Below are 57,671 nucleotides of genomic sequence, written 5' to 3'. Positions count from 1 at the left end.
CAGCGCTTTGACTGGAGCCAGCCGGACAGTGAAAACCCCTATACCGGCCTGCTTGCCCTTGCCGATCGGTTTGTAGTGACCGGCGACAGCATTTCGATGCTGGTCGAGGTGGCGCGTCTGGACAAAGCGTTGGAAATCGTGGCCCTGCCCTATGGCGGCTTGGGCAAGCTTGATGATCTGCGCAGGCGGGCGGCGGCGTGGATGTTTCAGGCGCGCCGCAACGAGGGGCCGGGCGAGGCGCTGCGTCTTGCACTCGCGCGCGGGCTTTACCACATGCGGTTGCTACAACAGACCCGGCATTTCCCCGGCTTTCATCAAATCCTGATTGATCGCGGTTTGGCCTCATGGATGGGCGAGCCAAGCGCGGGCATCGGCGACCGTCCGGCCCTGTCGGCAACGGATGGCGATGTGGCGCGCATCCTTGCGCGGATTGATCCGCTCTTGTCGGGGCGTTGACATGAGCAAGACCAGCGGCGCGACCCGCATTTGTATGATCAGCAACCCAACGAGCGGCAATAACCGCAAATGGCAGGTGGATATTGAGGCGCGGCTGGCGGCCTATCCGCAGGTCGCGCATCACGTTACCCGCTCTCCACAAGAGGCCGAGGCGCTTGTGCCGGACCTGGCCGCAGCACAGCCCGATGTGGTGGTGATCAACGGTGGCGACGGCACGATTGCCGCTGCCTTGGGCATGATCCTGACGCATTGGCCGCGTGACAGCCTGCCGTTGATCATCATCCTGCCCGGTGGCACCGCGAATATGACGGCAGGGGATATTGGCACCGCCTCGTCGCACCGCCGGGCGTTGAAGCGGTTTTTTCGCTGGCTGGATCGCGGCGCGCCGCTGTCAGGCGACATTCGCACGCGCCACATCATGCGGGTGACGGGGGCGGCGGATGGCCATATCCGCCACGGCATGTTTCTGGGAACCGGGGCGATCATGCAGGCCACGCGGTTTGCCCATAAGAACGTGCATTCGCGCGGGCTGGGCGGTGAGATCAGCCTTGGGATTATCCTCATCCGTTCGGTCTGGGGATTGATCCGCCAAGACCCGCGGTTCTATCAGCCCACCCATGTTGCCATGACGGTGCAGAGCGGGACGGGTGCGGATGTCACGCGCGACACAGCCCCGATGCTGATCCTCGTGGCCAGCACGCTGGGGCGGCTTTTCCTCGGCATTCGGCCCTTTTGGGCCAAGGACGCGGCGCCCATTGGTCTGACGGCGATCCGGGGCGGTGCGCGACGGTTTGCCCGCGCCTTTCCGTCGGTGTTGCGTGGGCGTCCCAACCGGCATGTGACGGCAGAAAACGGCTATGAGAGCTTTCGCGGCGAGCGCCTCGAATTGCGCTTTGACGGCGAGCTGAACCTTGATGGCGAGCTTTTCGCCACTTCCGGGACCGATGTGCCGCTCGTGATCCGCGCCGAAGGGCCAATCCGGTTCTTGCGGCCTCGGTAGGGCAACGCTTGTTTGCTGCCGCGCGGGGGACGTATAACCAGACATGAGATGTCGCATGCAAATCAAGCCAGGTCCATGACAGGCCAACAGCCCACCGCCGATTACCCGACGCCGGATGGCCCGACGCTGGAGACCTCTGCGCCGCTGCGCGCCTTGATGGTCGCGTTGGAGGCCCGGTTTGGCGATGGTCTTCAGGCGGTGATCCTCTATGGATCGTGTCTGCGCAGCACCGATCTGCTGGACGGGCTGGTCGATTTCTATGTGCTGGTCGAGACCACGCCCAAGGCGGAACCGAACCTCTGGCTAAGGCTCGGAGGGCGTCTGTTGCCGCCCAATGTCTATTACCTTGAGACCCCCTTGGGCACTGAGACCGTGCGCTGCAAATATGCCGTTCTCAGCCTTGGGCAGTTTGAGCGCGGCACCGGTCCCGGCTGGTTTCAATCCTACCTCTGGGGACGGTTTGCGCAGCCGGTCAAACCGGTCTGGTGCCGCTCGGCAATGATAGAGCAACGGCTGCATGCGGCGTTCCTGCGCGCGGGGGAAACCCTCTTGCGGCGGGCGATCCCGGCCTTGCCGCCGCAAGGACCGCTGGAGGCCTTGTGGCAAGGCGCTCTGGCGCTCAGCTACGCCACCGAATTGCGGGCGGAACGGCAAGGGCGTGCGGCGGAGCTGGCAGGACATGGCCGCGCCTTCTTCGAGGCCATGACGCTGGCGTTGGAGCCGCGATTGGCGGACGTGTTGCACGTGGAGGACCGGGGCGGCAGTCTGACCTATCAGAGCCACGCATCGGTGCGGGCGCGCCGTCTGGCCCCATTCCTCTGGGCGGTGCGCCGGGTGCAGGGTAAGGCGCTGTCGGTCGCGCGGTTGATCAAGGGGCTTTTCACTTTTGAGGGCGGGCTGGATTATCTGGCCTGGAAGCTCTCACGCCATTCCGGGCAGGTGGTCGAGATCCCCGATAAAGTCCGGCGCAGGCCTTTGATCTATATCTGGGGATTCATGCGCCAGCTCTATCGGCGTGGTGTGTTTCGCTAGACCTGCCATTCATGAGCAAAAACCCGCGTATTGACGCGAGCTATGTTTCAAAGGTGTCGGTCCAGAGGGTCAAACCATGATCCAGATCAAATACATGACAATTTTAATTGTGTTTCTGGACATGGCGTCTCTGGAAAAAGTCATGTATAGAGCCGCTCAGAACAAAAAACCGAGGTTGCGGATCCCCTATCATGAAACACGCAGTATTCATTCAGACGAACCACAAGCAAATCGTCGGCGCGATTGTCGCAGAACATGCGCTACGCCGCTATTCCACCAACAACGACAAGTTTGACGTGCATATCGTCAACAGCCGTGACTACCCGTTCTTCATGGCCCGTGAAGGTCAGGAATACATGCGCGACGGCGTCAAGCGTGTCTGGCTGAATGAGGATCTTCAGTCCTTTACGCCGACCCGCTTTATGCCGCCCGAGTTGATGGGCTATGAAGGCCGCGCCGTGGTCATCGACCCCGATGTCTTTGCCTGTGCCGATATCTGGGACCTGCTGAGCCGCGACATGAAGGGCAAGGCCGTGATGGCGCGCATGCGTTCTGGCACCAAGGGTCTCATCGACAAGGCCTATGCCAGCTCGGTGATGCTGCTGGATTGTGCCAAGCTGAAGCATTGGAAGGTCGAAGAGCAGTTCAACGCGATGTTTGACGGCGACCACGATTATTCCCGTTGGATCGGTCTGCGCAACGAAGACCCCACGACGCTGGAGTTCATCGAAAACGAGTGGAACGATTTCGACAAGTTCACCACCGACACCAAGATGCTGCACACCACGCGCCGCAAGACGCAGCCGTGGAAGACCGGCCTTCCGGTGGATTGGCGCCCCGCAGAGCGGTTCCGTCTGTTCCCGCCAGCCGCCTGGATTCTGCGCCTGCGTCGCAAAATTTTCGGGGAATACGGCCTGATGGGCAATTACAAAGTGCATCCCGACAAGAACCAGGAGAATTTCTTCTGGGGTCTGGTCAAGGAATGCGTCGAGCAAGGCAAGCTGACGGAAGAGTTCCTGCGCAAGGAAATGGAAGACAACCACGTGCGCCACGACGCTCTCGAAGTCATCGCGCGTGTGCCAAGCCTGCCCGCCGCCCCGGCGCATCCGTTGAGCACCGGTGATCTGGCCAAGGCAGCCTGAGCAAAAGTCTGGCGCGGCTTCGGGCTGCGCCTATGAGAAAAGCGCGCGAATTCTAACCGCCGCATGCTGCGCTCCGCCCGAAAGGTCGGAGCGCATTTTTTCTGTCCATGTCTCGCCTTGAGCGATGAGATCGGGGGCTTCGGACAGCCATCGCGCTTGATTATCCCGGACCAGAGCCGCTTGGATACGCGAGATGTCGCGGCGCATGCGTCGCGGGGCAAAGCGCATCGCAAGCGCGTGGCTCAGCGGTTTGGGACGCAAATTATGCGGATGCGACCACCAGCCCCCCTGCGGATCGCCGGGGTCAAAGACATAGAGTGGACGGTCGAGGCTTGCCGCCTCTGCCAGCATCGACATGCTCTCGCCGGTGACGACGAACCGATCCGCAAGCCCGAGATAGGCGGCATAGGGATTGGAAGCCGTGGTGTCACGGTCATGCCACCAATAGGTCTGGGCGGGCACGTCGAGGGTGGCGACGACCGCCTCGGCCACGGCGCGGGGGGTGCGGGGGCTGCCGCTCACCAGTGCTGTGCCGCCGGTCTGACGCAGCAGCCGGTTCACGCCCTTGGCCAGATGTCGCCCTTTGTCCGGGGTAAAGACAAACGGGCCGCTGTCGCCGCCGATCAAAACGGCTGTAAAGGGGCGTGACAGATGCGCGAACTGCGGGGCCAACTCTGCTGCGGCCCGGTCCACCGTCGCACGGGTGAATTGGTGCATGGGCAGCGGATTGATCAGAACATTGGCGCGAGGGTCCAGAAAATATTGCGGTGTGCTGACGATAAGATCGTAACACTCCAGCGGTGCCCACGGGCGACCAATATGCACCAGCCGCGTTTTGCCCCCCGACTGGTGCTTGATCCAGCGTGCCACCGGCTCGTTGCGGCGCCCGGCGCTGATGACCAAATCCGGCCAAGGCGGGGTGAGCGGGCTAGACGAGGTCCGGTCGATGCCAAGCAGAGTGGATCCCAGCAGAAGATGTGGCAGGAGTTCCCAACTCCGGGCCAGGATCGTCTTGCGCTCAAAGGGCCACCCCAAGGCCTCGGCCAAGGCCAGCACTTGCGTGTTGTCGCCCGCTTTGCGCCCCAAGAGACACCAGACCACAGGCTGTAGAGATGCGGTGTTGCGATCCAAAGACATCTTCCTATTTTTGGGTGATGCGGCCCGAGCCATGACACAGAATAGCCTCTGGCGCACCTGCGGACAAAATTACCCATACAAAGACCGAGCGATACCCTCTATGAGCAACGCACGAAACCCTGATCCCTGACTAGATTGCCTGAATATGACCAATACATCCTACCGAGAGATATGGGAGGTGGCCTCGCGTCACCTGACGCTCACTGCCCTCTTCTTCTGGCCCAAAGCCAAGAAGATCGCCCTGGAACGCCGCCTGCGTGGCAAACAGGAATTTGCCAAGCTGCAAGCGGCGGATTGGGCGCTGGTGTCTTGGGGCAAGAGCGGGCGGACGTGGTTCCGGGTCATGCTGTCGCGGTTCTACCAACTGCATTTCGGTCTCGAGACCGATTACATGCTGGAGTTTGACAATTTCCATCGGCTCAACCCGAACGCACCAAAGGTTCTGTTCAGTCATAACAATTATATCCGGGATTATGTCGGCCAATGGGATAATCTGGAGTACTACAAAGGCAAGAAGCTGGTGCTTTTGGTGCGCGATCCGCGGGATGTGGCGGTGTCGCAATATTTCCAATGGCGGTATCGCATGCTGCCCCGGAAAAAGGTGCTGAACGCCTATCCGCCGCATGGCACCGACGTCGAGATTTTCGATTTCGTCTGCAATCCTGCGTGTGGCATCCCGCGCATTGTCGAGGCGTTCAACGTCTGGGCCCGCTCGGTGCCAGAATTAGGGGATAACGTGCTGGTCGTGCGCTATGAGGATTTGCGCAGCGACCCGGCGGAGGTGTTGCGCCAAGTGGTCAGCTTTACCGGGATTGATCCCAGCCCCGATGATCTCGAAGCGGCCAAGGACTATGCCGCCTATGAGAACATGAAAAAGCGCGAAGCGACGAGTGATGGCATGCGTGGCAGTGGTCAGCGGGTCAAGCCGGGCGATGAAAGCAACCCCGACTCCTTCAAGGTGCGGCGCGGCAAGGTGGGCGGCTATCGCGACTATTTCACGCCCGAGCAATTGCTGGTGGTGGATGCGATGGTCGAAGACGTCCTTGATCCGGTGTTCGGGTACACTGGGGGCTGACGGGGACGTTGGTCCCAAGCGATAAGCCATGTGGTGCCCGCCGGCGGGTCGGACGGGCGCTTCGCGCCTTGATTCCGCGCTTTGGGCATTGCGGCTCATGTCAGCAACAGGCCCGTCTCACGCTCTGGTCTCGGTTCACGCGTCGGAGTGTTTCGCCGAGGCTTCCTGGCTGTAGCGCTGCACCAGAACGTAGTCGGACACGGAATCGACGTCCACCGAGGCATGGGCATAGGGCAGGATCACGACGCCGATGCGCACCCCGACCCTGCGGGACAGCCCGGCGAGCGCCCGGTCAAGGCTGAGCCAGCCCAGTCGGTAGCGCAGCAGCGCCCAGAGACCGAGGAGGCGGATCACCACAAGTGGCTTTTTGCGCTCCTGCTCTACCTGTTTCCAAAAGTCGGCCACGCGGCGCCCGTCTTCGGTCATGAAGGCGAAGAGATTGCAACCGCAATAGCCACCGTCACGAAAGCGCAGAACGGTCTTTTTCAGGTCAGGATAGGTCTCGCGGACCAGATCATAGGGGGCCAGACCGATCACCACATCGCAGCCGCTTGTCGCACTGTCGCGGCAGAAGTGATCGACGATTTCATCGGTCAGCAAGGGATGGTCGGCGGTGGTGATCAAGACCGGCTGATCTCCGGGAAAGCGGCTGAGCATCTGATGGGCGCTGGTGCTGGGTGAGGCCCCGGAGGCGGTCCAGTCCACCACGCGGCGTTCAATGAGACCGGCCAGCCCGGCATCACTCTGGACACAGGCCTCGGTCGGGCCGCTGAGATGGATTGAGGCGACATGGGTTGACGCCTCGAGTGCGTTGATCACGCGCCGGATCATCGGGGTTCCGTCGATGTCGAGCAGCGCCTTGCAGGCCACGCCTGTTTCGTCACGCAGGGCGTCACGGTCTGCCCGTTCGCCCGCAAGGATTACGGAAGCAAAATCTTTCACGGTCTTACTTTCTCAGCGACTTGCTGTCTTGTTCGGTTCTCGGACCGTCTAAAGCGGTTTCTGGTACACGCGATACCGCTTGTAGATCGTGCTACCGATCGCCTCGATGATGTGTCGCATGCCATGATTATCCTCGAGTATCCAGCCCATCTCGACCGATGTGACGTTTCGTTGCTGCATCGCCTTGCGCACGGCTTCGATCACCAGAAAGGCCAGCGTCGGCCCGAGGCGCGCGTTCTGGTATTCCTTGCGCACGCCCATCAGCGCGACGCGCGCGCTCTTGGGGCCGCGCACCTTGAGCCGCCACAGCAGTTTTGCCCAGCCAAACGGCAGGAGCCTGCCGCGCAGATCACCGATCAGCTCGTTGAGATTGGGAAAGGCGGTGATAAAGGCCACCGGGCGCCCGTCGATTTCGGCGAACTGGATGTAATCGTCGGACAGCAGGAAGGAGAGAACCTTGGCTGTCTCGGCGAATTCCTCCTTGGTGAAGGGCACGAATCCCCAATTGTCCGACCATGCATCGTTGAAGATGTCGCGCATCGCCTCGTAATCCGCCGCCTTCGCCTTACTGTTGAGGGGGCGGATGGTCACAGTGCGGCTGGCGCGCGTCGCCAGTTTCGTCATCACCTCGGGAGCCACGAAATCGGGGCGCACCTTGTAAGTCAAAAGATCCTTGATCGCGTTGAAGCCCTGTTCCTCGATCCGGGCTTTGTAATAGGGCCGCGCATGTCCCATCATCACAAAGGGTGGATCGTCGAAATTCTCGACCAGAAGGCCGAGGTCTTCGTTGATCGACAGATTATAAGGACCGCGCAGGAACGAGGCCCCCTGCCCGCGCAACCAGGTTTGCGCAGTCTCAAAGAGCGCAGCAAAGACCGCCGCGTCATCAATCGCCTCGAGCATTCCGAAATAGCCGATCTTGCCGCCACCAATTTCCTCGGGCTGGAGGTGGTCAAGCTGTGCGGTGATCCGTCCAACGGGCGCGCCGTCACGATACGCCACCCAGCACGCAACCTCGCAATGGGCAAAGAGGGGTTTGTTTTCAAAGACACGTTGCTTTTGTTCAAAGATCAGCGGCGCAATCCATGCCGGATCATCTGCGTAGATACGTTCGGGGAGATGCAGAAAGTCCCGTATTGTTTGACCGTTCTTGGCCTCGACCAAGCGGATTTGACCGCGATCGGAGGATGCTACTGACATGAAGTGCCTTTCTCGCCGTGACGGGGCCCCGCCGCTGAGGCGCGCGGATGGCTGATACCAGATATCGTGAGGCTGTCCACGCATCACAAGGGACACAACCAGAACCTGCGTTGTGCCGTCATCCATGTCCCAAGAGGCAAAGCGACTGAACGATCCTTGGAAACTGCTTGCAATTCCGGCACCTAGCCTCAAATAACATCATAAGTATCCACACTGAATAAGAAGAAGTCGAGTCTCATTGGCCAAATTCATTCTTGCAAATGCGTATCGTGACAAGGTGTTCAATAATGTTGTCGCTCGGAACACGCTGTGGTTCATCGACCTTGTCGTTGTATCCGCTGTCATGGGGCTATTCAGAGCGATTCCAGTGGCTTGGGCATCTGCCATTGGCGCAAGGCTCGGCCTGATCTTTGGCAGGATCCTCAATCGGCGCAATCTGGATGTGCGCGCGAACCTGACTCTGGCGCTGCCGGACAAGTCGTCGGCAGAGATCGAGAAGATTGCCAATGAGGTCTGGGCGAATGCGGGTGCCGTGCTGGCGGAGTACCCCAATCTGCACAAGATCAGCGACCCCCGGCGGAATCGCATCGAGGTCGAGGTTCTTGAGCAAATTCCCGCCTATTCCCTGCCTGACCAACCCGCCGTTTTTGTCTCCGCGCATTTGGCCAATTGGGAGGTCATGGCGACTGCGATTGCACGTTTGGATATGCGCCCCTGTGCGATGTATGCGCCGCTGTCCAATCCGTGGCTGGACCGCATGATGCTGTCCTATCGCAAGGCGTTGGGCTGTGAATTGGTATCGCGGGACGAGGGGCTGCGGGCCTTCATTGATGCTCTGAAAGAGGGCCGCTCGCCGATAATGCTCACGGATCGGCGCGTTGACGGGGGAAAACCGATCCAATTCTTTGGCGAGGAACGAGATACATCGCTTCTGCCGGCGAAGCTTGCTTTGCGCTTTGGCGTGCCTTTGGTGCCGGTTCAGGCCGAACGGTTGCCGGGCGCGCGGTTTCGCGTGCGGTTTCACCCCCCCCTATACCCCAGTGACCCAACCCTTGACCGCGACAATCAGGCTGTTGACCTCGCGCGTCAGATCAACGAAAAGTTCGAGCAGTGGATAACTGCAAGGCCCGGAGAATGGCTTTGCACGAGCAAAATCTGGCCGTCTTCTGTTCTTCGGACAAAAACCGACATATATAGAGACGTATAAAGTCGGCGCATATCAGGAGTGCCCCCCATGTTAAATCACCAACCCAGTCGGACTCATCGTGTCGATGAGTCGGTGCGCCTGTTCGAGAACCCGATTCTTGAAAAGTTGAGCCATGTTCATCCGATCGTTCCCCTGCTTGTCTGGGGACCGGTCGCGGTCTGGCTTTTGGTGCGCGCGGTTAGCGTGCATGGAATCGGGCTGAGCGGCATGGTGGTGATTGGTATTGCCGGGCTCGTGACCTGGACGCTGGCCGAATATCTGCTGCATCGTTATCTGTTCCATTTCGAGGCCAAGACCGATATGGGGCGCCGGTTTCTCTATCTCTTTCACGGCGTGCATCACGACACGCCGCAGGACAAGACTCGCCTTTTGATGCCGCCTGCGGGCGCGCTGCCGATCATCGCGGTTCTCTACCTCATGTTCTACATGATCCTGCCCTACCCTTGGGCTGAACCGTTCACCGGGTTCTTCATCATCGGCTATCTGGTCTATGACTATATCCACTATGCCACGCATCATTTCCCGATGCGGCACCCGGCGCTGAAATTCCTCAAGCATTACCACATGCGGCACCATTTTTCGGATGATGCTGGCCGCTATGGGGTCAGCTCGCCGCTCTGGGATATGATCTTTCGCACCTATCCGACCAAGCCGGAACGCACCGAACGGAACTAGGCACAAGCGAAATCCGCGCCGACAGTCCGGGAACGGGTATTGCCATGGCTAAATTCTTTCTCACGCCAAAGGGGCTGATCGCGCGGTTTCCCTGGGTTCAGACTCCGGCTTGGATGCTTGAGGCGGGCGTGTTCTACCTCTTGCTCGGCTTTGCGCGGGTGCTGCCCTATCGGTTTGTCGCGGCGAGCTTTTCGCGGGCGTTGGGCTGGTTCGGCTATCGCAACGCGCAAAAGCGCCGCACCGTGGGGCGCAACCTGTCGCATGTTTTGCCAGATGCCAGCGAGGCAGAGCGCGACGCGGTGATGCGCTCTATCTTTCGCTCGACGGGGCTTGCGGCGGCGGAACTGTTCCTGCTGGAACGGTTGTGGCAGCAGCGTGCGGAGAGGCTGGAATTTGCAATTCATCCCGACGCGCTGAACATCATCGAACGCAAGGAGGCGATTGTGTTTGCAACCGCGCATGTCAGCGCTTGGCAGCTTTGCAATCTGATCGGGCGCGAGAAAGACCTGACCATCTCGGTCATCTACTCGCCCGAGCCAAACCCTTGGCTGCACGGCTTTTTCCTGTCACTGCGCCGCGCCTTTGGGGGGCCGCTGGTCCCCAGTGCGGGCGGCGCACGTGAACTTTTGCATGAATTGGCGGCGGGGCGGTCGGTTGGCGCGGCCTTTGACACGCGCATTGACCAAGGCGAAATGGTGCCCTTTTTTGGCACGCCGACGCCCACCAGCACCCTGCCCGCCATGCTGGCACTGCGCGGCTATCCGCTCTTGCCGATCCGGGCGGTGCGCCTGCCCGATGCCCGCTTTCGGATCGACGTTCTGGCACCGCTGCGCCCGGCCGATCCCGATTTGCCGCGCAAAGAGCGAATTATCGACATGACCCATCGCCTCAACCTGATTTTTGAGGGGTGGATACGCGACTATCCCGGCGAATGGATCTGCATGAAACGTCGCTGGGCCAAGAACCGCGATACGGTCGCACAGGCCACCGATGCCTGAACCGGACGGGATGCCGCGCGTCTGGGTGCTGGATGCCTACCGCTCTGGCGAGAAAACGCAGCTGCGTGCCTTGGCGCAGGGGCTTGGATGGCCCTATGAGATCAAGAGCCTGACCTATCGCAAGTTTGAAATGCGGACCAATCTGTTGCGCGGCAGCGATCTGCGTGGCGTGGATCTGCCCAACTCGGACGCCCTTGCGCCGCCTTGGCCCGATCTTGTGATTTCCATGGGCATGCGCAACGAACCTGTCGCGCGCTGGATCAGGGACCAATCGGGCGACCGCACGCGGCTGGTGTTTCTGGGGCGGCTCTGGGCCGATCCCGCGCTGTTCGATCTGGTGATCACCACGCCGCAATACCGGGTTCCAGACCGGCCCAATGTCCTGCGCAACGCCCTGCCCCTGCATCCGCTTGGTCCGGCCCGGCTCGACGCGGCGCGCGCGCAGTGGGCACCAAAACTGGCGCATCTGCCGCGACCTTACCTTACGCTGAACATCGGCGGGCCAAGCGGCCCCTATGCCTTTGGGACGCGCGCCTCTGCGCGGCTTTTACGCGATACTTTGGCCTTGGCGCAGGCGCGGGGTGGATCGCTGCTTGTCAGTTCCAGCGCGCGCACCCCGCCCGAGGCCATCACCGCCTTTGCCGCGCAAACCGACGTGCCGATGCAGCTTTATCGCTTTCGGCCCAACGATCCGGACAATCCCTATCTTGGTTTTCTCGCCGTGGCGGATGAGATCATCGTGACCGCCGACAGTATTTCGATGCTGTCCGAGGCTTATGCGACGGGCAAGCCCGTGCATATGTTCGATCTGGGGGCTGGCGCGCTCAGCATGCGACACGATGCGTTGATGGCGATTGGAGAGCCAGCGCAGGCGCGTGCCTTGGCGCGGCAGGACCATGACCGCCCCGACCTGAGCCTTGGCGCGCTGGCCTATCGTGCGCTGATGCGCTGGGGCTGGAAACATCTGTCGCGCGATATCAGCCAGATGCACCTGCGGTTGGTGCAATCGGGCCGGATGCGTTGGCTGGGTGAGCCGCAGGGCGCGGCGCAGACGACGCCACCGTCCAGCGACATGGCGCGCGCGGTAGCGCGGGTGAACGCGCTCTTTGGGCGCGATTAGGCGTCCTCAACCCCGACTTGAGCCCCGTCTTGTGCCCCCGTCTTGCGCACCGTCACAGGTTCCAGCCGATGCACAATATCGGCGGCATCCGACAGGCTGCTGTTATGGGTGATGGCGAGGATCGTGAGCTGTTCGCGCAGGCCGCGCAACGTTTCGATGATGGCGGCCTCACTCTCTGGATCAAGCGCGCTCGTGGCCTCGTCAAGGATCAGAAGTTGCGGTTCGTTGATGAGGGCGCGGGCGATGGCGACCCGTTGACGTTGACCGCCCGATAGCCGCCCCCCCCGCTCGCCCACGACCGTGTGAACGCCCTCGGGCAATTCGCAGACGAACTCCCAAGCGCCGGCTTTTCTCAACGCCTCTTCGACCCGCACCTCGGAAATCCGGGGGTCGCCGAGCGACACATTGTGGAGGATGCTGTCATGGAGCAGGACAGTCTCTTGGGGGACATATCCGACCATACGCCGCCACGCCTTGAGGTCGATGTCCTCAAAGGCCACACCGTCGATGGTGATCTCGCCGCTTTCAGGCCGGAGGAGGCCGATGACAAGATCAATGATCGTGGTCTTGCCCGATCCTGACGGGCCCACCAGCGTTGTCATCTGATGCGCGGGAATTTCCACATCGAGACCCGAGAGCACGGTGTTGCCGTCATAGGAAAACGCGATGTCACGCAATACGATACCTTGGGTCAGCGCGGGGGTGGCGTGGCCGCCCAGATGCTCTTGTTCCGCCTCGGCGCGTCGGTTGGTGTCGATCAGCGACCAATAGGCACTCTCGCTCTGCACCATCTTTTGATACTGCTTTTGCACCTTGCCCAAAAAATTATAGCCGCGCCCCAGCGTCACCGCCAGCATCAGCACAATGGCGAAATCCATCGACAGCACACCAAGCGCCAGATAGACGCCAAAGGCAATGACCATGATGAACATCAGGTCCTGACCAGAGTTGAGCGCGGCGCTAGCCAGAACCTGACGGCGCAGCGCCTTGTTGAGGCGGTTGGTCTCGTTCTTGAGCAATTCATCCACCAAGTGTTCGCGCGCCATCGCCTTGAGCGGTTTCACCGATTGCAGTGTGTCGGTCAGATGCGACATGAGCGAGACCATGAGCTCGGTCTGTTTCTTGCCCGCCTTGCGGGTCATGCGCACCAGAAAATGCGACAGGCCAATGATCACGATGCCGCCAATCAGGCTGAGCAGAGTCGCTTGCCACGAGATCACCACCGCGACCGAGGTATAGACCAGCGCCTGAATGAAAAAGGTGAGCGCGGTTGCACCATTCATATAGGCATCCGCCGCGCGCTGCGCCTCGGTGGCTAGCGTATTGGCCAGCTTGCCCGCCGGCTGATGCAGAAAGAAATGCCAGCGGCTGCGCATCATGTTGCGCAGGATTTGCAGGCGCAGGTCGGTGGCGACACGGGCCGCCGTATAACCCACCTGCCGCTGTGCGATCAAAAGCAGCACCGCCTTGAACGTAGCCGCCACCACGATCAGGATCAGCAGCGCCCCCAGCGTGACGGGAATCCCGGCCCAAGCGAGCACATCAAGCACGACCTGTTCCAACTGTCCCGGCGGTTCTGCCAAGCTGCCCGAGGGATCGGTGTTGAGCACGATCTTGAGCATCGGAAGCATCGCCGACAGCCCCAAACCTTCGGCAAGGCCCGAAAAGAACAGCGCCAGCACCATGAGGAAACTGGCCATCGGATAGGCGCGAAAGAGGTTCAACATCAGGCGCATAGGAAGTCTTTCATGGTCTTGCAAGACAGCTTGCGCATGGGTGCGCCGGTCTCTTGTGGTGGAAGCGCGCGCAGGGCGCTTGCCGCATTGGAGGCGTGGGGTGTCATCACGGCGCGCATGCTGCATGGGCGCGCGCCAGTGTCAACTGGGTGCGGTGCCTCGCTGCCATCTCTGCAGCGCGTGTCGCGTGCCGTGCCGTGACGTCAATCACCCAACCCCCGGACATGGGCGTGAGGTGGTAGAGGTGATAGGCCGCCGCTTCGGGAGAGAGGGACGAGGCCGAGGGCACGCCGATGACCGCTGCCGCCCCATCGCGTGTCGCAAGCGTCTGGTGATGGGTGCGGTGGCTATGGCCATGCAGCACCAGTTCCACGCCCTCTGCCTGAAGCACCCGGCGCAACGCGGCCCCATCCCGCAAAGCCTTGCGCGCCGATACCGTGCCATCGAGCGGCGGGTGATGGATCATCATCACCCGGCAGAGGCCCTCGTCACGCGCCGCCCGCAGCAGATGCGCAAGCCGCGCCAATTGCGCCGGACCGACCGCGCCGCTGGCAAAGGCCGGGGGGGTGGCCACGGCGCTCGATACGCCGATCAGGGCAAGCATCCCCCGCCGCCGCATATACGGAAAGGCGTCAGACACATGGGCCGTCGCGGGTGCGGCATCGCCCTGCCAATAGGGGTGCCACTGGGCCGCGCCCGCCTCCCATGCGCCCCGGATGAGCGCGTCGTGATTGCCAGGGATGACCATGACGCGCGCCGGATTACCCAAGCTCTCAAGCCAGCGGCGCGCGGCGCGATACTCGCTCTCCAGCCCAAGGTTGGTCAGATCCCCCGTCACCGCGATGAGGTCTGGCGCATGACGCTGCATATCCGCGATTAGCGCCGCTAGGATTTCTGGCCGGTGATGATGGCGGCGTTTGCGGTGCCACGACAAGAGGCTCAGCGCGCGCTTGTTCAGCACCGCGCGCCATGGCACCGGCCCCGTCAGCGGCAGATGCGGGTCCGACAGATGCGCCAGCGTGATACCCGCGCCTGTCTCTGGGTCGGATCGCACCTGCCCTGTCATGTGTCTGATGTCCGTCTGCGGTTGGACGTGCCGGGCATGGCCCGGCCCGCCGATTTACTGCGCCGCCGTGCTCTGGCCGGTACGGGTGGCCGCCTCGGGTGCGACCGTCTTGAACGCCGCGATGATGGCGTCGATTTGGTCAAAGCTATGCGCCGCACTCAGGCTGCACCGCAAGAGCGCGGCCCCTTCGGGTGCGGCAGGTGGCAGCACGAGGTTGACGTAAACGCCATGCTCCATCAGCGCATTCCAGATCCGCGCGCCTTCTTCGCGCGAGGGCACGCGCACGGCTATGACCGGGGACACGGGCGCGGCCAACTCATAGCCCGCCGCATTCAGCCCGTCATGCAGGCGCGTGGCATTGGCCCAGAGATTGGCCTTGAGTTCGGGCCGCGTGCGGATCGCCTCTAGGGCGGCGGCGGCAGCACCGATGCTCGCTGGGCTGGGCGACGCGGTAAAGATATAGGGGCGGCTGCCATAGCGCAGCAATTGCAACTCGGGATGGCGGCTCACGCAGAATCCGCCCAGCGACGCGAGGCTCTTGGAGAAGGTGCCGGTGATGAAATCCACCTGATCGAGAATCCCCGCCTCTTCGCAGAGGCCCAAGCCGCGTTCGCCATAGACCCCAAAGGAATGCGCCTCATCGACCATGAACCACGCGCCATATTCCTTGGCGATGGCGCACAGCTCGGCCAACGGGGCGGTATCGCCCAACATGCTGTAGAGGCCTTCGGCGATCACCAGCGCGCCCTTGGCCTCATCCCCAAGACGCCGCAACCGCTTGCGCAGATCCTCGGGGTCATTGTGGCGGAAGGCAAGGAAATCGGCACCGCTGATGCGGCACCCGTCATAGATGCAGGCATGGCTATGGCTATCCAGCACGACCTTGTCACCGGGGCGCAGGACGCCCATCAAGAGGCCCAGATTGGTCTGATAGCCGGTCGAGAACACCATGGCCGAGGGCACGCCGTAGAACTCTGCAAAGGACCGCTCGAGCGCGGCATGGCAGGCAAAGCTGCCATTGGCCATGCGCGACCCGGTGGTGCCACTGCCCTGCTCGTGCAGCGCGGCACTGGCCGCCGCCAGCACCGCCGGATCAAAGGTCAGGCCAAGATAGTTGTTGGTGCCTACAAGGATGGTCGGGCGACCCGCAATCATCGCCTCGGTTGAGGACAGGATGCGCTCCATCACAATCCGGGTGGGATCGGCCTCTTCGGCCCCCAATGCGTCACGAAGGTGCGCCAGTTCGGCAAAGCGGTCTGAAATGCTCATGATTTTTTCTCCACAAGCAGTTTGATCTGATCGGCGAGGTTCTGGACCGTATCGACATTGGCCATCATGTTCAGAGGGAAACTGATATCAAAGGTGTCTTCCACCTCCATCAGCAATTCCATCATGTTGACGGAATCGAGGCTCATGTCGGCAACAAGACTGGTTTGCGCAGTCAACTCACCGGATTTCACGGGAAACTTCGACAGGCGCTCGAACAGCACGTCGAGGATTTCCTGTTCTAGGTCTTGGGTCTCATGTGACATTGCTTATGCCCCTATCAGATTTCAACGGCGTCCCGCGCAGGATCGAGGATAGCCCATTTTCCAGAGAAATCAGCGGCTGCCACCCGGTGTCGCGGCTGATTTCGGTGTTGTCGCACACCCAATCGGGGTGGCGTAACTCATTGACCTTGCCCGGCGTCAGCATCGGCATATACCCGAACAGGCGCGAGGCAAGCAGATTGATCCCGGCGACGGATCTCAGAACGTGCTCTGGTATTCTCAGACGCCAGCCGGGTCCACGCCCTGCCACCCGTTCGACAATCGCCGCGATCTCGTCCCAGCCATAGCCCGCCTCATGCCCGTCGTGGAGTTCATAGGTACCCTGTGCCGGGCTGTCCAGAAGTTTGACAATCGCTTGCGCAAGGTCATCCACATGCAAGAGCGAGGCGCGCGCGCCGGGCACGCCCGGCAGTGGCACGATGCCGCGCGCCATCGTCTCAAAGAGCGGCACAAGTTCGCGATCCTCTGGGCCATAAATTGCAGGCGGGCGCAGAATCGCCGCGGTGAACGCCGCGCCGGAGGCCGCCTTGGCCAGCCGCTCTTCGCCCGTGCGCTTGCTGGCGGCATAGGGCGAGAGCTGCGGTTCGCGGGCGGCAAGCGAGGATATCAGGATCACCCGGCGCAGCCCAGCCGCCTGCGCGGCCTCTGCCACATGGGTCACGCCATCGGCGTTCACGCCCAGAAAATCCGTCAAATCGCGCCCGCGCACTTTGCCTGCCACGTGAATGACCGCGTGCGCACCATCCATGAGCCGCAGCAGCGCCGCTCTGTCCGAAAGGCCGCCTTTCACAGTCTCAAGCTTGGGATGCGAAAGACCAACGCCCTGACGATGCACTAGCGCGCGCACCGGGCGCCCCGTCTCAAGCAATAGTCCGATCAGGGCGCGTCCGACAAAGCCGGACGCGCCCGTAACGGCCACCGGGCCGGTCATGCGATGTAACGGGCCTGCGGCATCGTCTCTTCAACTGGCAGGGTCCCGACAGGGTCCGGCGTATGCTGGACCTTGGCGGCCTGACGTCGACCGAGGTAATCAAGGCGCGCCCGCGCCCGTGCCAGCTTGCCCGAGGACGTGCGCGGCAAGGTGCGGGTCGGCACCAGTTCGATGACGCAATCTATGCCATATTCAGACCGCACCAGCGAGGCGATGGTTTTGATCAGGCGCGCACGCTTGATCTCGTCACGCTCACGGCATTGCAAAACGATCACTGCCGTTTCCTGCTGATCTTTCTCGGATGGCACCGAGAAGGCGGCCGCATCGGTATAGTTGATGCCCGGCTGCGTCTTGGCCAGATACTCTAGATCCTCGGGCCAGATGTTGCGGCCGTGGATGATGATCATGTCCTTCTGGCGTCCGGTCACGAACAACCTGCCATTCGCCAGATAGCCAATGTCGCCCGTATCGAGCCAGCCATCTGCGCTCAGACATTCGCGGGTGATCGCCTCTTCCTGAAAATAGTGGCTCATCACGCTGGGGCCGCGCAGGTTGATCACGCCAGCCTGACGCTCTGACAGGTCATTGCCATGCTCGTCGCGGATCGCAATTTCAAACGTGGGCAGCAGCGCGCCGCAATCCACATAACGAGCGACGCGGCGTTTGGATTTCTGCGCCTCTTCCGGGTCGAGCGGCTTGGCGATGCTGTCTTCCTGCATGGTTTCGGCATCGACATAGTCGATCTTGAGTTCCTCATCGAGCCCGGCAAAGCTGATGCCCAGCGAACATTCGGCCATGCCATAACAGGGCAGGAACGCGGTCGATTTAAAGCCCGACGGTGCCAGCGCCTCGGCAAAGCGCTTGAGCGGCTCGGGATTGATCATCTCGGCACCGACACAGGCCACGCGCAGCGCGCTGAGATCCCATTGTTCGGCATCGCTCTGGCGCACACGCATTGCGGCAAGGTCATAGCCAAAGGGCGGGCCAGAGGTGATCGTGGTGCGGTTGGCCGACATCATTTCCAGCCATTTGCGGGGGCGCATGGCGAAATCCTGCGTGCCCAGGAAATCAACCGATCTCTGGGTAGCCATCGGCATCATGATAAAGGCGACGAGGCCCATGTCATGGTAAAACGGCAACCAAGATCCAAAGCGGTCCTGCTCGGTCATCTTGAGACCGTTGGTGGACATATCGTTGATATTGGCGAGCACCGTTGTGTGGTCAATAACGACGCCACGCGGAAATCGGGTGCTGCCCGACGTGTATTGAATATAGGCGATGCTCTCGGGCGACACGGTCGGCAGCTCGTTTGTCGAGGGCGTCAGGCGCTCAAAATCATCCGGGGTTCCGACAAAGGTAAGGTCAGCACCGGTGGTGGCTTCTTCGAGAAAGCTCATCCATTCGGTCGGGGCCATCGCCACGGATGCACCGCAATTCTCGATCAGTCCGCGCAGTTGTGCGACATAACCCGCATGACCGCCGATATGCATGGTCGCCGGAAGAGGCACAGGAACAAGCCCGGCATACTGGCAGGCCCAGAAGAAGCGCACGAAATGCGGCGAGGTTTCGGCCACCAGACCAACCCGCGCCCCCGGCTCTAGCCCAAGCCCGATCAGGCGACGCGCGAGCGCGATCACCTCGACCTGCAAATCGGCATAGGTGGAGCTTGCATAAAGTTCGCCACGCGCATTGTAGAAGTTGACGCCCGTGTCGCCCTTGGCGGCATAGTCGAGCGCCGCGATCAACGTCGTGAAGTCTCCGCGCCGTAACGCGAGGCTGTGCGAACTGCCTGTCGCCTGCATCTCAATTTTCCTTGTTTCGCTTCCGACTGCTGTCGGTTTGCCCTCTTTGATGACAGTTATATGGCATCTGGCGGTCTCCTGACACAAGCTGGCGTTTCTGGTCAAGAGAGTGACCGAACGTGTGTCGGGCCAGTTTGACCGCGAAGATGGCCCCTTTGCATCTGTCGCGGGTCGTCGAAAATGCGCGTCTGATGACCGTCTTCCTCAACGGGTTCCCAAAAGGCGCAGGCGGATAGACCGGCTCTGCGGATCAGCGCCCAAGCGCACCGCCAAGGACCATCCGATCAGGGTCAAGTTCACAGCGGACTGTCATGCGGCGGCAAGCCGGACCGGACAGATCACCCTGTGCTGGAACTCTCTCGGCGCGATGGAACAAGATTTACTATTATGTTATTTAAAACAAGTATTTAGACATGTTTCATGCTGAAGTGCCATCGCTATCCGCTTGAGGGCCACAGCCTTAGGGTGGGTCTCATCGACCACGGAACGAGAGACAATGAACGGACTCAGAACCGCTCAGCCTAGAGCCCGCCGCCCTAATCTCTGTTCGCAGCCTGTTCTGGAGAGGACCGGACACCCTCTGCAACGACATGCGCGCGGGCCATGATAGAGCCGCCGAAAATGACGCGAGCCGTGGGCAAAACAACATAGGCAACAAGTTGCCCCTGATGTCACATTTGGTTTCCAAGCCGTAACATAAACACTAGATACGCGAGGCTTGAGGCGTTGTGCTCGGAATAACACGCTCTGGACGCCGCGAAATGCGAAGCGAAAGAATCCCGCCTGTTACCCCGGAATACGCTCCGGACGGTCGTAAAGAAGGAGCCTGCTGTTCAGATCTCCGCGCGACCTTTGAGCGGGCCTTTGCATGAAACCGGGTCTCTCTGCATCCTGAGAACGATGGCATCGTGGCTGGTCTGACACGGGCATGTAACGCGCCCGCCTCACCTCAGAGGCCGCTCCGAAAGTGGCAGCCGTAAAGGATGCCGGATCTGCCGCATGAGGACCGAACATCGCGGGCTGTCCTCATCGAGACCAGCCTTGAACTTTGACTGCCCAAGCAAATTCGATGCGGCCACAAATACCCGAGTATGTGGCCAAATGGCGGAGGGAATGGGCCTGAAATCCAACCTTCTTTTGTGGATTCAAACAGGGTCATTGTTACCGCCTCCTCCGCATTCCAATTCAATTGTTTTTCTCATTCTAAGGCTACTGCCAGATGAGTCGAACCAATCTCAGCAAGGATAAAAGTGTTATCCTTTATCTAGCTTCGCGGTGCTGTTCGATTGAATGGTCACTCATCACGATCCGGAGTCGTCGAGCGCCACCGTCATAGGCGTAACCTTGACCCAAACTGACCGAAAGCGGCTCGACAGATATGTCTGTTATGCTGAACAAGGTCGTTGTTAGGTGCGATGCATGAAGTCTCACGGCCCGATCCATCCATATTCGAGCGATCAGGCGATCATAGATGATGCTCGGAGCGCGAAACACTTGATCCGACTATGCGATCAGGCGATGTTGCCTTCAAACGACATGCCACTCGGGGAATGTCGGGTGATCCGTCTCAAAACTTTCCCAAAGTCTGAAGGAACCCGCAGCAGATGAAGCCGATCAACCCTCAGGACCGCCGCATCGCCAATATTCACCAGGCCAACTTCACACCCTTCGTTTACCCCGACGGCGTTGCTCTTGGCGATGCGGTCCTGCAGCTTGACGACAGCCGCGCATTGGGAACCGGCTTTCACGTATACCGCATGCCGCCGGGCATGCGCACGCGCGGGCATCGCCACAACGGCCACGAACAGTTTCTAATTCTGGAAGGCGAGCTGCACGAAAACGATGGCACCATTCTGCGCGCAGGTGATCTGGTCTTTTACCGAGATGGCACCGAACACGACTCCTTCACCCCAAACGGTTGTCTGTTGGCCGTCCACATCGCTGCCGAGGAAACGCCGATCGAGTCACTCTGACAGGCGGCCATACCGATCAGAACGATCACGCGTCTTGATTTGACCATGGCAACGCTTGTCTAAATGTTTGGTCCCGCAGCTTGTTCCTGTTGCGCTGGATCTAAGCCAGTACTTTCCAACTTTGCGCGACCCACCATCGCCGAGCCGCTGCCGCTGGCAGTGGCGTGCCGCGCCTCTATAGGAGATACATCATTCCGTACATTGCTATTAAACTACCCAACTAATGGACTAAAATCCTTTGGTCCTCGTGAAATCTGCATAAACATATCACAGCGGCTGGACCACTTAGCGTAATCGCGGGTGGCGCTTCTTTTCGACCAAGAGCTGCTGCTTCAAACTGTTCAAACAGAAACTGATTGGCCAAGGCTCAAATGAAAAGGAGAACAGCTATGCCATGTTTTGCCGCTCTGGATGTCTCGCAGGAGACGACGGCCATCTGCGTTGTCGATGACACTGGCACCATTATTGCAGAGAAGACAGTCGTGACTTGCCCGGAAATGATCACAAGCTTTCTGACGGACGCAGCACCGGACCTTTTGCGTGTTGGCCTTGAGACAGGCCCACTTGCTGTTTGGCTTTGGAATGAGTTGGCTTCTCGTCGACTGCCAGTTCTATGTATCGATGCTCGTCATGCCAATGCAGCCTTGAAGATGAGGCCTGTTAAAACAGATCGAAACGACGCCGCCGGCCTGGCCCAGATCATGCGGGTTGGTTGGTTCAAGCAAGTGCGGATCAAGAGCCGTGACTGTTATCAGGTCCGATCCCTGCTTGCCGCGCGTGAAACGTTGGTGCGCATTCGGGTCAAGATCGAGAACGAGCTTCGCGGTCTTCTGCGCACCTTCGGTGTGTTGTTTGGCAAACGTGTCGGTGGCTTCACCGGGCGCGCTCGTGAGATCATTTCCGGCGAGTTGGATGCATCTCCCGAAATGCGCATCATTGCCGAAACCTTGATGAAGGCTCGGGCCTCGGTTTGCGACCAGATCAAGGTGATGGACACGAGGCTTGGAGCGATCGCGAGAGAGAGCCCTACAGCTAAGCTGCTTATGACCGCGCCCGGCGTTGGAATTATCACCGCGCTATCAGTTGTGTCGGCATTTGATGACGCATCGCGCTTCAAAAAGTCGTCAAGTGCGGGCGCATATCTCGGACTGACGCCAAGACGATACGAGTCCGGCGAAACCAGTAGAAACGGACGTATCTCGAAGCAAGGCGACAAGATGGTGCGAAAGCATCTCTATGAGGCAGCGACAACCTTGCTGACGCGCAACCTGCGATCATCTCATCTGAAGACCTGGGGCTTGAAATTGGCCAAAGTGTCGGGCTTCAAAAAGGCACGCATTGCGGTCGCCCGAAAGCTTGCCGTCATTCTTCACGCAATGTGGAAAACCAACACGTCATTCCGCTGGGACCAGTCGGCAGCATGAAAAGAGGTAAGCTGCTCAACTAAACCAACGGACGCGTCCCCGCCGGGACGTATGGCGCGGATAAGGCCGTCCCTCTGAATGCACTGATCAGCGAAACAAGTGCGAGGACCACTTAGGTCGATCCGACCATCCGACGCCAACATGCGGCGACCCATGGAAGTCGACCGCGGAGAGAACCATGAACCCGGCGCGCGCGAAGGCATCAATTATAAAACTTGACCAATGCGATTAGAGAACTTCAGACGGGGCATTCCACCACCGAAAGGCTGCGGGTGTAGCGCATTTGGGGACGAGGATATGGTCAGTTCCCTAAAGCCGCTTTGCGAACCGTACCAGATCGGAAAGATCGAGCGGATAATGATCCGGCTCATTGATAAGGCAGTCCTTGTCGAACGTGGCACCGGGCTTGGCAATGCAGGGATCCGGAGCCCAAGCTCCGTCCGCAAAGGGCCTGAGGAAACTGTCTGAACAGAGCCGCAGCATCCCGCCGAACACCTCCATCAGCAGAGCGGACCCAAGCGGCCCGTAGTGCGCGCCGCCGGAAGAAATCTCGCTCTCCCGCAAAAGGTAATAGAACAGCGGGGTGTGTTTTGAGAGATCCTTGCCGCTCTTATGCAGGACAGCCCCCACCCGCTTCCAGCCATGCACATCGTCCAACATCAGGTCCGCGACATCCAGCGGATATCCCTTGGCCTTTAACTCTTTCGCGATGTCCTGACCGGACGCCACGCCTAAAGCCGAGGCCCGCATGAGATTACGGAACGCAAGAGCGCGGTCGTTCGGATTGCGGCTGCCGACAATTGGCAGATTCATCAATTCGTCCGCGAAGGCCGGATCGAACGCCTTCGACATATGCGGCACAACGCAGGGGCTAAGGTGCAGGAGGAAACTCCAGTCGGGCACAAGGTCTTCTGGCAGCGCGGTGAAACCCAACGTTCCGAAAGTTTCGTCGAAAAGCTGGACCTCCTGGTTGGCTGCGTTGAGCGCGTATCGATCGCGCACCATTGTATGTCCCACCCTGTAAGCTGCGGTCGAAAACTCCACCGGCATTGGTAGCTTGCCATGTTTGTCCAGCCCGTAGCACAGAGGAAACTTGGCTTTCGGATTGCATAACTTGGCGGCCGCGTAGGCAAAGATTTCCGGGTCGCAGATGCGCTTGAGAAAGTCAAACAGTACGACGAACTGGTAGTGATACCGCGTCTCGCGCTGTGCCTCTTCGAACCGGCGCCAACCCTTCTGGGCGATGTCGCGCTGATAGACGCGTTCATCAAAGATCCGGTTGTGAAGCTGATGCATGGCGAGCTGAATCTGGGCGATGAAGATGTTCTCGTCGTTTCGCGGATCACCGATCAGCGCCGTTCCGCCAGGGGAGCGGGGTAAATCATAGCCGTTGGCTGCTACTCCCAGATGATCACCGCTGTAGATGTGCGGGCTGCCCTCGGGGCCGAACCCATAGACGCAGTCCAAATCGAGACTAGCAGAGCGCACGTTACCGAGTTCTTCGGCCACAAATTTGTGGACATCATTCTTCTGCGGGCTTCCGTCAGCTGGTCGAAGAGCACTGGACACATCCAGCGTCACGTCATGATCGACGAACTGGGCAAAGAAAATATAGCCCACAGGAACTTTCGAGTCCGGCGAGACGCTATCGAAATCGTGCATCACCCCGCCAGGGCCGCCGATTGCGGCGGCCTCCTCTTCAGTAATTACAAGCGGCTGAAGTTGCGGGAAAAGGTGGGAAAACTTGCCCACTGCGATGTGCGAACATCCGCGGGCCTTGGTGACTCCATGATGACAGGGGGTGGGGGAGGTCATGTATTCTTCTCCTAAATATTGATTAAAATGCAGGCTTTTAATTAAGTCTTATCAGAAGGAGAGTAATCCCAACTGAGTTCTAGTCAAGAGGGAGTTGCCGTAGCGTAAGGTAAGCAGCGGCTTTCCGCGACCTGCTCACACTCGCCTGACGTATGCCAAAAGGTGAGCCGCCAATTTAATCTTCGACGAAGCCCTACTTTCAAGTGCGTTGATGACCAGTCGAGCTACCTCTTTTCTCTTCGAGAACGCATTGGCGTCGACAATAAACAGGCACTCCGAAACATGGTCTGGCCTATCTCAGCAGGAAATTTAAGGGTTCCAGACAATTTGTCTTATCGTTGCTCATCTCGCGTTCCCACAGTCTTTTCAAAATAGTGAAAGCTAGTGATGTCCGGGCGAGCCGCGATGCCCTTGATCAAGGTGAGCAAGGGAGTTTCGCCGAGGGGGTAGTCCGTGCGGATGGGTCCGGCAGCCTTGAGCGCGGAATACTGCCCGTCGTCGTAGAAGGCCGCGAGCAAAAGGTCGTCATCGCTCTGGAATGGGCCGCGCGTCGCGCGCAGGCGTTTGATCGCAGGCGGCACCAGAAGGCCGGGGCGTTCGGTGATCGGCTCCTGACCACGGGTGATCTTGTCATAGAGGTTTGGATCAATCGGGCCCGCAATCTCGCCATAACCGCCGCGCACGTAGAGCCGCACCTCATCGGGGACGGATTCGTAGCGCGGCCTGCCCTGATCGCGCCCCATAACGTTGAGGATCGCTTGCGTCACGATGTATTGGGCAAAGGGGCTGACGATGATCGGATAACCCAGATCCTCGCGGACATGCCACGCCTCTTCGAGAATGTCGTTGAGCCGTCCCTGAAGCCCCATGCTCTCGAGTTGATAGGCAAGGTTGGAGACCATGCCCCCGGGGCATTGGTGACAGAAGTGGAACTCGTCGTATTCCCGCACCTCGCCCACCGGCTTGCCTTCGACCTCGGCGATGAAGGCCAGACGTTCGGCCACCTCCTCGATCGGGCCAAGGTCGATATCCACCTCAAAGCCACGCCGACGCAGATTGCGGGTGACAGTCTCGGTCGGGCTGTGGCTGACGCCATTGGCGAGGGTTGAGGTGGCGGTATGCACCACATCGACACCATGCTCGACCGCCTGCAAGACGACGTAGGGGGCGAGGCCAGAGTTGCAATGCGTGTGGATCTGCAACGGCATGTTGCCCATCACCGTCTTGAGCGCGGGCACCAGCGTGGCGATACGCTCGGGTCGCAAGAGGCCGCTGGCATCCTTGAGAAAGATGCCATCGACACCGAGGGCCATCAGCTCTTTGGCTTTCTTCTGGTAATAGGCGTCGGTGTGAACCGGGCTGAAGGTATAGACCAGCCCGCCCACCACATGCAGGCCATGTTGCTTGGCTGCCCGAACGGGGATTTCGAGATTGCGCATGTCGTTGAGCGCGTCATAGGGGGTGTGATAGCGCATCCCGTTGGCTGCAAAGCGCTCTGCCGCCAGTTCTACGATGTCATCGGGAAAGAACTCGAAGGTAAAGAGGCTCTGGCCGCGCGTGTGGATGATGAGCGGGGTTTCGGTGATCCATTGATTGAGGATACGCATCCGCTCCCATGGGTCTTCGCGCAGGTAGCGCACGCAGACGTCGAACACGGCCCCGCCGACGAGGTCGATCGCCTCGAACCCGGCGCGGTTCAGCCGGGGAGCGATGTCCTGCATCATGGCGGTGGTCATGCGCGTGGCCCAGAGGCATTGATGCGCGTCGCGCAGGGTGACGTCTACCAGACGGATGGTACGGCTCATTTTTCCCCCTCAAAGACCTGCGGCAAGAAGCGTTCCTCGACCCATTTCGTGTGAATCCTGCTCGCCGCGAAATCCGGGTCGTGGACCAGCGCACGGTGCAGGTCGATGGTGGTGTCGATCCCCTCGACCTTGAAGGCGGCGAGCGCTGCGCGGGCGCGGCTCAGGGCGTGGGCGCGGTCCGTGCCATGAACGATAAGCTTGGCCAACATCGAATCGTAATAGGGCTGCACCGTGCTGCCTGTGGCGACAAAGCCATCCACCCGGATGCCCGGCCCGCGCGGCGGCTCCCATGTAGTGATCCGTCCCGGTGACGGGCGGAAATCATGCCGGAAGGATTCGGCGTTGATGCGAAACTCGATGGCATGGCCACAGTCGGCAGGGGGTGGGCCGACCGACAGCGCCTCGCCGCATGCGATGCGGAATTGTTCGGCCACCAGATCCGCGCCGGTCAGCATCTCTGACACGGGATGCTCGACCTGAATACGCGTGTTCATCTCGATGAAGAAATACTCTCGGGTGTCGGCATCAAAGATGAATTCGACCGTTCCGGCGCCGCGATAGTTCACACCAGCGGCCAGCCGAAGGGCGCTGTCCTGAATATGCGCGCGTTCCGTTGCGGTGAGGATGGGCGATGGTGCCTCTTCCAGCAATTTCTGATGTCGCCGCTGCACGGTGCAATCGCGTTCGCCCACATGCACGGCCTGCCCTTTGCCATCGCCAAAGACCTGCACCTCGATATGCCGGACATTCGATATGAAACGCTCGAGATAGACTGACGCATCGCCGAAGGCCTGCTGCGCCTCGCGGCTGGCCTGTGAAAAGAGCGCGGCGAATTCCGAGCGGGATCGGGCGATTCTCATGCCGCGACCGCCCCCGCCCGCGCTGGCCTTGATCAGGACGGGGAAGCCCATGTCGTCAAGAAGATGCTCCACTTGGGTAGGATCATCGACGACCCCGTCAGAGCCGCGCACGACTGGGACGCCAAATTTGATCGCGGTGGCGCGGGCCGCGGCCTTGTCCCCCATCAGGCGGATGGTTTGCGCCTCCGGGCCGATGAAGATCAGCCCCTCGGCGGCACAACGCTCTGCGAAATCGGCGTTCTCGGCCAGAAATCCATAGCCGGGATAGATCGCATCGCAGCCCGTGGCGCAGGCGACATGCAAGAGCGCATCGACATTGAGGTAGCTTTGGGAACTGGGCGCAGGGCCGATGCACACCGCCTCGGACGCCGCCCAGACATGGGGCGACGCCGCATCTGGCGCGGCAAAGACCGCCACCGATCTAATGCCAAGCGCGTTGCAGGCCCGCACCGCCCGCAACGCGATTTCGCCTCTGTTCGCAATCAGGACTTTCTTCACGGTGATCCCGGTCCTTGTGCTGCCATGTTCCCTAGCCTCACAAAATTTGAAAAATTGGCAAGCAAAATTTCACCTTGTAAAAATTTTCATTCCGGATTTTGATAATATGAAGATTCTTCTCTGCGAGGACCCTGCATGACTGCTCCGCTCAACCTGTCCAATCCGATCGGCGACCGCTCGAGCGTTTCGCAAAAGACCTTTGCCGTGATGGAATGTGTCGGGTCATCGGGGCGCCCGCTGACGACCTCTGAAATCGCCGTGCTGCTCGACATGCCGACACCGACGGTGCATCGGATCGTGCATCAACTGGATATGGATGGGCTTTTGGTGCAGGAGGCGGGCAGCCGTGGGTATGTGCCCGGCCCGCGCCTCTTCAACTTTGCGCTCAATGTGTTCCAGACGGCGGTGCGGCACGGCTCCAAGCATGCGATCCTCGAGCGGCTGTCGGCGGCTACCGGAGAGACCTCCAACTTTGGCATCATCTCCGGCGGGGCCTTGCTCTATGCCGACCGGGTCGAGGCCTCTTGGCCCTTTGGCCTGCGCTATGAGGTGGGATCGCGCGTGCCGCTGCATTGCACCTCGATGGGCAAGATGCTGTTGGCGCATCAACCCAAGCGACGGCGCGAGCATCTGCTGTCCCTGTCGGATCTGCATGCCTACACCGCCACGACAATGACCGACTTGACCGTGCTCGAAGAGCAGTTCGCCCAGATCCGGACGCAGGGCTATTCGCTCGACAATCAGGAGTTTCTGGCCGGTGTGATCTGTGCCGCCGTTCCGGTGCGGGATGCTCGGGGAAAGGTCTGCGCGGCGGTGGCCGTGTCCGCGCCGCAAGCGCGCATGCCGATGAGCCTTGCGATCCAGCACATCCCGCGACTTCTTGAGGCGGCTGAAGAAATTGCATCAGCCTGGGCGATGGACGAGGCCGAAGCAGGTGAGGATGGACATGCCCGGATTTAAGGAAATCGGCGAGATACTGAGCATTATCGACTCGTCCTCCTGTGACGAGGTTGTGCTTGAGACCCAGGACATCAAGCTCGTCGTGCGCCGAAGAGGGACGGGGCATGGAGAGGCGAGCGCCGCAGCAGCCCCGGTTGCCCCGGCGGCTCAGCCTGCGCCAACGGGGGCCAAGGCGCAGGCCGCAGCCGCCCCGACACCGGTTCCGCCGCAGGACGCCGGCGCAGGGGCCATTCGCGCGCCGATGGTGGGCACGTTTTACCGCGCCCCGTCGCCTGACGCCGCGCCCTTTGTCGAGGTAGGCAGCACGGTCGCGCAGGGTGATCCGCTCTGCATGATCGAGGTGATGAAGCTATTTACCACGATCCACGCAGAGACCGCCGGGGTGATCGAGAGCATCGGCGCAGAGAATGGCCAGTTGGTGGAGTTCGGTCAGGTCCTGTTCAACATCAAGCCGGGATAGGACCGCCACAGAAGACCGCGCGCAGATGAGCTTCGGGGAGGAAGTGAATGAAACCGGTACTTCAATCGACAGACAAGGTGGTGCTCACAATTGCACCAACGGGCGGGTTGCACGGCAGGGAGGCCAATCCGAGGCTGCCTGAACAGCCTGAGGACATCATCGCCACATTCGCGGATTGCTATTCGGCGGGGGCCACCATTGCCCATATTCATGTGCGCGACATGGAGGGGCGGACGAGCGCCGATCCGGTGATCTATGGCGAGGTGATCGCGGGCATCAAGGAACGCTGTCCCGAGATGATCACGCAGGTGGGCAACGGGATCGGCATCCGCCGCGAGGGCAACGGTGTCTGGACCGGGTTCACGCAGGACCAGCGTATGGCGCTGCTCGATCTCGATCCGGCCCCGGACATGCTGACCGTGAATGCCGGCACGTTTCATTTCCAGCACAAGGATGCGGAATTCCTGTTCAACAATTCAAAGGAATGGAACCGCGAGTTCATCACCGCCTGCCGGGAGCGTGGCATCGTCAACGAGTTGGAGGTGTATGACATCAGCCACATTGCCAACATGCTGCAGTTGCGCGACGAGGGCATCATTACCGATCCGATGCATTTCAGCTTTGTCATGGGGATCAATGGCGGGATTCCGGCAGAGCCGAAATACCTGCTCATGATGCTGGACGCGATCCCGGAAAATTCGAACTGGCAGATCGTATCGGTCGGACGCTCGCAATTGCCGCTGACGACCATGGCCGTGGCCATGGGGGGCAACATGCGCACCGGATTTGAGGATACGGTGTTCTTTGCCAAGGGCGAATTGGCGGACACCAACCGGCAATTGGTCGAACGCGCCGCGCGGATCGTCAATGAACTGGGCCGCGAAGTGGCCGATATCGACTATGCGCGGCGGATGCTGCACCACAAACCCAACGACCCCACGGGTCGCGCGGCCGTGATGTAGGCCATGGCGGACCCGGTGTTCAATCTGTCGGGGCGTGTGATCCTTGTCGCCGGGGGGGCCCGAGGCCTGGGATTTGATCTTGCGGCGGGGCTGGCGGCGCGCGGGGCGCGGATCGTGTTGGCGGACAGGTTGGCGGATGAGGTGGCCGCCGCCGTGGCGACGTTGCCGGGCGAAGGGCATCTGGCCTCTGAGCTGGATGTCACCGATGAAGGGAGCGTCGAGGCCGTCGTCGCCCTGGCAACGCGCCATGGCGGTCGGCTTGACGCGGTTCTCAACAGTGCGGGTATCGCCCGGTTCGCGCCGGCATTGGACCTGTCCTGTGAAGATTTCGTGGCGACAATGGCGGTGAATGTCACGGGGGCATTCCTGCTCTCGCGCTGTGCCGCCCGGATCATGATCGGGCAGGAGGGCGGTGGCAGGATTCTGCATCTCGCCTCGGTCTCGAGCTGGGTCGTGAACGAGAAATATTCGGCCTACTCCTCGAGCAAGGCGGCATTGGCGCAATTGGTGAAGCTCTTGGCGCTGGAATGGGCGCGCAGCGGCGTCACGGTCAATGCCATCGGTCCCGCCGTCACTCGCACGCCCCTGACCGAAGCGACGATCCTGGCCGATCCCGCGATGAGCGCGCAGGCCCTCGCACAGATTCCCATGGGCCGCTTTGGCGAGTCCGAGGATCTGATCGGGACTGTGGTGCTGTTGTTGTCGGAGGGCGGCCGATTCATCACCGGCCAGACCATCTATGTCGATGGGGGCCGAACGCTGAAATAGCGCATGCGAAGGGAGGTGTGCCAGACAACGTGCCGAAACGACGATCAAAGCTGCTGGCGGCATGAGAACCGGCCGGCATATTGCCAACCAAGGGAGGAATAAGATGAAGCAATTCAGTATGAACGGCTTGCGGTCAGTCGCCGCCGCCGCAATGATCGCAGCCTCGACCCTGACGGCGAGTATTGCCGCCGCAGAACAGGTTATTCCATTTCTCGCCTGCCCGCTGGGCTGCGGCGCGGTGCAGACTAACACCGTTCTTGCGGCCCGGATGGCACGGGACGGATCGGATATTCTGCCTGCTGCCCAGGAAACGCCGGGGTTCATGTACAACATCCGCGCCATGGCCGAGGAAAACCGATGGAAGAACACGGTTTTTGGCACCGAAGACACGGTGATCCAAGCCGCGTTTCAGGGTGGACGCGAAGAACTGATGACGTTCGTGCCGCAAGCTGTGCCGATCAAGTTTCAGCTTCTTTATGGCGAAGGGGCAGTGGCGCAGGGCAAGTTCTTTGTGACCTTCAACCCAGATATCAACTCGGTTGAGGATCTCAAGGGCAAGCGGATCTCGATTGGTCTGCCCACCCAGAGCGATTGGGGCATGGCCGCATCGCTGTTTCTGGAGCATGGCTATGGGATCACCGCCGAGAATTCCGACATCCGTTTCGTGACCCCGGCGGTCATGACACAAGAGTTGATAGACGGCACCACCGATGCCGCCCTAGCGGCGCTCGTGACCAATGGCGATCAAACCGTCTGGTGGACTAACGACCTGACCAGCAAGCTGCATGCCACGGGGCAACAGATCAAGTATCTTGGCCTGTCGGACGAGGCAATTGATACGGTCAACGAGAAATTCGACATGACCTATGGCCGCGTGACCGTGCCCGCGGGCAGCATGCCGGGCCAGACCGAGGATTTCATTGCCGGGACCAACCGCATCTTTGCGGCGGTGCATCCGGATTTCCCCGAAGATGTGGCCTACAAGATCGTGATGGGGGTCCACAAGCACGGGCCGGAGTTGCGCGAGAGCGGACAGGGGTTCTGGAAGTTCTGGTCCGAGGCCAACATGGTGTCCGGGTTGAGCGAGGAAACCGCGCATCCGGGGGCCATCAAGGCCTACAAGGAACTGGGGCTTTGGGAGCGGACCAAAGAGTTTCCGCCGATGACCTATCCCGAGAACTGAGGCCTTGGCCCCGGTTTGACACAAACACCGCAGAGGGTGCGCCGGTGCCCTCTGCCCTCTCTCACAACAGGCTGTCAGGATAGGGCAATATCCATGTCTTCCGAAACTCTACCGATCACGCGCGCGGGATGGTTCACTCGTGTGGTCGAGGTCGCGATATGGGGCATTGGCCTTGGGCTTGTCGGGTATCTTGCGCTCTCGGTCTTTGGGCTCGTGGCACATGGCTCTGTTTTCTATGTGAACTTTGCCATGGCCATCGTCGCCATGAGTGGCCTGCTGGCCCTGAGCGAGATTGACTCTCCCTCGGAAATAGAAGGCGAGGCCGGTCGGCGCGTCCGCAATCCGCATCTGCACCGGATCGGCGTTCTGATTGCGATGTTCTGCGGTCTGGGCGGGCTTGGTTATTTCTGGTGGTATCTTGACTGGATGGTCATCAACGCGCCGTTCTTCGATCCGCTGACCGTGACCTTTGGTTATCTGATCATGGGTGGGGTGATCTATCTGACATGGTTTCATTGGGGCCTGCTGCTCGCGTCGCTCTGCGCAGGTTCGATCCTCTATTTCTTTTTTGGTCAGTATATTCCGATCTCTTTGCTGCAGCATCCAGGCTATTCTGCGGCTTTCATCATGAATTACGTGTCGCTGAACACGAATCAGGGGTTTTTCCTGTTCTCAGGTGTGGCCGCCGATCAGATCTTCTTGCTGGTCATCTTCGGCACCACCCTCTTGGGCACCGGGATGCTACGGTTGACCATCGAAATCGGCAAGGCGACGGGACGGACGGTGCGCGGGGGCGCGGCCCTGCCCGCGATCATCGCCAGCGGGGCCATCGGCGCGGTGATGGGACAGGCGGTCTCGAACGTGGTGCTGAGTGGGCGTTTCACGATCCCCATGATGAAGCGCCACGGGTTCGGTCCGGCAATGGCGGGTGCAATCGAGGCCGCAGCCTCGTCCGCCGGTCAGATCCTGCCGCCGGTGCTGGGGCTTGGCGGGTTCCTGATCGCGGCCTTTCTGGGCATCCCTTATGTCGAGGTGGCGATGGCAGCACTGATCCCCGGATTGCTCTATCTCACAGGGGTGGTGTTTTCGGTGGGCAACTATGCGCTCGACCGCGATTTGCCCCGCCTCAACGAGCCTGTCGACCGGCGCTTGATCTGGCGGATGTCGCCGACATTTCTCGTGTCCTTTGTGCTGGTCATCTGGTTGCTGCTTGGGTTTCGTTCGGCCGGTTACGCAGCACTTGCGGGCATTGTTATGGCGCTTGTGCTGTCGCAATTACAGGGACCGTTCAAACCCACCAAGGCAGAGCTGGTGGCCTCGGTCCGAGAGGGGCTAGTGCTGACGACGCTTTTGTCGCTTTTGATCCTTGCCATTGGCCCCTTGGGTCAGGTGATGACGAGCACCAACCTGTCGGGGCGGCTGGCGACCATCCTGGCTACCACCCTGCCCGATAACGAGATCCTGTTACTGATCGGTGCGATGGTTCTGTCGTTGGTGCTGGGCATGGGGCTTCCGACGCCCATCGCCTATGTGGTGGCCTCGCTCGCGGTTGTGCCGTTCTTGCAAGAGGTGGGTGTTGATCCGCTGCGCGCGCATTTCTTTGTCTTTTACTTCGCCGTTTTCTCGACCTTGTCGCCGCCAGTTGCGGTCTCGGTTCTGGCGGCGGCCAAGCTCGCGAACGCGTCGTTCTGGACGACGGCCGTGCGATCCTTGCAGATTGCGAGCACGACCTTCATCATTCCCTTTGCGATTGTGTTCAACAAGCCGCTGCTTGAGTTTCCCAATGTCGATGCGACAGTCATCATGCCGATTGTCGAAGTATTGGTGACACAGATGGCCGGAGCCATTGCCGCCTTCGGGTTCTGCTTCAAGCGGCTGGGCTGGATGGGGCGTGGCTATTTCTATCTTGTGGTCGCCATTGGCTATGTGACCTTGACCCAACACGGTCGCCCCGTGCTTCTCGATATCCTTTTGTGCGGGAGCATGATTTTGGGATTCATGGGCTGCTATATTGCGACGCGGGCCGCCGCCCGGACTGAGAGCGCGCCATGATCCTGATCGGTCGTTACCTCTCGCCCTTTACCCGCCGTGTGGCGGTGTCCCTCTTGCGTCTTGACCTGCCCTTCGAGCGACAGGCGCTGACGGCCTGGGCCGATCTTGAGGCGCTGCGCAAACTCAACCCTGTGGGGCGGGTTCCGGCGCTCATCCTCGATGATGGCGAGATGATCTTTGAGAGCGGCGCCATCTTAGATGAAATAGACCGGATGGTCGGGCCCGAGCGGGCGTTGCTGCCAGCGGACGGACCAGAACGCCGCGCGGCCTTGCGTGTGACATCCGTGGCCCTCGGCATCATGGACAAGGCCGCAGCCGCTCGATACGAGCGCGTGATGCGGCCCGAGAACAAGATCCACACCCCATGGGTCGAGCACAATATCGGGCAGGCTCGGTCCGGCCTACAGTGGTTGAACACCGAGCTTGCCACCCCGCCCAAGTCTGTGTCGCAAGCGGTGATTTCCGCCGTTGTAGCGTATGACTTTATCGAATTTGCAATGAGCGATCTTGTCGATCTCAGCCAGTTTCCCGCGCTGCGCGATCTGGCGCTGCGATGTCGTGATCTCGAGGCGTTTCGCGAGACGCGGCCCGAAATCGACCTTTAGACAGAGGGGAAAACCATGACCAAGCCCTGCATCATCTGTATTGCCATGACCGGTGCCGTGCCTCGCAAGGCGGACAATCCCGCCGTTCCGATCACGATCTCGGAGCAGATCGAGTCGACGCAAGCGGCGTTTGAGGCGGGGGCCAGCATCGCGCATTGTCACGTGCGCAATGACGACGAGAGCCCGACCAGTGACCCGGAAAAATTCGCCCGCCTCAAGGAAGGGCTGGAAAAGCATTGCCCCGGCATGATCATCCAGTTCTCGACCGGCGGGCGCACGGCGGCGGGGCGGGAACGCGGGGCGATGCTCTCGCTTTGCCCTGACATGGCCTCGCTTACCACCGGCTCCAACAATTTTCCGGGGCGTATCTACGAGAATGCGCCCGAGTTGATCGATTGGCTGGCGTCAGAAATGCGCAGCCATCACATCAAGCCCGAAATCGAGGCGTTTGATCTGAGCCATATCTTCAAGGCGGTTGAGATGAACCGGGATGGGCGGATTCCCGGGAGCCTCTATATCCAGTTCGTGATGGGGGTAAAGAATGCCATGCCGGTCGACCGCGCGGTGTTCGAATTCTACATCCAGACCGTGCGCCGTCTGGCCCCGGATGCGGAATGGTGTGCCGCCGGTATCGGCCCCGCGCAGATCGTGATCAATGAATGGAGCGTCGCACTGGGCGGGCATTGCCGCACCGGGTTCGAGGACAATGTGCGCCTCGACAAGGACAGGCTTGCGCCGTCGAATGCGGCCCTCGTGGCGCGTACTGCGGAGCTCTGCGCCAAGTACAAACGCCCCGTGGCCACACCGGCGGAAGCAAGGCGTATTCTGGGCCTCGCGTCGTAGTACTAAATTGCGGTCATGTTGCAGATCGAGCATATCCTTTAACCTGACCCATTGGATGCTTTGGCTGTCAAGTTAGATCGGGTCCAGACGAAATGCAATTCGACCGGGCGAGCGAGACACAGGCGTGATTGGATCATGACCCGCCACGTAGATATCGACGGTGGCGCCGTCTAGATACTTAAACCGGGACCCTCCGCCAACGGCGCTAATGTGTTTGGGTCGCTGATGGGCCGCGTAGACAATCAGCAGCTTGCCGAGCGGATCTTGCAGCGCCTGCAGCTTGTAGAGGGCGGGTTCGTTGTCAAGCGGCATACCGCTTCCTAGTTGCCGCATGGATGCTCAACTAGCTAATCTCGCCAGCAGGTTGCGCACGTTCGAGACATGCCAGCGGCCATTGCGGCGGGTCCGGATATCTCGCACATTGAGTTCCTCTGCCATTGCACGGAGACTTGTATGCCCTTCGGCCCGGATGGAGCCCAGCACCGGCGCTAACGTCTGAGCGAATGCGTCCGCATTGGACGCCACGGCTTGTCTGAGCGCCACGCCCCCCTCTCCAGCCCGCCTCAGCGCTGCGGCCCCGTTTGGATTGCCCAACTTCACCCCACGCGCCTTGGCGGCGGCCAGCGCCTCTTTGGTGCGCCGCGAGATTGCCTCGCGCTCCTGCTGGGCCACAAGCGCCATGATGCCGACAGTGAGATCGTTTGCCTCGGGCATGTCACAGGCCAGAAACCGCACGCCACTGCCCTGCAGCGTCAGAAGAAAGGCGGCGTTGCGGCTGAGACGGTCCAGTTTGGCGATGACAAGCGTCGCACCAGTGAGCCTGGCGAGATCGAGCGCCTGCTTCAGTTCAGGCCGGTCATTCCTGCCCCCGCTCTCTACCTCGGTAAAGCGAGCGAGGACCTTAGCCGCACGCTCGACCGCGAAGGCGTCGATGGCCTTGCGCTGCGCCTCGAGGCCAAGCCCGGATCGGCCCTGTCTGGCAGTGGACACCCGCTCGTAGGCGACCAGCTTCGGATTCTGGACAGTCTCTCTGACCATGTACAAACCTGCCTAACGTTGGTTGCGCAGGTTTGTACATCGCTCGATTGGGCTTGGAAGTGTAGTCAGAACTGCCGGATAAAATTGGCTGGTGCGAGTCGAGTGAGACTTCATTGCGCTTACTGCAGGGATCACTTTGAGAACGCCTTGCGAATACAGCGGCATTGCCGGGCTGTGCACGGCGATGCCATGCCTTAAGGAATTCCGCCTTCGCTGGAGATTGCGGCATCTGCAGTTTGTATCACCACATCCGGACGCAGCCCAGCATCACAGGTCTTAGTACTTTAGTCGGAACGGCCATAAAGCTGGGCTTTGGCAGTAGTCTCTGGGCGGGCAAACCTGCCCCCAGCGAATAGGCTCGCCGGTGCTGGACCCGACGAGCCGAAAATGATGAAATCACCCACACATGGGCATCTCACATCACTCCAACAATGTGACAGCCACATGACAAATGTCTGACTTCTGGGAGATTTTCGGCCAGAGTCGAAGGCTGCCCATAGCCAAAATTGGCAGAAGACTTCGCACCGTGCGGGGCCGTCTGGACCCCCAGAATAAAACGCTACTTCGGCGGCACCAGCAACAGACATCGGAGGCAATCCGCTTCTCGAACCGATCGCATTGTTGGTCAGCTTGTCGAACGCCTGCCTAGTCAGACCGAGTGAACGATCCAATTCGCAGGATTGATGCCATTTGTCCTCTGTTCCGTGTCCTGTTCGGAAGTCTTCGGGTCAAAGGCATGCATCCGCGCCCTAATCCAGCACGCGCGCGACTGCGCCAATCAGGTCCAATACCTCTCGCGTCTCGCGGTCCACGCGGTAGACATAGTCGCCAACGCGGTAGTAGGTCTCGTTCGGGTTAAGACCATAGCGCCCTGGATTTCTGATGATCCAATAGTCGTCAAAGATCACGTCGCCGCGCCCGTATCTGCGGACTTGGCCAGGCGGCACGCAGGGCGGGTTTTTCTTGGCCAGACCGGGAGGGCAATCCGCGGCTCTTACAAAGCCGCTAGATTGTCCCTTGCTGGAATTATGATTTCCCGCTTCTGCAGCGAGCCCAAGACAGGCCACCGCCGTTGCCGCGATCAAAATCGGAGAATGTCGCATGATGTTACTCCCGCTCATTTACTGTGTGGCAAAGATAAGCATTCTGCCGGCAAGCTGTCCCTCAGCGTAATACGCGTCAGCGGAAAAGGGCCTATTGATCAATCAGCCGGGTCCGTGGTCATGAACTTCTGCAGCCTGAAGAGCATAGCTGCCCCCGTCTCCGTGATCAACGCGCGCACAATTGGCGTCCGCGGTCGCTTTAGGTTCACTCCGGACAATCCTGGGTGTCCTAGACATCTAGCCGCCTGCGCCACCGCGATGCCACGCCAGACAGTCCCCGCATAGGTGTTCAGCCCTCCGACACCCTGACGTTGACCGGCGGAACGTTGAGGTCATCTTCGGCACGGTCGCCGGCAGCAATGAGCGTGATGACTTTGATGCTGGTGCTGTCGTCCGCGCCACTCTCCGGCAGTCGCAACCTGGTGCGGGCCGAGGGGCTCAACCCCAGTTCCGCCATGAAACGCCCCATTATCTCGAGCTGCTTGTTGGCGACCGTGAGCCAGGGCGATTGCTGGACATAGCCCGAGGGCGTCTTGATCAGCGCAGGCCCGTTGGAAAGGTGTTCCTCCGCCTCCACCCAGCGTGCATAAGCCGCGCAGTATGCCGCCAGAGCAGCGCGATCCGCCAGTGTCAGAAGGCCCGCTTCATGCAGAGGTGTGGCTAACCTGCGCCATTCCTTGCGCGCCAATTCATTCAGATGCGCCGGGCATCGTGGTAGCGAAGCCAGCGGGCGTGTCACTTGATCGCGTGCACGCGGTATCGGCTTGCGCCCTCTCATGACCGGTCATCGTCTTGGTGCGCCCCGAGCTTCATTCGTTCCGAGATTTCCTCGAGACGTTTCTCTAGGCGTTCTCTCGGGCTAACGATTGTGCGGACAATATTCGTGATCCCGGGATTGGCCTGATGCTCGATGTTGGAGGTTTCGCGCCAGCCGGCTTGCGTCTTGAGATAGAAAATCGAGGACGCCGTATCCCCGTTTCGCGCCCTCTGCAGCAATCCGTTCGCAACATGCGCGATGGCTTTGGCCTTGCCCTTTTTATAGCGTGCGAGAACGTCCGGATCACGGTCGCAGATCGCGCGGAACGTGTTGCGGGCAATGCCGAAATAATCCGCAATCTGATCCTGGTTCAGCAAGGCCGCCAGTGTCTCCACCTCGCGCACCTGATCTGGTGCAAGTGTGCGTTTCGGACGGGCCATGCATTAGCCTCTCAATCGATTGAACACCCGCCGCAGCGCGTAACTTCGGATCAGCGAGCATGCGGTGAACGCCACACCGATCTGCATCGCTTGACGCAGGCTCAGATCAAGCCCCACCGCCGGGAAGATCAGCAACTGCATCAAGACGGCCACCACATAGCCGATGATCACGTTGACCGCCGCCTCGATCCCCGACATCATGCGTGTCTGGCTCATGCGGTTGCCTCCACCTTCTGCCGCGCGCCTGCGATTTCCGAGAAGCTGCGGCCATCGCCGTCGAGGACCGCGTCCTGATCGGTGAACGCTTGCCAGCGCAGCACTGCCACGTCGACATAAGTCGGGTCCAGTTCGATAGCGAAGCCGATACGCTTGGCGCTTTGCGCTGCAATCAGGGTGGTTCCGGAGCCACAGAAGGGCTCGTAGATCACCTGTCCCGGGCTGGAGTTGTTCAGGATCGGCCTACGCATGCACTCCACCGGCTTTTGCGTGCCATGACTGGTCTCGGCGTCCTGATCTCTGTTTGGGATCGACCAAAGCGTTGATTGCTTCCGATCTCCGGACCAGTGGCCCTTAGCCCGGACCGCGTACCATGCCGGTTCATGCTGCCAGTGGTAATGCCCGCGCGACAAGACGTGCCGATCCTTGGCCCAGATGATCTGGCTGCGGATATCAAACCCGCTGGCGACAAGGCTCTCGGCGACCGTGGTGGCGTGCAATGCACCATGCCACACATAGGCCACGTCACCGGGAAAGAGCGCCCAGGCGGCGCGCCAGTCCGCGCGATCGTCGTTGAGGACCTTGCCGGTGCGCTTGGTCTCCGAGGCCCCTGCCCGATTACGCCAGTCCGGATCGTACATCACGCCATAAGGCGGATCCGTCACCATCAGATGCGGGCGCACATCCCCCAACAGACGGGCCACGTCGGCCGCCGACGTCGCATCGCCGCAGAGCAGCCGGTGGGGGCCGAGGCACCACAGATCACCCGGACGCGACACCGGATGCGCGGGCGGCGCCGGCGTGGCTTCCTCTCTCGGGTCTGCCTTGTCGAGCGCGAGCAGATTGTCGAGCTCACCGGCCGCGAAGCCCATCCCCTCAAGGTCCACCCCGATCTCCGACAGCTCGCCCAGTTCCAGCGCCAGCAGGTCGCGGTCCCAGCCCGCCTGCTCGGCCAGGCGGTTGTCGGCGAGAATATAGGCGCGCTTCTGCGCTTCCGTGAGATGCGCCAGTTCGATCACCGGCACCACGTCCAGCCCCAGCTTGCGTGCCGCCAGCACGCGACCGTGCCCGGCGATGATGCCGTTCAATCCATCCACCAGCACCGGGTTATTGAACCCGAACTCCCGGATCGAGCCCGCGATCAGCGCCACCTGCGCCTCGCTGTGGGTGCGCGCGTTGTTGGCATAGGGGATCAGATCGGCCACCGCACGCTGGTCGATAGATCGGGCCCCTGCCCCAACCCTTGCAGCCGTATTTGCTGTCTTGCGCTTCGTCATGCCCCCGCCTTGGAATAGAACCGTCCTTGGGCGCAGGATATCACGAACAGTAAACCATTGTAATCATGACAATAAATGACAATTGACGACAAATGCCGCCATCGGTATTTAGACGCTCACCCGGGGCTAGCGTGAGAGTGTCGCGGTGTAATGCAAGTGACGCGGCGTTGGTGAACCATGCCGTGCACAAATGCGACCCAGACCAATCAAGAGACTTAACTTCCAAATTGAAGCTGCTGTGAAGGTAACCACTACCTTTCGAGCGCAGCAGCTTCAGGGTCTACACTCTCGGTGGAGCTTTGAGCGCGGTCGCTCTCCAGCTCTTCCGCATTTGCCGCAAGCGCAGCTGTCTCCGGCGTGGACATGCGCGCCAGAGGCTTGGCTTGGAAAATCGTCTTGTCCCCTGATGCAACGGCAGGTGCGATTCTGAGACGATACAGAGCGAACAGCACCAGCAAAATATGCGCAGCCCCTGTGACGGCAAAAAGACTCGACGCGCTGTAAGCGGTCATGGCCATACCCGCCATGGAGGGACCAATGATTGAACCTATACCATAGACCAGAAGCAGTCCGCCGCTGACCTGGATAAACGCGCCGGGTTCCGCGTGGTCGTTCGCGTGGGCCACGATCACCGGGTACAACGAGAAAACGGTCGCTCCAAATAGTCCTGCGAGGGACATTACGACCCATGGACGCGTGAATGCGCCAAAGAGAAATAGTGCGTCCACGATGAGCGCAGTAGCCGCAATTCCGATAAGAATGATACGTCTATCCAATTTGTCCGACATCATTCCAACCGGTATCTGCATGGCTGCGCCTGCGAGTATCGGTATACTGGCAAACAATGCGATGTCGCTGAGAGAAAGATCAATTCGAGCGGCATAGACTGCGGCCAGCGTGCCGAAGGACGCATTGGAGACACCGACCATAAGCACCGCAAAGACCGCGATCGGAGAGTTTTTCCAGAGTTTTGGCAGGTTGAGGGAAACGCTGGTCAGTGGCTTGGGTGTTGACGTGGCGGATATGGCAGTCGGCAGCATTGCCAGACAATAGACCATGGCTGCCAATACGAAGAAGAAATAGCCCGATGGATCACCTAAAGTCAGAACCATCTGCCCTGCGGTGGTCGCAACAAGATTGACCATTGTGTAGATTCCGAAAATCCGACCGCGTGCCGCCGCCTCTGAGCGTTCGTTCAGCCAGCTTTCCACGATCATTGCGGCCCCGGCGAAGCAGAACCCGGATAGCGCTCGAACAGGTATCCAGACCCACGGAGTAATGAGGATCAAAGACAAAAGGACTGCAATTGCTGCGATGGCACACATTGCGCCGAAAGCACGGATATGGCCGACGCGAGCCACCAAGGCCGGCGTTCGCAGGCATCCCGCGACATAACCAATCGCCCAGCCAGTCCCAAGAAGGCCAAGCGACGCTGCGGTAAACCCCTCTGCCTCGCCTCGCACAGGCAGGATCAGGCCATTCACACCACCTGCGAACAGCAGGAAGGCTGATCCCATCAGGAGAGCTGTGAGGGGCAATAGGTTCCGGAACATGGTCCACGCAGTTGGTTTTCAAGTGCCATACTCACTGGTTCAGGACAGGTTAGCAAGCAGTCGCGTTAAAGTGTGTGTGCCTAAGGAAACATGTAAGTCGGCGGGACTTAACGCACGATCTTCGTTGTGCTGCGGATAGGCTCACAATCATGAGCGTCAAACGACTTTGGCATGCTCGGATCGCTTCAGCGCAACGGAACCATTGCCAATTGCAATGGCCAGTACGATCAGAGCTGCCCCCGGCACTAGGCCTGGTCCTGCACTTTCGCCCAACAGCACCATCGCGATGAGTATGGCGGCCAGCGGCGAGAAGGACGTTGCGAGCGACAGCTCAGAGGCACGAGCGTATTTCAATGCCATATTCCAGGCAAGCTGGCCCAACACTATGACCACACCCGCATATAGCCAGACCCACTGCCAGAGCATCGGCGCGAAGATATCGCGAAATACCTGTGGGCCATAGAAGGCTGAGATTACCACAAAGTAGATCACCGCTCCTGCGATTGTACGATAGATCGAGAATATGCCCAAGGGAATGTCGCGCAAGCTTACACGGGTCACAAGTGTCGAGGCCACGTAAGAGAGCGTTGCAGCCACAGTAGCCCATTCGCCGGTCCCAAGCGCGTCGAACCCACCACTATCGCGCATGCCGATCACCACTATAGCGCCGGCGAAAGCGATCAGTCCGGCCACCATCGTGCGTCGGTGCACTCGTTCATTCAACACCACCCACGCGGCCAGAAGAAAGAGCGGCGGTTCGATCCGCGAGACCAACACCACGTTAATCACGCTGGTATTGGCAAGAGCGTAAAAGAACAGCCCCGGTGTCAGCGCCGAAGACAGAAAGGCAGAGAGTGTCATCATGCACCAATCGCGGCGGTTCAGCCGCACGATATTGGCTCGGGTCCAGTCATGTTGGAAAATGAAAGCCATCGGAATGACCGAAAGAACCGACCCAAGAAGCAGCAGGTTCACGTAGGTGATGGTGTTGCGCCCTTCGTCAACGGGGTTGGCGGCTCCGATATCGACCAGCAAAGTCACGATGGAATTTGATGCCGCATATATAAACACCGCAATCCAGGCAAAGGTCACACCGCAGCGAGCCAGCGGCAGGCGACGGGTGGCCAGCCAGATCGACAGCGTGGAGTGACCCATGAGGGCGGTGGCGTTCTGCATCATTGCTCCTTTGCCCGAAAATTTCAGGCAGGCTTACAATGAGGCACGAGGAAAGAGCGGACATAGTTTCAAACTTGCGCGCGTAGCCCGGACCGTGAGGCCTCGCGAAGTGGCTAGGACCATGGGGAACCTCCTGCGACCTCTGGCATTATCGCGGATCGTCACGCGGCTTCGTAACTGAGTAGAAGGTTGTATCCAAGTGGCCAAAGTAGTCCGCTTTCCAACGCGAAATAACCAATGCTGCATCCGCGTGGTGCCGCCCCTCGTTATTCCTACCCACGATAATGGGGCACGACCGAACCATTGCGACTGTCCAGTAAGGGGCTGGGACAAGCCTGCTGAACCAGCAACAATTAATACCGGCAGTCATAACAACAGTAGGTGTGGGCCTGCCATCCGCAGCGGAAGGAATAAACGTCTGCTGCTGGCTTTGTCTTGGACTGGTGAGGGTCAATCCGGGAACCACTCAGCAAATTCCCCTAGCCCGTCTTCCAGACGGAGCTGAATATCCGAGGAACTCCCCTCGATCCACCAAGCACGCTGCCAGCCGCGACCCCGACCAGCACGTCTATACGCAGCCGATTTAAGGGTCAGACCCTTTATATATACATAAGGGATTTGACCCTTAAATAGCTCTCTTCGAAACACCGATTTTGCTTGTTCAAGTGAACTGAACATCTCCGGAGAAAGCGCGTAGGCATCTGATGCGCTGTCCACGGCCGCCCCTGCCAATAGCATCTGCTCGTAGATACCCGGCTTTATGCTGTCCCAAGGGAGGATGCGATCGTGAACTAGGGGTAAAGCCACGTCGGCAAGAATATGGACATCGAGGGGACGGTCAGCTTTGCGATTGACGCCCCGACCACGCCCGATAACCTGGATCAGCTCATCATCGCAAATCGCCGCCCGAATGACCTCCGCTTCTGAATTGCCATGCCTCAAGACCCTGATGGTGCGCGAACGGCCATCACGCATCCATAACCCTGCGGCGGTTGCGTGGTACTGGCCCGCAGCCTCGGCCCCAAGATGCACACCTGCCAAAATTGATACGTCGCTATCACGCGGCAATGGACGACCGATAACGATGAGGGCGCGGACGTCCTTCCATGCGTCAATTCCTGCCACCGCGTTGAAATGCGCCGTCGAGATGTTTGACAGCCCCCTGACGCTGGCTCGATCTCCTTGTTGGTGACAACCAGGATTTCATTGGGGCCATACGCCCTCGCAATGAGCCGCACGTAATCAACACACTGCGCGAGAAGCTTCCTGCGCGTACCTGCGTCTCATGCTCCGTGCTCGTCGCAAGTCCCTCGCGCAATTTGGTCTTGCTGAAAGGCCCTGGAACAAGCGTCACCGCCATATCAGGGGCTGTCGCGTCGATCGTGACCTCACGCATCTGTCCCAGAACGGGAGTGACGAGGGCGCTCCGAAAGGTTGCATCCAGATGCAGACTCGGCAGATGTGAAAATTCTGGAGCCATTTTGCGCAACCGGCTGCAATGGATGACGCTGTCTCCTGTTTTCGGGTTGGCTTCTCCGAGGCGCAGGTTGGGGCAGGACTTGGTGTCGCCTTCCAGAAAGGTTTCAAGCGCCGACCAAAGGTCCACCATCGTGTAGACGCGTTCGTTCCAGAGCGCGTCTTCGATGATTTCATTGACGCGGTCTTCATCCTGGCCAGCCGTGGTGCCTCTGGCCCTGAAACGCGTTTCCTCAAGTTCAATGGCCGCGCGACAGGCTGCTGTGTCCAGCCTTTCCTTAACACAGGCAGCACGCTTGATCGGGCCGGAACCGGAGCCCTTGAGAGCTGCGTGCAATTGCGTCCGCAAAGCCACCAGGTCAGCGGCTCGGGATGCACGGCCAATTGGCGAACCTAATGCGCGCCCCGGCGAGACGAGCTCCGCCTTTAGATCTCCAAGGCTGACACCCGATAAGATCGTCGGCGCACGTTGCCAGCAGGCCTCATCAACAACGACCACACCGACGCCTGTCATCGCTCCGGCCAGCTTCTGAAACATCGCATCGTAAGGAGCAACGATCACATCGGCGAGGCCAACCAGACGACGGTTTTCCTGTTTCGGGCATCGAGCGAAATGAGGACACCGTGTGGAAAGGTTCTTCTGACAGGCTGAACTATGGATATCGCGGCGGTTGGCAATCGCCGCCCTCACCGTCCTGAGGTTCCGACACATTGACCGACCAGTCCCAGGTTCGTTCCGCTCGTAGCCGCGCACAACTGCAACTCTAACATCTGTCTCTTCCCAAGCCGCAACCGCTTCCTCTGCCAATGCATGAGAGCTGACGAAGACCACGATGCGGTGAGGAAGACCAGCGTGTCTGAGGCGAAGCTGCAGGGCACTCAGATGCTTTCTGCTGATCACGCTCTTGCCGAGACCGACGGTGGCTCGCATAGCGAGTTTGGGCGGCTCATCCTGCCCTCCGGCTGCGTGCCAAGCGTAAGTAGCCTCGGCAAAAACTGCAATCTCACCGTCGAGTTGGTTGCGGGCTTCCGAGACGGTAAGGGTCGGCACGGCATAGTCAGGAGCGACCTCAGGCCGATCTCTTGACGGCAGAGCACCGGTCGCGTGCAACCGCATCTTGTCGTGAACCTTGCGGACAGCATCCGAGTAGGTGTAAGTCCTAGCGCCGTCCTGCCTGGGACGGGTCAAGTCGGTGCTTTCACCAAACCGCTGCCAGACCTGTGCCGCGAGTTGATCGACATCCAAAGCGTCCTCGGCCTCCAGCAGGTCATGAACGGCATGAAACGCAATCAGGCTAAGCCAGGCATCACGACCATCTGTGACGACACCCTGCGCATCGCGCACCGGATGACCGAACCCCGCGGCCTTTCGGCGCCTGCCACCGGCGTCTGTAATTGAGCGGTGGTCAGTTGGCTCGATCTCGGCAAGGAACGCCGCGATTTCCGTGTGGTCAATCACCGGAAGGTCCGATAGGGCCACATCCAGCGGGGTTTCCCCCAAGGGCCACGCGTACGGTCGGCCCGTACCGGGATGGATGCCGAAGGCCACGAACTGCTGGCCCTGCCCGAGTATTTCAACTTGCCCGGACTTCATCTTGGCGAAGGGTATCTCCGTCCGGTAGATCAGCAGCCGCTTCGGCCAGCACCCTACCCTTACAAGCGTCTCGCCAAACCTTCGCACCGCAAGCGCCTGTACGTCGTGGGCGCGGTCCGGATCGAGGACATCGATATCGATGCCGACGAGGAGGCCCGTTCTCAGCCCGATGCCACAGGACGCATAGCGGCCGCGCCAGTCATCGAGCGCAGCGTCATCGATCACCACGCTGGTCCAGCGGTTCAGCGCGGGCGCTTTTTGTCCCGGCTTGATCGGAATGGGTTCATAACCATTGTCGAGCAGTCGCTCCGCAGCGTTCTCAAATGTGATGTTTCCAGCACTTTCGCGGCGGCCAACGGCCACCTTCTCACTCGTCTGGTTGTTGCGCGGGTCACCGTCCTGGCGGCCCGCGTCCATGGGCTACGGCTGGCTTCGATGTTCGGCCTCCCAAGCCAGAACATCTTGCATTGGATAGCGGATCGAACCACCGATGGTGATCCAAGCGGGACCGTAGGGTTCGGCCCTCCAACGCTCCAGCGTTCGGCCGCTCAACTTCCAGCGCTCAGCCAACTCGTATTGGGTGAGGAACTCGCTGAGGCGCTCGTCTTCTTTGGGGGGTAATTCGTACATAACCGTTTCCGCTTTCGATCAACCTGACGGTCGTTTCTAAACTTGCCGTACGCCTGTTCTGCGCAATACCATCATACCAGAGATAACTAACCCTCTGATAGAATGACAATTTTCGCCAATCTGCGACAACCGGTGCCAATTGTACCGGCCCTCATCAGGAATTTGTGGTTCGTGGCGGTCTGAGTCGGCAAACTGGGAATCAGAGAATGAGTCGCGTGTTGGAGTCGGTAGATGCAGCCTTTGAATGACGAACGGCGTAGTCTCCTTGAGGCAAAGCTTTGTCGCTTCCTCGACTGGAGCAAGCCAGAACTGGTCCCCACGATTGGGCCGAGCGATCCTTCGGTGTTTCTTGAATTCGACGCTTTGGTCCGGTCAGTCACCAAGGCTTGCGTTGATCGCCTATTGAGCTACCCGGATGACCAAATTGCAACACTGCTCAGCGACAATGAAAGTGACCCTTCCGATCTAAGATTGGACTGGGAAAAGTTCGCAACGACGGAAATCGGGCAGATCAAGCGTCAGGAACCACCATGGTTTGGCGGAGGATTTGGCCATCCTGACTATCAGGCAGATTTAGGATATTGGGCACGGATGCCGCACTTTTCGACTGCCGAGATCACATGTCTTTCGGTGGGCATCAATCCTGACGTCTTTTCGGATGATCGGCTCAATAAGCTAGTCAAGCAAAAAACCGACACGCTTTGGCCTGCCATTGTCTTTCTCGCACAGCGTTACAAGCAAATGGTGCGTCAGTTTGGACAAAATGGCCGTGTCTCTGCTGATCGATTTACTTATTGGGTGATTCAGGTGGAATTGGACGTACCACCGCAGTTCCTCGAACTTCTGAAGCGCTATCATGTCACGTCGTTTAGCGAGACCTCGAAAGAGACCGAACCGAGACGTGAGGACAAGCGCGAGATCGACAAGGTTGCCCAACTGTTAGTTGCCATGGCCATAGATGGCTACGGTTACGATCCAGCTGCGAGACGAAGTAGCATTCCACGGGAGATTACGGACGCCGCTGCCGGACTCGGGATCGAAATCCATCCAGACACGATTCGGAAGTACTTCAGAATTGGTGCCGAGTTTCTTTCGCCGGATTGGAAAACGGGCAAAGACTAATCGTTCAACGATTAGCCTCAAATTTTTCTATTTAATATCATGATTTTATATTTCCTCGGACACGGCATTCGGCTCTTCTGATACATTGCCCATTCAGGCTGGCAGGCTTTGACGACAGGCGAAGTCACAGGCGAGCAAATTATGTCTAAAATACTCGATCAGCACCGTACCGTGCCTACGAAACCGTTCATGCTGAGTGAACCGGATCTGGCCGCACGCTGGTGCATATCCCGGCGCACGCTTCAACGATGGCGAGCACAACGGTGCGGGCCGCCATGGCTACTCTTCAGCGGCACGGTTCGATATCGCGTCAGCGACATCCTTGTGTACGAGGACCGGATAAAGCAGGTGGGGCAAACTTCATGAATCCCCTTCCACCATCGCACCTCAGACCCCTCGAGCGCCGCGCTGAACTCTGCCGCATCCTTGCGCTTGGGCTGATCCGGCTGCACATGAGAAATGCAGGACAAGTATCTGCGAAGGATGGAGAATTTCCGCTACACAACTCGACTGACCAGAGCGCTCATGCAACCACCTCAAAACGGAGAAGAGCATGACCGATCCCATCCCTGCCCGCCTGGCGGCGCTGAAGACCACGCCAACGATTGATCTGAAGCAGCAATGGCGCGCGTTGTTCGACAGCGAACCACCACCATTCAATCGTCGGTATCTCGAAAGCCGGTTGGCGTATCGCATTCAGGAACTGACCTATGGCGGGTTAAAACCCGAAACGATCCGGCGACTGGAACGGATGGGTGAAGAACTGGACGGAGGTGATCGCAAGAAAAGCAGGATCCGCGCCGATCTGATGCCCATCACCGGCACACGGCTGCTACGCGAATGGCAGGGCGTCGAACAGATTGTTACGGTCACTGCCGACGGTTTCGAGTGGCAGGGTCGACCCTACAAGTCGTTGTCGGCCATTGCCCGCGCCATCACCGGCACGCGGTGGAACGGCTGGGTGTTCTTTGGGCTGAAAAACCACCGGAGGGGCGCATGACCACACCCATTGTCAGAAAACTGCGCTGTGCCGTTTACACACGCAAATCCTCCGAAGAAGGGCTGGAGCAGGAATTCAACTCGCTCCACGCCCAACGTGAGGCCTGTGAAGCTTACATTGCCAGCCAGCGGTCGGAGGGTTGGGTGCTGGTGCGCGATCAATACGACGACGGTGGCATCTCCGGCGGCACGTTGGACCGCCCCGGCCTGAAACGTCTGCTCACCGACGTCGAGGATGGCTTGGTCGACGTGGTCGTCGTGTACAAGATCGACCGTCTGTCGCGGTCGCTGATGGATTTTTCCAAACTAGTCGAGGTGTTCGACCGGAATGGGGTGACTTTCGTCTCCGTAACCCAATCGTTCAACACGACCACCTCCATGGGGCGGCTGACGCTGAACATCCTGCTCAGCTTCGCCCAATTCGAGCGTGAGGTCACCGCCGAGCGCATCCGTGATAAGGTCGCCGCCAGCCGGAAAAAGGGTATGTGGATGGGCGGCTGCCCGCCCCTTGGGTACGAGGTGAAGGACCGTAAGCTGATCATAAAGGACGCCGATGCCGCCCACGTCCGCTGGATATTTGCCCGATTCCTCGAGATAGGATCGGGCACCGAACTGGCGCGGGAAGTCAAGGAGCGCGGCATTCGCACCCCGCGGGGCAACCGGATCGACAAGAAATACATCTACCGGCTGCTCAGCAACCGCGCTTACATCGGCGAGGCGGTCCACAAGGGCGACAGCTATCCCGGCGAGCACGATGCCATCATCGACCGCGAGACATGGGACCGCGTCCACGTCATCCTGCAGGAGAGTCCGCGCAAGCGCGCCGCGCGAACCCGCGCAGACACGCCCGCGCTGTTGAAGGGGCTACTGTTCGGCCCCGATGGCGCGGCCTTTTCGCCGACCCACACGCGCAAGGGCGGCAAGCTCTACCGCTACTATGTCAGCCAGACCGTTCTTAAGCACGGTGCAGGATCGTGTTCGGTCGGACGGGTCCCCGCTGGTGAGATCGAGGCCGCCGTAATAAACCAGCTCCGCGCCGTCTTCCGCCAACCCGAGATCGTGGCGGGCACGTGGAAAGAGGCGCGCGCCCACGCCGAAAACATCACCGAGGCCGACGCCCGCGCAGCCTTGCAACAGCTCGACCCTTTATGGGACGAACTCTTCCCTACTGAGCAGGCCCGCATTGTGACGCTGCTGATCGAGCGCGTGGACCTTAGCACTGAGGGTCTGAAGGTCAGACTGCGCGTGGATGGTCTCGGCGGCCTCACGCGCGAGATGTCGGCCGGAGACATGGGAGCGGCCGCGTGACTCGCAGCGCGCCGATCCCCGAGACCATCACGCTGTACATCCCGTTCCGCCGCGTGAAGCGCGGCGGCCGCAAGGAGATGCAGTTGCCGGATGGGGCATCTGGGCACAGCAAGATGGACAACACTTTGATCAAGGCGCTGGCGCGGGCGTTTCGATGGAAGTGCATGCTGGAGTCTGGCGAGTTCACGACCATCGCCGAGCTGGCGGAGCGCGAGGGCATTGCGCCGTCCTACATGACCCGCGTCATGCGGCTAACGTTACTTGCGCCGGAGACTGTCGAGGCAATGGTCGAAGGGCGGCAGCCGCCAGACGCAAATCTGGCACACTTTCTGGAGCCGTTTCCGGTGGAATGGAAGGCGCAGCCGTGGCTTCTTGCTGATCACAGGTGACCCTCAGATTATTGACGTTGAGCCGCCTCTCCCGGAAGAGCGGTTGTCACTAAATTTCAACAAGTTACGCCATAACCCCTTGAATTTGCGATGCTTTCCAACTGCACCTTGCCGCGGCTGACCGCACTAGATGGGTCTAAACGGGGAGCCAAGTAGTTAAACAGGTTGACCTACTGCTGACCCGCCTCGTTTACCCTCAATCTGAGCCATCGTCCGTGGAGCCGGATCGGACAGCGGCTTGAAACTCTTCGTGCACCTTATCCCATGCAAGATCAACCTTGGGGCCAACGATCATTAACGGCGGCTCGAACTGGCGTTTCCACTTCCGGTGGAGCGTTCCAAACGTAGTGCAGTGCGGTGGCAAGATCTGATTTGTCGAGCCCATCAAGGTATTCCATTGCCGCATCGACGGTGAAGGGTTTCCCCGCCTTTCCGTCCTCGTGGAAATTACTGGCGAGGGCCGTCCAGATCACTGCGTCGTGGCCAGTGGCTACCGCCCATGACCGGACCGCTTCAAGCGCTGCCGGGTGACGTTCCTTCGCACGAAAACTGTCCGTGTTTGTGGCCAAGTCAACGAAGCCAACGCCGTTCACATGGGTCATCCCTTCGCGTTCTTTCAAGTTGGCTTTCGCATTGGCTAGATCGGCGAATGCACTTTGAGCAACAAAGGTGCGACACGGGGCGCCGTTTGCTTCATCGATTACCAAAGTTAGGCGTTTGCCCCCAGACACCCGGCTAAATTCGAGGGGCATCAATGGGCCAAAGGGCAGGAACCCAGTCGCAGTTTGGAGGTCGCGCGGTTCCCATATGAGAGAGCCCCAAGCAAGCACACCAATTTTCATTCGCTGTCCGACTCGCCATTTGAACCCAAACGGAATTTCAGATCGTAATTTACAATGAAATCGATCTCTTCATCGTCTAAGCCATATTTTGGCCCGAGAAGGCGGTCGATTTCATCGATGGTCGACTTGCACTTCTGAATCTTGAATGACTGTGTCTCGGTGCGCCCTGTAGACTTTTGCTGCCGAACAAGCATTGTGCTGTTTTCAATGAGTTCTCTTAAGTATTTATCACTGGCACTTTTAATTCTGTCGCTATCTAGCGCATCCTGCGGAACAGGAAAAGCTTGAATATCCATCGGGTTCAAGTCTCTTAAATTCGAAGAGATGGTATACCACCACCAAAATAGGCCGGAACTCAAAATACCAATTAACGGCGCGACGTGCGCACGACGCGAGGCTGAAAAATTTGTTTCCCGGCTACTACTTCCCGAGACACCATTTACATTGAATGCTGGTGGAAAATCGGTAAAACTTTCCATATAGACCACCAGTAGATCGATATAGATTCGATGATCCGTCTTTGAGACAAAGTGGCTAACGTTCGTATTTATAGATGTGATTTTCTCAAGGATTGACCGCTCGATAGAGTTCCCAAGCTTCGGGACCCAGAAAAGTGACCTGTTTCTTGGAACATCCACATAACTCATTCGACCTACTAGACCCTCTCGGTTGTCACTTGTCCATTTTTGATAACCAGTTGAAGATGTAGTCCCGCTCTCGCTGGGCGTCACAATAAATATTGTTAGTGCTCGATTCACTGCATCAAAGAGTTTAGCGGGCCGCCATGCAAAATTCGCGTACCAAGCATTCCTACCTGTCTCGAGCATATCTTGAATGCTTCGCATTCTTTGCGTTGAAGGAAGAGACAATGGAACGATCATGCTCATCGTACTTGTGTGCTTCATCAGTTGAATACTACGCTCAATACACATCGCGTGAATCGCGTTTCCAGAAAGGGATACAAAATTTAGTGGTCGGTAATCGACTTCACGAGCTTCCAAGTAAGGGGGATTTCCGACGATAACGTCGAATCCCCCATTTTGCATGATCCCATGGAATTCGATAAACCAGTGAAAGGGTTGATGAGTCTTTAGCCAAGCTTGATAAGCCGTGGGTCGATCAGATTTCACATTGTAGCTTTTGGCTAACTGCAAATTTAGTTCTGCTTCCAGGGATCGTAAGCGATTTTGTAGTTCGACTTTATCTTTGGTCGGTACAGACCCGTCTCCCCCAATTTGTCTCACCCTGAAAGCGTCAAAGGCTTGCTGAAGGTCCGCAGCACGCGGAATGATGCGCTCTAGCTCTTGCTGCCGTATCCAGTCGCCTTCGGCACTCGCTTCGACCTCAGCGAAGGTTGCATACCCTACCAACGTGTTGCCCGCGCGAATGTTGAAATCGATATCTGGCAGGGGTTCGATCCCCAGATTATCAGCCTTAATATCCGGGTCGACTTGTGCCGCCAGCTTTAGGAATAGGCGCAGTTTGCAGATTTCTACGGCCTCTTCCATGATGTCGACACCGAAGAGATTGTTCAGGATTATGCTTTTAAGAATGAAATAGCGCGTATTTGGATGCGATTCGATCTTCTTTAGAACCTCTCGGAATCCCTTGGGATTGTCGTCGACCTGGCCGCTGGAGCGTTCCCTGTCGGCCACAAACGCCTCCATCCGGTCGAGGCAAGCGGCATAGAGCGGCTCCAAAATACCAAGTGCGGCGAATAGGAAAGCCCCCGACCCGCAGGTTGGGTCCAGCACCGTGACGCTTTCGATGGACTTCCAGAACGCGCGCAGCAGGTCAGGCCCTTCGCAGCGTTCAATGACGTCGAGGGCGAACTGCCTGATATCGAGATTGAGGGTGATCAGATCGTTGATCTCACGCACTTCACCTGCGGCCAACTTTGCGTGGACCTCGGCATAGCGGGTGCGCCTTGCCGCAACCTCGCGCCAGATTTCGGTCGGCAAGGCGAATTCGGCTGGCGCGGTGCGATTCCAAACCGTGCGCGAGGCAACATCGGAAATACCCGCCTCAATCTCCGGCGGAAGAGCGTGTTCTGTGCCATGCTTGACGGCCGGATAGATGTAACGGTCAGGGTCGTCCTTCAGATGATCCCAGACTGTCGGTCCACCCGGATTGTCGAAGGCCACTTTGCACTTTGTCTTCGCCGCATCAAAAAGGAAGGGGATCACCGTATTCTTGGAGATGTATTCGGTGATATCTTCTTTGGTGTAATAGGCACCCATCTGCTTTTGGTTGATGTACTTCTCAAAGATGTAGCCAAGAACATCTGGATTGATCTCATTATCGTTTCGCAGCGGGCGTTCGTCGAGATGCCACTGGTAGCGGTCGAAATAGGTAAAGATGCGTTCAAAGGCTTCGTCAGGTATTTTGATATCTGGACAACGTTCTTCGATAGAATGCTTTTCGAATAAGCCGCCGTTCAGGTAAGGGATTCGGCCAAGTAGTTTTTCCAATTCCGAGTTGCGTGATTTACCACCGAGCCCCTCATGGAACAGCCGCAACAGGAAGTATCGGTAGAAGGAATGAAAACTGTCCGTGCCCTTTTCCTGTTGGCACTGTGAAAGCCGGTTGCGGAGATAGTCTCGCTCGCCGTTCAAGAAACCTTTGCGTTGCATAAAGTAGATAAACATCAGGCGGTTCAACATAAGCGACGCATACCATTCCTTGTCGGCAATATCCGTGATGCCGTCGATGAACCCTAGGAAGGCTTTGTGTTGCTTTGTGAATTCGTCGAAGAACCGCTTAGTGACCCGCTCGACATCAAATGCCGTTCGCGCGCGTGAGGTAACGTCAACGAGCGTTAGACTATCTTCTTCGGCAAGCGAAAACGCGATGGCCTCAAGCTTCTGCAGAAAGCCCCGATTGCCCGAGGCCGAATACCAAAAGTGTTCTGGTACCGATACTGGCTTGCCGGTCTCACGCCGGGCCCAGCACCATACCTGTTCGGCGCGCTTGGAGTCCGTAAATACGATCAAGTGCTCAAGTGTGGTCTTCGCAACCTGATGCTCGATCTTTTTCCGCAAAACGCGGTCAGGAATTTGTTGCCCGGGATCAGCCTCACAAACCCACGCAACCATGCCACGCTTTTCTGCCGCGGCCTTCAAACTATAGCTCGTTCCAGCAATCGACACCGACAGTACAGCACCGTGTTGATCCCAGCCCAGCTCCTCAATAAATAACTTGGTGAAAGAAAACTGGCCTAGAAGAGCCCTAGCGTTATTGGGATTGAAATTCATTTCCAGTTCCTTCCATCAAACCGTGAGCTGCCCAAGCCCCAGCGAGCAGATGATCTGCGGTTCGCTAGAGTGCTCTTCATCTTGGACTAGGCAGAGGCGATCCTCTTCACGCAAGGCCAGAACAAGTTCGACTAATTTCTCGTCGTTGATTCCGACCTTCATCTGACGGTTCAATGTGTCTGTAGCCGATTGCCGCAGCGGGAAACGATAGATCTCTTCGATGGCTTTCCCGAGGGCAGGCAAATCAAATAGTTCGCCCTTTACCTTGTCCGCATAGCGCTTGAGGCGCTCATAAGTCCTAAAGCGGGCACCAGATGGGCGGCCAAGCTGCCCACCGACTTGTTTTTCCTCGGCCGCAATATGTTCGACACCCTTCGCAACCATTAAATGGTGATCTTCTTGCCGAGATAACGCCGGAGTATTGGGTTCGCACGCAGCAACTTTCAGAATTTCAAACTGCGACTGCGTTACGTTTTTTCCGTCCTTGTCAACCCAAGCCAAGGCGTCATTGCCTTGCGATGTGCGCAGATAAACAAGTGCGCCGCGTGGCCGTCCGTCAGTCGGTATGTATGCCTTTGTTGAGAAGACTACGGAGGGAAGCGCAGGTATAGTCTTCTGCAACGATGGGTTCGCGTCGATTGCGTTCTTCCAGATTTGATAAGCGTAAGAAGCCAAATCTACTTCGGTGTCCGACTCACCATCGAGTATGCCGGACTTCTCGTTGTATAGATTGACCAACTCCCCATTTTCGCCCTCGTCCTCGAAAAATGCCTCATCTGTCCCGACGACCTCTGCATTCTCCTTTAGTCGCTGGCGAACCCGAGAGCGAAGTCGGATTAGTTGCTCGACACCATCGGCAGGAAGGAAGGAATAACAAAGTATCTTTTCTGCCTTTTGCCCAATGCGGTCAACACGACCTGCTCTCTGTATCAACCTAATGATCGCCCAGGGCAGATCGTAGTTCACGAGGATAGCGCCATCTTGGAGGTTTTGCCCTTCACTGAGGACATCAGTCGCTATCAACACTCGCAGCTCATCTTCCGGGTTTATCTTTTCGCGCTTGTTGTTGCTGACCGGGCTGAAGCGCCACGCATAACCGGTAGGATCCGCAGTTTCTCCTGATACCGCAGCCATCGATTTAAGGCCCTTGGCTTTGAGTTGACGCTCAAGGTAACGAACCGTGTCGGCGAACTGCGAGAAGATCATCACCTTCTCGTTAGGGTGCTTCTTCGTCAGCAAATCGTACAATGCTAAAAATTTGGTATCCTTGTTGGCCTCCCATTGGCCGCAGTCTCCAAGTATCTTAAGAAGTCGCGCGCTGTCAGAAATCAAATCGTCCTTAAGCTGAGAAACGAAAAGTCCTTGACGCAGCCACTTGAACCTCCTCCTACATTTGCCTGCATAGAGCCGATATGTCTCCGCAGCACGGGCCTGGAAGGCAGCCACGTCCCGCAAGTTAAGCGCCTCGGCATCCAGAGTATTTTCATCTTCACCTTCCGAAAAAAGCTCGGCGTCAGCACTTTGATCGTCGATGTCCTCGTCATAGTTTGCCGTATCAAGAAGACCGGCATCTTGTGTGCCTAGCGGTAATGGGAGATCGTGTTCTATCGCATGTAGAAAAATGTAATTCCGAAGGACATGCCGCTCTAATGATTGCTGGAAAGCTTCACCGCTGCTTTCGAGTCTTTTGAACAGGTTCGTACGGCAAAAACCCATCAATCGCTTACCCGCACGGGAAAGGTCTTCCAGTTGCCTTGTTTCACTAGGCGTAGGTGACTTACCGGGCTTGTCGGCGACATAGTTACCAAGGCCGTATCTTGGCAAGTGCATGAGGTTAATCGCGTCTACGACTGGTGCACCATAAAGCCCAGCATATTGATCGTCAGGATTTCGATCATCAATCTTAAACTTAAGCGTAAGTGGCACCCGGTCGGGAAAATATGACCGAGTACCGTCTTCGAAAGTCAAGTATCTACGGCGATTAGTTGGATCGGTCTCAGCATAATTTTCTTGAATAAAAGTCCGCGTGCGTCGCACCATGTATAGGCGCATTAGCTCCCGCCAATCGTCAGCATATGTGCTCTTCTCGAAAGCAGCAAGAGAACGAACTGGACACTGGTGCCGTCGAATAAACTCTGTTTCGCCAATGTCTTGAAGTAGTCGTTCAGGCCTAACTCCAATGTCTCTATCCTCAGGAACAAACAGACGCAATTGGTTCGAAAGATCAATATAGGTCTTGTTGTAAGGCGTCGCAGAAAGAAGTATGCAGCGGCTTTCGTTCTCAACAAGATACTCCTGAATAGCTCGATATCTTTGCCCTTCGTGATTGCGCAAGTTGTGGCTCTCATCGATCAACACTACTCGATAACGGCGAAGCTCGGGAAGTTCCCGGGTGACCTTGGTTACCGACAAAACTTTAGCAATTAAACGGTATTCAGTTACGTAATCCTCCCACATCTTAACCAGATTCTTCGGACATATGATTAGTGTCTCTGTGAAGTGATCATCTTGGAATATCTTTGCTAGAGCCGTAGCCATTAGCGTTTTACCGAGACCCACCACATCGCCAATAAGTACGCCACCACGCTTGTTCAAATGGTGCGCTGCAATCTTTACCGCGGCCTCTTGATAGGCAAAGAGTCGTTTTCCAAATTCTGGTGGGATTCGAAATTCGCTCAAGCCCGCGCGCGCTTCTTGTGCGAGATGATAAGCCATTTTCACGTATATCAGATGCGGATCGAGTGTCTTTTCTCGTGCCCAGCTTTCTTCGATTACTTCAATAAGTTCATCTGTAATATCGACGCACCAACGGTCTGACCATCGTTCCTCGAACCATTTTGAGAGTTTTCCAGTTGCATCGTGGTCAAGCACATCGACATTGAGTTCGCCCTGCTTGGACAAACCCGACAGCGTTAGGTTGCTGCTGCCTAAAAATCCGGTAACTGGATTATTCGAGTCTGGCCTAAACAAGAGATAGAGCTTTGCGTGGAGAGTGTGCTTTAGAAATAGCCGGACAGACACCTGCTTCGACCTTAGTTGGTCTGCTAAACGTCGCAGCCCAAGTTCATCGGCATTGTTGGGCATTCCTAGCGTTAATTGAACGCGAAATTCCTCGGCAAGTTTCCTTTTCAAACGTAGCGCCGTTTGGTTATCCAATGTTGTTTCATCAGCTCCGAGACCGAAGCTATCTTTCAATTCTTCTTGAGGAAGTCGGTACATG

At 58.8% G+C, this 57,671-nt stretch carries 50 protein-coding genes (2 of these 50 running past the window's edge); 23 read left to right on the top strand and 27 right to left on the bottom strand.

What is annotated here, in order from left to right:
* From ROS217_RS16055 to ROS217_RS16040, 4 genes are all read left to right on the top strand, one after another.
* Positions 1-456 carry the 3' portion of a mitochondrial fission ELM1 family protein gene (locus ROS217_RS16055; RefSeq protein ID WP_009818842.1) on the top strand. It extends 693 nt beyond the left edge of the window, so 456 of the gene's 1,149 nt are visible here — the last part of the coding sequence; its start codon lies beyond the left edge, outside the window; its stop codon occupies positions 454-456.
* 1 nt (position 457) lies between these two features.
* Positions 458-1,456: a diacylglycerol/lipid kinase family protein gene (locus ROS217_RS16050; RefSeq protein WP_009818841.1), complete on the top strand. Its 999-nt coding sequence runs from the start codon at positions 458-460 to the stop codon at positions 1,454-1,456.
* Positions 1,457-1,531: 75 nt separating this feature from the next.
* The gene (locus tag ROS217_RS16045; protein WP_157046625.1) at positions 1,532-2,488 is read left to right on the top strand and encodes a hypothetical protein; all 957 of its coding nucleotides are present in this window, start codon (positions 1,532-1,534) and stop codon (positions 2,486-2,488) included.
* A gap of 191 nt (positions 2,489-2,679) precedes the next feature.
* Complete coding sequence (locus tag ROS217_RS16040; RefSeq protein ID WP_009818839.1) at positions 2,680-3,630, top strand: hypothetical protein; 951 nt, start codon at positions 2,680-2,682, stop codon at positions 3,628-3,630.
* Positions 3,631-3,660: 30 nt separating this feature from the next.
* On the opposite strand, the gene ROS217_RS16035 is transcribed toward ROS217_RS16040, so the two are convergent.
* Complete coding sequence (locus ROS217_RS16035) at positions 3,661-4,761, bottom strand: mitochondrial fission ELM1 family protein (RefSeq protein ID WP_254656445.1); 1,101 nt, start codon at positions 4,759-4,761, stop codon at positions 3,661-3,663.
* 151 nt (positions 4,762-4,912) lie between these two features.
* Here ROS217_RS16035 and ROS217_RS16030 point away from each other — a divergent pair, with 151 nt between their 5' ends.
* On the top strand, positions 4,913-5,842 hold the full coding sequence (locus tag ROS217_RS16030; protein WP_009818837.1) for a sulfotransferase domain-containing protein: 930 nt from the start codon (positions 4,913-4,915) through the stop codon (positions 5,840-5,842).
* 135 nt (positions 5,843-5,977) lie between these two features.
* Here ROS217_RS16030 and ROS217_RS16025 read toward each other — a convergent pair whose 3' ends face one another.
* Together ROS217_RS16025 and ROS217_RS16020 are read right to left on the bottom strand one after the other, a co-directional pair.
* Positions 5,978-6,784 carry a nucleotidyltransferase family protein gene (locus ROS217_RS16025; protein WP_009818836.1) on the bottom strand — a complete coding sequence of 269 codons (807 nt, stop codon included), beginning with the start codon at positions 6,782-6,784 and terminating at the stop codon, positions 5,978-5,980.
* 48 nt (positions 6,785-6,832) lie between these two features.
* The gene (locus tag ROS217_RS16020; RefSeq protein ID WP_198134898.1) at positions 6,833-7,984 is read right to left on the bottom strand and encodes a GNAT family N-acetyltransferase; all 1,152 of its coding nucleotides are present in this window, start codon (positions 7,982-7,984) and stop codon (positions 6,833-6,835) included.
* A 238-nt stretch (positions 7,985-8,222) separates the two neighbouring features.
* Here ROS217_RS16020 and ROS217_RS16015 point away from each other — a divergent pair, with 238 nt between their 5' ends.
* The 4 genes from ROS217_RS16015 to ROS217_RS16000 are packed head-to-tail and all read left to right on the top strand — an operon-like array spanning position 8,223 to position 11,984.
* A complete protein-coding gene (locus ROS217_RS16015) occupies positions 8,223-9,191 on the top strand; it encodes a lysophospholipid acyltransferase family protein (RefSeq protein WP_009818834.1) in 969 nt (322 codons plus the stop codon).
* A gap of 27 nt (positions 9,192-9,218) precedes the next feature.
* Entirely contained in the window at positions 9,219-9,866 is a 648-nt protein-coding gene (locus ROS217_RS16010; RefSeq protein WP_040650665.1) for a sterol desaturase family protein, read from the top strand.
* Positions 9,867-9,910: 44 nt separating this feature from the next.
* Positions 9,911-10,864, top strand: a complete 954-nt coding sequence (locus ROS217_RS16005; protein WP_009818832.1) for a lysophospholipid acyltransferase family protein — start codon at positions 9,911-9,913, stop codon at positions 10,862-10,864.
* A complete protein-coding gene (locus ROS217_RS16000; protein ID WP_009818831.1) occupies positions 10,857-11,984 on the top strand; it encodes a mitochondrial fission ELM1 family protein in 1,128 nt (375 codons plus the stop codon). Before ROS217_RS16005 ends, ROS217_RS16000 begins: the two co-directional genes overlap by 8 nt.
* On the opposite strand, the gene ROS217_RS15995 is transcribed toward ROS217_RS16000, so the two are convergent.
* The 6 genes from ROS217_RS15995 to ROS217_RS15970 all read right to left on the bottom strand — a co-directional run bounded on the left by ROS217_RS15995 (position 11,981) and on the right by ROS217_RS15970 (position 19,069).
* Positions 11,981-13,720: an ABC transporter ATP-binding protein gene (locus ROS217_RS15995; RefSeq protein WP_009818830.1), complete on the bottom strand. Its 1,740-nt coding sequence runs from the start codon at positions 13,718-13,720 to the stop codon at positions 11,981-11,983. The two genes, ROS217_RS16000 and ROS217_RS15995, sit on opposite strands and share 4 nt — an antisense overlap.
* A 106-nt stretch (positions 13,721-13,826) precedes the next feature.
* On the bottom strand, positions 13,827-14,786 hold the full coding sequence (locus ROS217_RS15990) for a metallophosphoesterase family protein (RefSeq protein ID WP_009818828.1): 960 nt from the start codon (positions 14,784-14,786) through the stop codon (positions 13,827-13,829).
* 54 nt (positions 14,787-14,840) lie between these two features.
* Entirely contained in the window at positions 14,841-16,055 is a 1,215-nt protein-coding gene (gene spt, locus ROS217_RS15985; RefSeq protein ID WP_009818827.1) for a serine palmitoyltransferase, read from the bottom strand.
* Positions 16,052-16,318, bottom strand: a complete 267-nt coding sequence (locus ROS217_RS15980; RefSeq protein WP_009818826.1) for an acyl carrier protein — start codon at positions 16,316-16,318, stop codon at positions 16,052-16,054. The genes spt and ROS217_RS15980 overlap by 4 nt, the downstream gene beginning before the upstream one ends.
* Positions 16,308-17,267, bottom strand: a complete 960-nt coding sequence (locus ROS217_RS15975; RefSeq protein ID WP_009818825.1) for an NAD-dependent epimerase/dehydratase family protein — start codon at positions 17,265-17,267, stop codon at positions 16,308-16,310. Before ROS217_RS15975 ends, ROS217_RS15980 begins: the two co-directional genes overlap by 11 nt.
* A complete protein-coding gene (locus tag ROS217_RS15970; protein WP_009818824.1) occupies positions 17,264-19,069 on the bottom strand; it encodes a fatty acyl-AMP ligase in 1,806 nt (601 codons plus the stop codon). The genes ROS217_RS15975 and ROS217_RS15970 overlap by 4 nt, the downstream gene beginning before the upstream one ends.
* Before the next feature lie 1,604 nt (positions 19,070-20,673).
* Here ROS217_RS15970 and ROS217_RS15965 point away from each other — a divergent pair.
* Together ROS217_RS15965 and ROS217_RS15960 are read left to right on the top strand one after the other, a co-directional pair.
* Positions 20,674-21,042, top strand: coding sequence for a cupin domain-containing protein (locus tag ROS217_RS15965; protein ID WP_009818823.1), 369 nt, complete (start codon positions 20,674-20,676; stop codon positions 21,040-21,042).
* Between the two features lie 389 nt (positions 21,043-21,431).
* Positions 21,432-22,466, top strand: a complete 1,035-nt coding sequence (locus ROS217_RS15960) for an IS110 family transposase (protein WP_009818822.1) — start codon at positions 21,432-21,434, stop codon at positions 22,464-22,466.
* 309 nt (positions 22,467-22,775) lie between these two features.
* On the opposite strand, the gene ROS217_RS15955 is transcribed toward ROS217_RS15960, so the two are convergent.
* The 3 genes from ROS217_RS15955 to ROS217_RS15945 all read right to left on the bottom strand — a co-directional run bounded on the left by ROS217_RS15955 (position 22,776) and on the right by ROS217_RS15945 (position 27,444).
* On the bottom strand, positions 22,776-24,281 hold the full coding sequence (locus ROS217_RS15955; protein WP_009818821.1) for a peroxidase family protein: 1,506 nt from the start codon (positions 24,279-24,281) through the stop codon (positions 22,776-22,778).
* 332 nt (positions 24,282-24,613) lie between these two features.
* Positions 24,614-26,086: a pyruvate carboxylase subunit B gene (locus tag ROS217_RS15950; RefSeq protein WP_009818820.1), complete on the bottom strand. Its 1,473-nt coding sequence runs from the start codon at positions 26,084-26,086 to the stop codon at positions 24,614-24,616.
* Complete coding sequence (locus ROS217_RS15945) at positions 26,083-27,444, bottom strand: acetyl-CoA carboxylase biotin carboxylase subunit (protein WP_009818819.1); 1,362 nt, start codon at positions 27,442-27,444, stop codon at positions 26,083-26,085. Before ROS217_RS15945 ends, ROS217_RS15950 begins: the two co-directional genes overlap by 4 nt.
* Positions 27,445-27,579: 135 nt before the next feature.
* Between ROS217_RS15945 and ROS217_RS15940 the strand changes: the two genes are divergently transcribed.
* From ROS217_RS15940 to ROS217_RS15905, 8 genes are all read left to right on the top strand, one after another.
* A complete protein-coding gene (locus tag ROS217_RS15940) occupies positions 27,580-28,404 on the top strand; it encodes an IclR family transcriptional regulator (protein ID WP_009818818.1) in 825 nt (274 codons plus the stop codon).
* Positions 28,391-28,864 carry an acetyl-CoA carboxylase biotin carboxyl carrier protein gene (accB, locus tag ROS217_RS15935; RefSeq protein WP_040651609.1) on the top strand — a complete coding sequence of 158 codons (474 nt, stop codon included), beginning with the start codon at positions 28,391-28,393 and terminating at the stop codon, positions 28,862-28,864. Before ROS217_RS15940 ends, accB begins: the two co-directional genes overlap by 14 nt.
* A 47-nt stretch (positions 28,865-28,911) precedes the next feature.
* Positions 28,912-29,826: a 3-keto-5-aminohexanoate cleavage protein gene (locus ROS217_RS15930; RefSeq protein WP_009818816.1), complete on the top strand. Its 915-nt coding sequence runs from the start codon at positions 28,912-28,914 to the stop codon at positions 29,824-29,826.
* A 3-nt stretch (positions 29,827-29,829) separates the two neighbouring features.
* Positions 29,830-30,594 (top strand): SDR family NAD(P)-dependent oxidoreductase, encoded by a 765-nt coding sequence (locus ROS217_RS15925; protein WP_009818815.1) that lies wholly within the window; start codon positions 29,830-29,832, stop codon positions 30,592-30,594.
* A 103-nt stretch (positions 30,595-30,697) separates the two neighbouring features.
* Positions 30,698-31,777 carry a TAXI family TRAP transporter solute-binding subunit gene (locus ROS217_RS15920; protein ID WP_009818814.1) on the top strand — a complete coding sequence of 360 codons (1,080 nt, stop codon included), beginning with the start codon at positions 30,698-30,700 and terminating at the stop codon, positions 31,775-31,777.
* Between the two features lie 93 nt (positions 31,778-31,870).
* Entirely contained in the window at positions 31,871-33,829 is a 1,959-nt protein-coding gene (locus ROS217_RS15915; protein ID WP_009818813.1) for a TRAP transporter permease, read from the top strand.
* Positions 33,826-34,434 carry a glutathione S-transferase family protein gene (locus ROS217_RS15910; RefSeq protein ID WP_009818812.1) on the top strand — a complete coding sequence of 203 codons (609 nt, stop codon included), beginning with the start codon at positions 33,826-33,828 and terminating at the stop codon, positions 34,432-34,434. The genes ROS217_RS15915 and ROS217_RS15910 overlap by 4 nt, the downstream gene beginning before the upstream one ends.
* 15 nt (positions 34,435-34,449) lie before the next feature.
* Positions 34,450-35,277, top strand: coding sequence for a 3-keto-5-aminohexanoate cleavage protein (locus ROS217_RS15905; RefSeq protein ID WP_009818811.1), 828 nt, complete (start codon positions 34,450-34,452; stop codon positions 35,275-35,277).
* A 72-nt stretch (positions 35,278-35,349) separates the two neighbouring features.
* Here ROS217_RS15905 and ROS217_RS15900 read toward each other — a convergent pair whose 3' ends face one another.
* From ROS217_RS15900 to ROS217_RS15845, 12 genes are all read right to left on the bottom strand, one after another.
* On the bottom strand, positions 35,350-35,589 hold the full coding sequence (locus ROS217_RS15900) for a hypothetical protein (RefSeq protein WP_009818810.1): 240 nt from the start codon (positions 35,587-35,589) through the stop codon (positions 35,350-35,352).
* 27 nt (positions 35,590-35,616) lie between these two features.
* A complete protein-coding gene (locus tag ROS217_RS15895) occupies positions 35,617-36,315 on the bottom strand; it encodes a recombinase family protein (RefSeq protein WP_009818809.1) in 699 nt (232 codons plus the stop codon).
* 749 nt (positions 36,316-37,064) lie between these two features.
* Positions 37,065-37,418 carry a hypothetical protein gene (locus tag ROS217_RS24410; protein ID WP_009818808.1) on the bottom strand — a complete coding sequence of 118 codons (354 nt, stop codon included), beginning with the start codon at positions 37,416-37,418 and terminating at the stop codon, positions 37,065-37,067.
* A gap of 289 nt (positions 37,419-37,707) precedes the next feature.
* On the bottom strand, positions 37,708-38,157 hold the full coding sequence (locus tag ROS217_RS15885) for a phage terminase small subunit P27 family (protein ID WP_254656444.1): 450 nt from the start codon (positions 38,155-38,157) through the stop codon (positions 37,708-37,710).
* Between the two features lie 35 nt (positions 38,158-38,192).
* A complete protein-coding gene (locus ROS217_RS15880; RefSeq protein WP_009818778.1) occupies positions 38,193-38,615 on the bottom strand; it encodes a hypothetical protein in 423 nt (140 codons plus the stop codon).
* Between the two features lie 3 nt (positions 38,616-38,618).
* A complete protein-coding gene (locus tag ROS217_RS15875) occupies positions 38,619-38,831 on the bottom strand; it encodes a DUF7220 family protein (protein WP_009818806.1) in 213 nt (70 codons plus the stop codon).
* Positions 38,828-40,108, bottom strand: coding sequence for a site-specific DNA-methyltransferase (locus tag ROS217_RS15870; RefSeq protein ID WP_009818805.1), 1,281 nt, complete (start codon positions 40,106-40,108; stop codon positions 38,828-38,830). Before ROS217_RS15870 ends, ROS217_RS15875 begins: the two co-directional genes overlap by 4 nt.
* Before the next feature lie 251 nt (positions 40,109-40,359).
* Positions 40,360-41,625, bottom strand: coding sequence for an MFS transporter (locus tag ROS217_RS15865; protein ID WP_254656443.1), 1,266 nt, complete (start codon positions 41,623-41,625; stop codon positions 40,360-40,362).
* A 192-nt stretch (positions 41,626-41,817) separates the two neighbouring features.
* The gene (locus tag ROS217_RS15860) at positions 41,818-42,837 is read right to left on the bottom strand and encodes a DMT family transporter (RefSeq protein WP_254656442.1); all 1,020 of its coding nucleotides are present in this window, start codon (positions 42,835-42,837) and stop codon (positions 41,818-41,820) included.
* Positions 42,838-43,287: 450 nt separating this feature from the next.
* Complete coding sequence (locus ROS217_RS15855; protein WP_009818802.1) at positions 43,288-43,962, bottom strand: hypothetical protein; 675 nt, start codon at positions 43,960-43,962, stop codon at positions 43,288-43,290.
* Positions 43,949-46,324 carry a bifunctional DNA primase/polymerase gene (locus tag ROS217_RS15850; RefSeq protein ID WP_009818801.1) on the bottom strand — a complete coding sequence of 792 codons (2,376 nt, stop codon included), beginning with the start codon at positions 46,322-46,324 and terminating at the stop codon, positions 43,949-43,951. The genes ROS217_RS15855 and ROS217_RS15850 overlap by 14 nt, the downstream gene beginning before the upstream one ends.
* Before the next feature lie 3 nt (positions 46,325-46,327).
* Positions 46,328-46,537, bottom strand: a complete 210-nt coding sequence (locus tag ROS217_RS15845) for a helix-turn-helix transcriptional regulator (RefSeq protein ID WP_009818772.1) — start codon at positions 46,535-46,537, stop codon at positions 46,328-46,330.
* Positions 46,538-46,768: 231 nt separating this feature from the next.
* Between ROS217_RS15845 and ROS217_RS15840 the strand changes: the two genes are divergently transcribed.
* From ROS217_RS15840 to ROS217_RS15825, 4 genes are all read left to right on the top strand, one after another.
* Entirely contained in the window at positions 46,769-47,659 is an 891-nt protein-coding gene (locus ROS217_RS15840; RefSeq protein ID WP_009818771.1) for a hypothetical protein, read from the top strand.
* Positions 47,660-48,212: 553 nt separating this feature from the next.
* On the top strand, positions 48,213-48,659 hold the full coding sequence (locus ROS217_RS15835) for a DUF2924 domain-containing protein (RefSeq protein WP_009818800.1): 447 nt from the start codon (positions 48,213-48,215) through the stop codon (positions 48,657-48,659).
* Positions 48,656-49,966, top strand: a complete 1,311-nt coding sequence (locus ROS217_RS15830) for a recombinase family protein (protein ID WP_009818799.1) — start codon at positions 48,656-48,658, stop codon at positions 49,964-49,966. The genes ROS217_RS15835 and ROS217_RS15830 overlap by 4 nt, the downstream gene beginning before the upstream one ends.
* The gene (locus ROS217_RS15825) at positions 49,963-50,355 is read left to right on the top strand and encodes a hypothetical protein (RefSeq protein WP_009818798.1); all 393 of its coding nucleotides are present in this window, start codon (positions 49,963-49,965) and stop codon (positions 50,353-50,355) included. The genes ROS217_RS15830 and ROS217_RS15825 overlap by 4 nt, the downstream gene beginning before the upstream one ends.
* Positions 50,356-50,627: 272 nt before the next feature.
* On the opposite strand, the gene ROS217_RS15820 is transcribed toward ROS217_RS15825, so the two are convergent.
* The 3 genes in view from ROS217_RS15820 to ROS217_RS15810 are tightly spaced (at most 15 nt apart) and all read right to left on the bottom strand, a layout consistent with a single transcriptional unit that may run on beyond the window.
* Positions 50,628-51,197 (bottom strand): hypothetical protein, encoded by a 570-nt coding sequence (locus tag ROS217_RS15820; RefSeq protein WP_009818797.1) that lies wholly within the window; start codon positions 51,195-51,197, stop codon positions 50,628-50,630.
* Positions 51,194-54,451, bottom strand: coding sequence for an Eco57I restriction-modification methylase domain-containing protein (locus ROS217_RS15815; protein WP_009818796.1), 3,258 nt, complete (start codon positions 54,449-54,451; stop codon positions 51,194-51,196). The genes ROS217_RS15820 and ROS217_RS15815 overlap by 4 nt, the downstream gene beginning before the upstream one ends.
* Positions 54,452-54,466: 15 nt before the next feature.
* A protein-coding gene (locus ROS217_RS15810) for a helicase-related protein (RefSeq protein ID WP_083781554.1) crosses the window boundary here: on the bottom strand, positions 54,467-57,671 show its 3' portion. It continues 203 nt past the right edge of the window; the window shows 3,205 of its 3,408 coding nt (coding positions 204-3,408); its start codon lies off the right edge, out of view; the stop codon is at positions 54,467-54,469.

It is taken from the genome of Roseovarius sp. 217, from assembly GCF_000152845.1.
Classification (GTDB): Bacteria; Pseudomonadota; Alphaproteobacteria; order Rhodobacterales; family Rhodobacteraceae; genus Roseovarius.
The sequence above is the reverse complement of the archived record's forward strand: the minus strand, read 5'-3'. Positions and strand labels throughout refer to the sequence as shown.

Bases quoted from the DNA above. Each gene is read 5' to 3' on its own strand.
- ROS217_RS16050 (WP_009818841.1), top strand. From the start codon at position 458: ATGAGCAAGACCAGCGGCGCGACCCGCATTTGTATGATCAGCAACCCA.
- ROS217_RS16045 (WP_157046625.1), top strand. From the start codon at position 1,532: ATGACAGGCCAACAGCCCACCGCCGATTACCCGACGCCGGATGGCCCG.
- ROS217_RS16040 (WP_009818839.1), top strand. From the start codon at position 2,680: ATGAAACACGCAGTATTCATTCAGACGAACCACAAGCAAATCGTCGGC.
- ROS217_RS16030 (WP_009818837.1), top strand. From the start codon at position 4,913: ATGACCAATACATCCTACCGAGAGATATGGGAGGTGGCCTCGCGTCAC.
- ROS217_RS16020 (WP_198134898.1), bottom strand. From the start codon at position 7,984: ATGTCAGTAGCATCCTCCGATCGCGGTCAAATCCGCTTGGTCGAGGCC.
- ROS217_RS16010 (WP_040650665.1), top strand. From the start codon at position 9,219: ATGTTAAATCACCAACCCAGTCGGACTCATCGTGTCGATGAGTCGGTG.
- ROS217_RS16005 (WP_009818832.1), top strand. From the start codon at position 9,911: ATGGCTAAATTCTTTCTCACGCCAAAGGGGCTGATCGCGCGGTTTCCC.
- ROS217_RS16000 (WP_009818831.1), top strand. From the start codon at position 10,857: ATGCCTGAACCGGACGGGATGCCGCGCGTCTGGGTGCTGGATGCCTAC.
- ROS217_RS15995 (WP_009818830.1), bottom strand. From the start codon at position 13,720: ATGCGCCTGATGTTGAACCTCTTTCGCGCCTATCCGATGGCCAGTTTC.
- ROS217_RS15990 (WP_009818828.1), bottom strand. From the start codon at position 14,786: ATGACAGGGCAGGTGCGATCCGACCCAGAGACAGGCGCGGGTATCACG.
- spt (WP_009818827.1), bottom strand. From the start codon at position 16,055: ATGAGCATTTCAGACCGCTTTGCCGAACTGGCGCACCTTCGTGACGCA.
- ROS217_RS15980 (WP_009818826.1), bottom strand. From the start codon at position 16,318: ATGTCACATGAGACCCAAGACCTAGAACAGGAAATCCTCGACGTGCTG.
- ROS217_RS15975 (WP_009818825.1), bottom strand. From the start codon at position 17,267: ATGACCGGCCCGGTGGCCGTTACGGGCGCGTCCGGCTTTGTCGGACGC.
- ROS217_RS15970 (WP_009818824.1), bottom strand. From the start codon at position 19,069: ATGCAGGCGACAGGCAGTTCGCACAGCCTCGCGTTACGGCGCGGAGAC.
- ROS217_RS15965 (WP_009818823.1), top strand. From the start codon at position 20,674: ATGAAGCCGATCAACCCTCAGGACCGCCGCATCGCCAATATTCACCAG.
- ROS217_RS15960 (WP_009818822.1), top strand. From the start codon at position 21,432: ATGCCATGTTTTGCCGCTCTGGATGTCTCGCAGGAGACGACGGCCATC.
- ROS217_RS15955 (WP_009818821.1), bottom strand. From the start codon at position 24,281: ATGACCTCCCCCACCCCCTGTCATCATGGAGTCACCAAGGCCCGCGGA.
- ROS217_RS15950 (WP_009818820.1), bottom strand. From the start codon at position 26,086: ATGAGCCGTACCATCCGTCTGGTAGACGTCACCCTGCGCGACGCGCAT.
- ROS217_RS15940 (WP_009818818.1), top strand. From the start codon at position 27,580: ATGACTGCTCCGCTCAACCTGTCCAATCCGATCGGCGACCGCTCGAGC.
- accB (WP_040651609.1), top strand. From the start codon at position 28,391: ATGCCCGGATTTAAGGAAATCGGCGAGATACTGAGCATTATCGACTCG.
- ROS217_RS15930 (WP_009818816.1), top strand. From the start codon at position 28,912: ATGAAACCGGTACTTCAATCGACAGACAAGGTGGTGCTCACAATTGCA.
- ROS217_RS15925 (WP_009818815.1), top strand. From the start codon at position 29,830: ATGGCGGACCCGGTGTTCAATCTGTCGGGGCGTGTGATCCTTGTCGCC.
- ROS217_RS15920 (WP_009818814.1), top strand. From the start codon at position 30,698: ATGAAGCAATTCAGTATGAACGGCTTGCGGTCAGTCGCCGCCGCCGCA.
- ROS217_RS15915 (WP_009818813.1), top strand. From the start codon at position 31,871: ATGTCTTCCGAAACTCTACCGATCACGCGCGCGGGATGGTTCACTCGT.
- ROS217_RS15910 (WP_009818812.1), top strand. From the start codon at position 33,826: ATGATCCTGATCGGTCGTTACCTCTCGCCCTTTACCCGCCGTGTGGCG.
- ROS217_RS15905 (WP_009818811.1), top strand. From the start codon at position 34,450: ATGACCAAGCCCTGCATCATCTGTATTGCCATGACCGGTGCCGTGCCT.
- ROS217_RS15900 (WP_009818810.1), bottom strand. From the start codon at position 35,589: ATGCCGCTTGACAACGAACCCGCCCTCTACAAGCTGCAGGCGCTGCAA.
- ROS217_RS15895 (WP_009818809.1), bottom strand. From the start codon at position 36,315: ATGGTCAGAGAGACTGTCCAGAATCCGAAGCTGGTCGCCTACGAGCGG.
- ROS217_RS24410 (WP_009818808.1), bottom strand. From the start codon at position 37,418: ATGCGACATTCTCCGATTTTGATCGCGGCAACGGCGGTGGCCTGTCTT.
- ROS217_RS15880 (WP_009818778.1), bottom strand. From the start codon at position 38,615: ATGGCCCGTCCGAAACGCACACTTGCACCAGATCAGGTGCGCGAGGTG.
- ROS217_RS15875 (WP_009818806.1), bottom strand. From the start codon at position 38,831: ATGAGCCAGACACGCATGATGTCGGGGATCGAGGCGGCGGTCAACGTG.
- ROS217_RS15870 (WP_009818805.1), bottom strand. From the start codon at position 40,108: ATGACGAAGCGCAAGACAGCAAATACGGCTGCAAGGGTTGGGGCAGGG.
- ROS217_RS15865 (WP_254656443.1), bottom strand. From the start codon at position 41,625: ATGGGATCAGCCTTCCTGCTGTTCGCAGGTGGTGTGAATGGCCTGATC.
- ROS217_RS15860 (WP_254656442.1), bottom strand. From the start codon at position 42,837: ATGCAGAACGCCACCGCCCTCATGGGTCACTCCACGCTGTCGATCTGG.
- ROS217_RS15850 (WP_009818801.1), bottom strand. From the start codon at position 46,324: ATGGACGCGGGCCGCCAGGACGGTGACCCGCGCAACAACCAGACGAGT.
- ROS217_RS15845 (WP_009818772.1), bottom strand. From the start codon at position 46,537: ATGTACGAATTACCCCCCAAAGAAGACGAGCGCCTCAGCGAGTTCCTC.
- ROS217_RS15840 (WP_009818771.1), top strand. From the start codon at position 46,769: ATGCAGCCTTTGAATGACGAACGGCGTAGTCTCCTTGAGGCAAAGCTT.
- ROS217_RS15835 (WP_009818800.1), top strand. From the start codon at position 48,213: ATGACCGATCCCATCCCTGCCCGCCTGGCGGCGCTGAAGACCACGCCA.
- ROS217_RS15830 (WP_009818799.1), top strand. From the start codon at position 48,656: ATGACCACACCCATTGTCAGAAAACTGCGCTGTGCCGTTTACACACGC.
- ROS217_RS15820 (WP_009818797.1), bottom strand. From the start codon at position 51,197: ATGAAAATTGGTGTGCTTGCTTGGGGCTCTCTCATATGGGAACCGCGC.
- ROS217_RS15815 (WP_009818796.1), bottom strand. From the start codon at position 54,451: ATGAATTTCAATCCCAATAACGCTAGGGCTCTTCTAGGCCAGTTTTCT.